General features: G+C 34.7%; 47 protein-coding genes (2 of these 47 running past the window's edge). 26 read left to right on the top strand and 21 right to left on the bottom strand.

The features are described from left to right. Positions 1–225: the final stretch of an MATE family efflux transporter gene (locus G7A72_RS05620; protein WP_165151769.1), read on the top strand. The gene continues 1,158 nt to the left of window position 1, outside the view; only the last 225 of its 1,383 coding nucleotides appear in the window; its start codon lies off the left edge, out of view; it ends in the stop codon at positions 223–225. 28 nt (positions 226–253) lie between these two features. Beyond that, positions 254–484 (top strand): hypothetical protein, encoded by a 231-nt coding sequence (locus G7A72_RS05615; RefSeq protein WP_165151768.1) that lies wholly within the window; start codon positions 254–256, stop codon positions 482–484. A gap of 2 nt (positions 485–486) precedes the next feature. On the opposite strand, the gene meaB is transcribed toward G7A72_RS05615, so the two are convergent. Continuing rightward, entirely contained in the window at positions 487–1,575 is a 1,089-nt protein-coding gene (gene meaB, locus G7A72_RS05610) for a methylmalonyl Co-A mutase-associated GTPase MeaB (RefSeq protein WP_165151767.1), read from the bottom strand. A gap of 166 nt (positions 1,576–1,741) precedes the next feature. Here meaB and G7A72_RS05605 point away from each other — a divergent pair, with 166 nt between their 5' ends. The 3 genes from G7A72_RS05605 to G7A72_RS05595 all read left to right on the top strand — a co-directional run bounded on the left by G7A72_RS05605 (position 1,742) and on the right by G7A72_RS05595 (position 4,813). After that, the gene (locus G7A72_RS05605) at positions 1,742–2,653 is read left to right on the top strand and encodes an AEC family transporter (protein ID WP_165151766.1); all 912 of its coding nucleotides are present in this window, start codon (positions 1,742–1,744) and stop codon (positions 2,651–2,653) included. Positions 2,654–2,705: 52 nt separating this feature from the next. After that, a complete protein-coding gene (locus tag G7A72_RS05600; RefSeq protein ID WP_165151765.1) occupies positions 2,706–3,917 on the top strand; it encodes an MFS transporter in 1,212 nt (403 codons plus the stop codon). Between the two features lie 257 nt (positions 3,918–4,174). Further along, entirely contained in the window at positions 4,175–4,813 is a 639-nt protein-coding gene (locus G7A72_RS05595; protein WP_165151764.1) for a peroxiredoxin, read from the top strand. Between the two features lie 85 nt (positions 4,814–4,898). Here G7A72_RS05595 and G7A72_RS05590 read toward each other — a convergent pair whose 3' ends face one another. From G7A72_RS05590 to G7A72_RS05555, 8 genes are all read right to left on the bottom strand, one after another. Next, positions 4,899–5,780, bottom strand: a complete 882-nt coding sequence (locus G7A72_RS05590) for a DMT family transporter (RefSeq protein ID WP_165151763.1) — start codon at positions 5,778–5,780, stop codon at positions 4,899–4,901. After that, positions 5,780–6,361, bottom strand: a complete 582-nt coding sequence (gene nudK / locus G7A72_RS05585) for a GDP-mannose pyrophosphatase NudK (RefSeq protein WP_165151762.1) — start codon at positions 6,359–6,361, stop codon at positions 5,780–5,782. The genes G7A72_RS05590 and nudK overlap by 1 nt, the downstream gene beginning before the upstream one ends. Before the next feature lie 20 nt (positions 6,362–6,381). After that, the gene (locus G7A72_RS05580) at positions 6,382–7,413 is read right to left on the bottom strand and encodes a glycoside hydrolase family 5 protein (protein WP_165151761.1); all 1,032 of its coding nucleotides are present in this window, start codon (positions 7,411–7,413) and stop codon (positions 6,382–6,384) included. 79 nt (positions 7,414–7,492) lie between these two features. Further along, on the bottom strand, positions 7,493–8,764 hold the full coding sequence (locus G7A72_RS05575; protein WP_165151760.1) for an adenylosuccinate synthase: 1,272 nt from the start codon (positions 8,762–8,764) through the stop codon (positions 7,493–7,495). Positions 8,765–8,795: 31 nt separating this feature from the next. Continuing rightward, entirely contained in the window at positions 8,796–9,278 is a 483-nt protein-coding gene (locus G7A72_RS05570) for a Fur family transcriptional regulator (protein WP_113665502.1), read from the bottom strand. Between the two features lie 120 nt (positions 9,279–9,398). Next, on the bottom strand, positions 9,399–11,621 hold the full coding sequence (locus G7A72_RS05565; protein ID WP_165151759.1) for a bifunctional (p)ppGpp synthetase/guanosine-3',5'-bis(diphosphate) 3'-pyrophosphohydrolase: 2,223 nt from the start codon (positions 11,619–11,621) through the stop codon (positions 9,399–9,401). Positions 11,622–11,718: 97 nt separating this feature from the next. Then, positions 11,719–13,266 (bottom strand): serine hydrolase, encoded by a 1,548-nt coding sequence (locus G7A72_RS05560; protein WP_165151758.1) that lies wholly within the window; start codon positions 13,264–13,266, stop codon positions 11,719–11,721. Between the two features lie 53 nt (positions 13,267–13,319). Continuing rightward, positions 13,320–14,105 (bottom strand): RNA methyltransferase, encoded by a 786-nt coding sequence (locus G7A72_RS05555; protein ID WP_165151757.1) that lies wholly within the window; start codon positions 14,103–14,105, stop codon positions 13,320–13,322. Positions 14,106–14,267: 162 nt separating this feature from the next. Between G7A72_RS05555 and G7A72_RS05550 the strand changes: the two genes are divergently transcribed. The 5 genes from G7A72_RS05550 to G7A72_RS05530 are packed head-to-tail and all read left to right on the top strand — an operon-like array spanning position 14,268 to position 18,851. Then, positions 14,268–14,870, top strand: a complete 603-nt coding sequence (locus tag G7A72_RS05550; RefSeq protein ID WP_113665326.1) for a trimeric intracellular cation channel family protein — start codon at positions 14,268–14,270, stop codon at positions 14,868–14,870. 35 nt (positions 14,871–14,905) lie between these two features. Next, positions 14,906–15,859, top strand: a complete 954-nt coding sequence (locus G7A72_RS05545; RefSeq protein WP_165151756.1) for a GNAT family N-acetyltransferase — start codon at positions 14,906–14,908, stop codon at positions 15,857–15,859. Next, positions 15,856–16,980 (top strand): DegT/DnrJ/EryC1/StrS aminotransferase family protein, encoded by a 1,125-nt coding sequence (locus G7A72_RS05540; RefSeq protein WP_165151755.1) that lies wholly within the window; start codon positions 15,856–15,858, stop codon positions 16,978–16,980. The genes G7A72_RS05545 and G7A72_RS05540 overlap by 4 nt, the downstream gene beginning before the upstream one ends. After that, positions 16,981–17,550, top strand: coding sequence for an acyltransferase (locus tag G7A72_RS16590; protein WP_165151754.1), 570 nt, complete (start codon positions 16,981–16,983; stop codon positions 17,548–17,550). Then, positions 17,550–18,851, top strand: coding sequence for an O-antigen translocase (locus tag G7A72_RS05530; protein ID WP_165151753.1), 1,302 nt, complete (start codon positions 17,550–17,552; stop codon positions 18,849–18,851). Before G7A72_RS16590 ends, G7A72_RS05530 begins: the two co-directional genes overlap by 1 nt. On the opposite strand, the gene G7A72_RS05525 is transcribed toward G7A72_RS05530, so the two are convergent. Further along, positions 18,799–19,950, bottom strand: coding sequence for a glycosyltransferase (locus G7A72_RS05525; protein ID WP_165151752.1), 1,152 nt, complete (start codon positions 19,948–19,950; stop codon positions 18,799–18,801). The two genes, G7A72_RS05530 and G7A72_RS05525, sit on opposite strands and share 53 nt — an antisense overlap. A gap of 44 nt (positions 19,951–19,994) precedes the next feature. On the opposite strand from G7A72_RS05525, the gene G7A72_RS05520 reads away from it, so the two are divergent. The 3 genes from G7A72_RS05520 to G7A72_RS05510 are packed head-to-tail and all read left to right on the top strand — an operon-like array spanning position 19,995 to position 22,311. Beyond that, positions 19,995–20,819, top strand: a complete 825-nt coding sequence (locus tag G7A72_RS05520) for a glycosyltransferase family A protein (RefSeq protein ID WP_165151751.1) — start codon at positions 19,995–19,997, stop codon at positions 20,817–20,819. Further along, positions 20,816–21,223, top strand: a complete 408-nt coding sequence (locus tag G7A72_RS05515) for an FdtA/QdtA family cupin domain-containing protein (protein ID WP_165151750.1) — start codon at positions 20,816–20,818, stop codon at positions 21,221–21,223. The genes G7A72_RS05520 and G7A72_RS05515 overlap by 4 nt, the downstream gene beginning before the upstream one ends. Continuing rightward, positions 21,220–22,311 carry a glycosyltransferase family 4 protein gene (locus G7A72_RS05510; RefSeq protein WP_165151749.1) on the top strand — a complete coding sequence of 364 codons (1,092 nt, stop codon included), beginning with the start codon at positions 21,220–21,222 and terminating at the stop codon, positions 22,309–22,311. The genes G7A72_RS05515 and G7A72_RS05510 overlap by 4 nt, the downstream gene beginning before the upstream one ends. Here the strand turns inward: G7A72_RS05510 and G7A72_RS05505 are convergent, their stop codons facing one another. Together G7A72_RS05505 and G7A72_RS05500 are read right to left on the bottom strand one after the other, a co-directional pair. Then, entirely contained in the window at positions 22,312–23,199 is an 888-nt protein-coding gene (locus G7A72_RS05505; protein ID WP_165151748.1) for a glycosyltransferase, read from the bottom strand. Continuing rightward, positions 23,199–23,885, bottom strand: a complete 687-nt coding sequence (locus G7A72_RS05500) for a cell division ATP-binding protein FtsE (RefSeq protein ID WP_165151747.1) — start codon at positions 23,883–23,885, stop codon at positions 23,199–23,201. Before G7A72_RS05500 ends, G7A72_RS05505 begins: the two co-directional genes overlap by 1 nt. Positions 23,886–24,132: 247 nt before the next feature. Here G7A72_RS05500 and G7A72_RS05495 point away from each other — a divergent pair, with 247 nt between their 5' ends. From G7A72_RS05495 to G7A72_RS05445, 11 genes are all read left to right on the top strand, one after another. Then, positions 24,133–27,147 carry a tetratricopeptide repeat protein gene (locus G7A72_RS05495; RefSeq protein ID WP_165151746.1) on the top strand — a complete coding sequence of 1,005 codons (3,015 nt, stop codon included), beginning with the start codon at positions 24,133–24,135 and terminating at the stop codon, positions 27,145–27,147. Between the two features lie 80 nt (positions 27,148–27,227). Beyond that, a complete protein-coding gene (locus G7A72_RS05490; protein ID WP_165151745.1) occupies positions 27,228–28,091 on the top strand; it encodes a PhzF family phenazine biosynthesis protein in 864 nt (287 codons plus the stop codon). Between the two features lie 124 nt (positions 28,092–28,215). Next, positions 28,216–29,967: a TonB-dependent receptor gene (locus G7A72_RS05485; RefSeq protein ID WP_165151744.1), complete on the top strand. Its 1,752-nt coding sequence runs from the start codon at positions 28,216–28,218 to the stop codon at positions 29,965–29,967. 148 nt (positions 29,968–30,115) lie between these two features. Then, positions 30,116–30,565, top strand: a complete 450-nt coding sequence (locus G7A72_RS05480; RefSeq protein WP_165151743.1) for a hypothetical protein — start codon at positions 30,116–30,118, stop codon at positions 30,563–30,565. A 196-nt stretch (positions 30,566–30,761) separates the two neighbouring features. Further along, positions 30,762–32,438 carry an asparagine synthase B gene (asnB, locus tag G7A72_RS05475; RefSeq protein WP_165151742.1) on the top strand — a complete coding sequence of 559 codons (1,677 nt, stop codon included), beginning with the start codon at positions 30,762–30,764 and terminating at the stop codon, positions 32,436–32,438. A 171-nt stretch (positions 32,439–32,609) separates the two neighbouring features. Then, positions 32,610–34,235, top strand: a complete 1,626-nt coding sequence (locus G7A72_RS05470) for an amidohydrolase (RefSeq protein WP_165151741.1) — start codon at positions 32,610–32,612, stop codon at positions 34,233–34,235. A 193-nt stretch (positions 34,236–34,428) separates the two neighbouring features. Continuing rightward, on the top strand, positions 34,429–36,045 hold the full coding sequence (asnB, locus tag G7A72_RS05465) for an asparagine synthase B (RefSeq protein WP_165151740.1): 1,617 nt from the start codon (positions 34,429–34,431) through the stop codon (positions 36,043–36,045). Positions 36,046–36,228: 183 nt separating this feature from the next. Beyond that, positions 36,229–38,172 carry a DNA topoisomerase (ATP-hydrolyzing) subunit B gene (gene gyrB, locus G7A72_RS05460; protein ID WP_165151739.1) on the top strand — a complete coding sequence of 648 codons (1,944 nt, stop codon included), beginning with the start codon at positions 36,229–36,231 and terminating at the stop codon, positions 38,170–38,172. A gap of 61 nt (positions 38,173–38,233) precedes the next feature. Next, the gene (gene mdh / locus G7A72_RS05455; RefSeq protein ID WP_113665345.1) at positions 38,234–39,169 is read left to right on the top strand and encodes a malate dehydrogenase; all 936 of its coding nucleotides are present in this window, start codon (positions 38,234–38,236) and stop codon (positions 39,167–39,169) included. 225 nt (positions 39,170–39,394) lie between these two features. Next, positions 39,395–42,367 (top strand): protein translocase subunit SecDF, encoded by a 2,973-nt coding sequence (gene secDF / locus G7A72_RS05450; protein ID WP_165151738.1) that lies wholly within the window; start codon positions 39,395–39,397, stop codon positions 42,365–42,367. A gap of 139 nt (positions 42,368–42,506) precedes the next feature. Continuing rightward, the gene (locus tag G7A72_RS05445) at positions 42,507–43,121 is read left to right on the top strand and encodes an acyloxyacyl hydrolase (protein ID WP_165151737.1); all 615 of its coding nucleotides are present in this window, start codon (positions 42,507–42,509) and stop codon (positions 43,119–43,121) included. Between the two features lie 56 nt (positions 43,122–43,177). On the opposite strand, the gene lgt is transcribed toward G7A72_RS05445, so the two are convergent. The 5 genes from lgt to G7A72_RS05420 form a co-directional block, all read right to left on the bottom strand. Then, entirely contained in the window at positions 43,178–44,104 is a 927-nt protein-coding gene (gene lgt / locus G7A72_RS05440) for a prolipoprotein diacylglyceryl transferase (RefSeq protein ID WP_165151736.1), read from the bottom strand. 65 nt (positions 44,105–44,169) lie between these two features. Continuing rightward, a complete protein-coding gene (gene yidD / locus G7A72_RS05435) occupies positions 44,170–44,418 on the bottom strand; it encodes a membrane protein insertion efficiency factor YidD (protein WP_165151735.1) in 249 nt (82 codons plus the stop codon). Between the two features lie 59 nt (positions 44,419–44,477). Next, on the bottom strand, positions 44,478–45,956 hold the full coding sequence (cysS, locus tag G7A72_RS05430; protein ID WP_165151734.1) for a cysteine--tRNA ligase: 1,479 nt from the start codon (positions 45,954–45,956) through the stop codon (positions 44,478–44,480). A 142-nt stretch (positions 45,957–46,098) separates the two neighbouring features. Continuing rightward, a complete protein-coding gene (folE, locus tag G7A72_RS05425) occupies positions 46,099–46,770 on the bottom strand; it encodes a GTP cyclohydrolase I FolE (protein ID WP_113665351.1) in 672 nt (223 codons plus the stop codon). Between the two features lie 225 nt (positions 46,771–46,995). Further along, positions 46,996–48,201 (bottom strand): pyridoxal phosphate-dependent aminotransferase, encoded by a 1,206-nt coding sequence (locus tag G7A72_RS05420; RefSeq protein WP_165151733.1) that lies wholly within the window; start codon positions 48,199–48,201, stop codon positions 46,996–46,998. 127 nt (positions 48,202–48,328) lie between these two features. Between G7A72_RS05420 and G7A72_RS05415 the strand changes: the two genes are divergently transcribed. Beyond that, a complete protein-coding gene (locus tag G7A72_RS05415) occupies positions 48,329–49,654 on the top strand; it encodes a PDZ domain-containing protein (RefSeq protein WP_165151732.1) in 1,326 nt (441 codons plus the stop codon). Positions 49,655–49,714: 60 nt separating this feature from the next. Here the strand turns inward: G7A72_RS05415 and G7A72_RS05410 are convergent, their stop codons facing one another. Continuing rightward, on the bottom strand, positions 49,715–50,101 hold the full coding sequence (locus tag G7A72_RS05410; protein WP_113665353.1) for a DUF1573 domain-containing protein: 387 nt from the start codon (positions 50,099–50,101) through the stop codon (positions 49,715–49,717). 217 nt (positions 50,102–50,318) lie between these two features. Between G7A72_RS05410 and G7A72_RS05405 the strand changes: the two genes are divergently transcribed. After that, positions 50,319–52,952: a valine--tRNA ligase gene (locus G7A72_RS05405; RefSeq protein ID WP_165153655.1), complete on the top strand. Its 2,634-nt coding sequence runs from the start codon at positions 50,319–50,321 to the stop codon at positions 52,950–52,952. Positions 52,953–53,102: 150 nt separating this feature from the next. Here G7A72_RS05405 and G7A72_RS05400 read toward each other — a convergent pair whose 3' ends face one another. From G7A72_RS05400 to G7A72_RS05390, 3 genes are all read right to left on the bottom strand, one after another. Continuing rightward, positions 53,103–55,355, bottom strand: a complete 2,253-nt coding sequence (locus G7A72_RS05400) for a TonB-dependent siderophore receptor (RefSeq protein ID WP_165151731.1) — start codon at positions 55,353–55,355, stop codon at positions 53,103–53,105. 456 nt (positions 55,356–55,811) lie between these two features. Beyond that, positions 55,812–56,813, bottom strand: a complete 1,002-nt coding sequence (locus G7A72_RS05395; RefSeq protein WP_165151730.1) for an FAD:protein FMN transferase — start codon at positions 56,811–56,813, stop codon at positions 55,812–55,814. 186 nt (positions 56,814–56,999) lie between these two features. After that, on the bottom strand, positions 57,000–57,671 hold the end of the coding sequence (locus G7A72_RS05390; protein ID WP_165151729.1) for a PepSY domain-containing protein. 1,527 nt of this gene lie beyond the right edge of the window; 672 of the gene's 2,199 nt are visible here — the last part of the coding sequence; the start codon falls outside the window, past its right edge; the stop codon is at positions 57,000–57,002.

Below are 57,671 nucleotides of genomic sequence, written 5' to 3'. Positions count from 1 at the left end.
GCATTACGTGGTTTGCAAGATGTGAAAATCCCAATGTACATTACCTTTGTGGCGTATTGGGTTATTGGTTTTCCTATTTCCTATTATTTAGGAAAATACACAGAACTGAAAGCCGTTGGAATCTGGATAGGACTTCTGGCAGGATTAACCGCTGCCGCTTTATTTTTGTATATTCGCTTTGCGAGATTGACAAGAAAGTTGGTGATGCAAAACGAGAATAAATAAAATAATAAATTACTTAAATATTAAATTCATGGAATTACCAAAATTTTTACTAGGCGACAATACTGATTTTCCCGAAGATATTTTTATCATACATCTTGATTACCCAAGATTTATCATCAATCTGAAAGATGATGAAGTAGAGTTTATCGAAGAAGCAGAGGATCTTGACGAGGCAGAATTAAATGCTGAAATGGAAGGATTAGTCGTTCTTGCCAATGAATTTTACGATCGTGAAATGGAACGCTACGAAAAAGAGTAGGTTTATTTTTTAAAATACTTTTCTAATAATTTTTGAGCGGCTGCAAAAGGTGAAATTTCATCATTTTGCACCGCTTTTTTAGTTGATTCCAGTGATTTTTGAATTTCTGGATTGTTGTAAAAATTCGTTTTCAATTGCTCGTTGATGGTTTCCAGCATCCAATATTGGTTTTGTTCTTTCCGTTTTTCAAAGAAATAGTTGTTGCCTTTTGTCAGCTCTAGAAATTTCTGAATGGTTTCCCAAACATCGGATATTCCTTCATGGGTAATGGCGCTGCAGGCTGCGGTTGTAGGAGTCCAACCTGATTTCTTGGCAGGAAAAAGATGCAATGCCCTATTAAATTCCAGTTTGGCAAGATTGGCTCTTTTAATATTATCACCATCGGCTTTGTTGATGATAATAGCATCTGCCATTTCCATGATTCCGCGTTTGATGCCTTGCAATTCATCGCCGGCACCAGAAATTTTTAATAAAAGAAAAAAATCAACCATGCTGTGAACGGCGGTTTCACTTTGGCCTACGCCAACGGTTTCTATGATGATGGTATCAAAACCGGCAGCCTCACAAAGCGTTATGGTTTCTCGGGTTTTTCGAGCCACACCACCTAATGTTTCCCCAGAAGCTGAGGGACGTATAAAAGCATTTTTATCTTTGACCAATTCTTCCATTCGAGTTTTATCACCCAAAATACTTCCATGCGAAATCGTGCTGCTGGGATCAACGGCAAGTACAGCTACTTTTTTCCCTAAACCAGTCAAGTATTTTCCAAAAGCTTCAATAAATGTACTTTTTCCAACGCCTGGAACGCCTGTAATTCCTATTCTGACAGATTTGTTTGCGTAAGGTAAGCAGGCATTTATTACTTCATTGGCTTTCGCCAAATGATTGATATTCGTACTTTCGACTAAAGTAATCGCACGACTCAGTGCAGTAATATTTTCGTTTAAAATTCCTTCAACGAGTTCTTTTGCAGAAGGTTGTATTTTTCTAATTTGCTGAATATGCCCAACAGCAACGGCACTGACAATTTCAGGAGCAGAAATTCCGGGTTTTTCGTTTAAGGCGCTTGGATGGTGTTTTTTCTTTGGCAAAACTATTTTTTAGAATAGTAAAAATAATAAAAACTATCTTGAATAGACGGTCATTCTCTTAAAATGTCATTTCATTTTGATGGTTCCTCTTTTGCGAAGGATATATCACAAATTTTATTTTATTGAATTCATTTTATTTCTCATTAGTCAATATCTTTGCGGTATTATGACCAACTTCATCCTAATCTTTGTTTTTTTATTCCTTGGAATTTTATTCCAGAATATAAAAGGGTTTCCTGTAACTATTTACAAGCTCTTAAACAAGATTGTTATTTACATCTGTCTTCCAGCACTGGCTTTATATTATATTCCAAAAATAAAATGGAGCAATGAATTGTTATTTCCAATTGGAGTTGCTTGGATTGGGTTTATTGTCTCCTATTTCTTTTTTAGTATATTAGGAAATAGGTTGGGATGGTCTAAAAAACTTATTGGTTGTTTAATTTTAACGGCCGGTTTGGGGAACACTTCCTTTTTAGGTTTTCCAATAATTGAAGCATTATATGGGGAAGAAGGTTTGGAAACGGCTATTTTAGTCGATCAACCTGGTTCTTTTGTGGTTCTTTCTACCTTAGGAATTTTAGTGGCAACTTTATATTCCAGTGGTAACCCAAATGGTTTTCAAATCGCAAAGAAGATTCTTTTCTTTCCGCCATTTATAACTTTTTTGATTGCCTGTTTGATGAATGTTTTTAATGTCGATTTCCATGAATACGTACAGCTTGTATTTCAAAAATTGGGAAGTGGAGTAACACCTTTGGCTTTGCTTTCTGTTGGTTTGCAACTGCGCTTTGACCGAAAAAGCCAGCATTGGAGGTTTTTAGGACTGGGACTTCTGTATAAATTAATATTGACTCCTGCTCTCATTTACGTATTGTATGTCGTAATTTTGCAACAGCATTCTAAAATTATTCAAGTTGCTATAATGGAGTCAGCTATGGCACCTATGATAACGGCTTGTATTTTAGCCTCTACCCACGGTTTAAAACCCCGTTTAAGCAGCATGATGATAGGTTTCGGAATTCCATTATCGTTTATCACCTTGTTATTTTGGTATTTTGTGGTTCAGTATGTTTAATTTTTTAAGCCTGAATCGGAACTAATAATTAGTAATATATTTTAAAAAAAACATGAATTCATCTCTTGATACTACATCAGAAATAGATACAGCTCCCATTGCTCAGCAAACCGTTTATTCTATATTATTTTCGATAGCATTTGCCCATTTATTGAATGATTTATTACAAGCCGTAATTCCGGCAGCGTATCCTATTTTAAAAGAAAATTTCAATTTAACCTTCACGCAAATCGGATTAATCACTTTGGCGTATCAATTGGCGGCCTCTATATTACAGCCTTTGGTTGGTTTATATACCGATAAAAGGCCGAAGCCTTTCTCCCAAATTTTCGGAATGCTGTTTACTTTATCCGGAATTGTATGTTTATCGTATGCTTCCAGTTTTGAAATGATCATAATTTCAGTTGTTTTGGTCGGAATTGGTTCTTCCATTTTTCACCCTGAAGCTTCTAGAATCTCCTTTTTGGCATCAGGTGGAAAGCGTGGTTTGGCACAATCCATTTTTCAGTTGGGAGGGAATGCCGGAACTGCAATCGGACCTTTATTAGTTGCCTTAATTGTAGTTCCAAATTCACAATATTATATCATTTGGTTTGTGGTTGTTGCCATCATCGGATTGATTGTCTTGAGTAGAATTGCACTTTGGTACCAAAACCATTTGAGTTTAAGAAGTGCAAAGAAAGCCGTAATCGATTTGCCCAATTTGTCCCAAAAGAAGATTGTAATTTCGGTGGGAATTTTACTGGTTTTGATCTTTTCAAAATTCTTTTACATGGCCAGCATGTCCAGTTATTTTACGTTTTATTTGATCGAAAAATTTGGATTATCGGTTCAAGAAGCGCAATTTCATTTGGTTTTATTTTTGGCCTCTTGCGCCATAGGAACTTTAATTGGCGGACCGTTAGGCGATAAATTCGGAAGAAAATACGTGATTTGGTTTTCTGTCTTGGGAGCAGCGCCTTTCACATTATTGTTGCCGTATGTTGATTTGTTTTGGACAGGCGTTTTGTCGGTCGTAATTGGAATTGTAATTTCCTCTGCATTTCCGGCAATCTTGGTTTATGCGCAAGAATTATTGCCTAAAAAACTCGGAATGGTTTCTGGTCTTTTCTATGGTTTTGCATTTGGAATGGGTGGTTTGGGTTCCGCTTTATTGGGTAATCTAGCCGATCACACCAGCATAACGTACGTTTATTATCTTTGCGCCTATTTGCCTCTGATAGGGATTATAGCGCTCTTTTTACCTAATTTAAAGAAAAAATAACACTTCTTTTCAGGAGCTTTTTCCTGCTCTGCACTGTATTCCCGATTAATAGAAACTACGGCTGAAAAAGCCTTGTTTTTCTTAATCGGGAGATGCCGTTGCGATCAGGGCTAGGGCATTTGGTTTTCTCATTGCGTTTTTTGGAAGTATTGCTTTCTGTTTTCCATAAAAATTAGTACAACTTTAAGATTAGTTTTCTCCTTTATTGCTTTTATTTCAATACCTTACATTGTTACTAATCTATAAATTAAATTACTATGGCAACAGTACGATTAGGCGATATTGCTCCTGATTTTGAAGCAGAAACGTCACAAGGAAAAATAAAATTTCATGAATGGTTAGGAGATTCTTGGGGAGTTCTTTTCTCTCATCCGGCTGATTTTACACCTGTTTGCACCACTGAGTTAGGAACAGTTGCGAATTATTATCCTGAATTTAAAAAACGAAATGTAAAAGTAATCGCATTGAGTGTTGATGGAGTAGCTTCACACATGGAATGGATCAAAGACATCAACGAAACTCAAAATACAACAGTAAACTTCCCCATAATTGCCGATGAAGACAAGCGTATAGCTGAATTATATGATATGATTCATCCCAATGCAAGTGAGAGTTTCACGGTTCGTTCTGTTTTTATAATTGGACCAGACAAAAAAATAAAATTAACGTTAACCTATCCTGCTTCAACCGGTAGAAATTTCGATGAATTATTGCGTGTAATTGACAGTTTACAATTGACAGCGAAATACAGCGTAGCAACGCCGGCCAACTGGAAAGATGGTGATAAGGTAGTAATCTCGACCTCTGTCAAGGATGAAGATATCGCTGCTAAATTTCCGAAAGGGTATGAAAGAGTAAAACCGTATTTAAGAATGACATCACAACCTAATAAATAGTAAATTTTTAGAGTACTTCATAAATAAAAAAGCAGAATGAATTTATTTTCATTCTGCTTTTCTATTTCGTCAAAAGTTTAATGCTTTACTTCTTATTGGTTATTAATAACCCGGAAATAATGATTCCCATGCTTATGATCTGGGTTAGTAAAATGGCTTGATTTAGAAAAAAATACGCCAAAATTCCACTAAAGACCGGAATCAAATAATAAATTAAGGCTGTTTTTGAAGTTCCAATTAACCGAATGGCTTCGTTCCATAAATAAAATGAAATTAAGGAAGCGCAGATGCCTACATAAGTGGTTACCAAAACTGTTTTAGTGTCAAAAATTACTTTTTTATAATAGAGGTGTTCATACATGTAAAACGGAAACAGTAAAATTGTACCAATTACAAAAACACTGAACAAAAATACTTTTGGACTTAATTCATCTGGTTTTTGTCGAACCAATATCGTGTAATAAGCAAAAAAGAAGCAAGCTACAAGCATTAATAAATCCCCAATAGTAAAGTTGATATGCAGTAATGCATATAAGGAACCTTTGGAAATAAGTACTAGAACTCCTGTGATTATGGTTGCAATTCCCACTATTTTTATGTTGGAGACTTTCTCTTTAAAAATAATTCTGGAGAGTACAACAATAAATAACGGTATTGAAATGGCGATTAAAGATAAGTTGACTGCACTCGTTGTTTTCCCCGCAAAGTAAATTAGCGTATTAAAAATAGTGATTCCTAATACGGCTGTAAGCGTGAGATACCGAATGTGTTTCTTTACCATTTTGAAATTTTCATAAGTGCTTTTTATAGCAAATGGAGCCAAAACAATACAAGCAACAGTCCAGCGCCAAAAAGCCAATCCAACAGGGGGAATGTGACCTTTTATCCCACTGGCAATTACCATATTTACAGACCATAGTAAGGTAGCAAATAAGGCAAAAAAAACTCCTTTAGTCGTATTGCTCATTAAACCAAATTATGAATTTTGCCATACTGTAATAACATAATTGTCTTTGCATCCTGTATTTGACCGGCTTCGATCATAGCATAAGCTTCGTCAAAAGTCATTTCCATCACATCTATATTTTCTTCTTCATGTTCCACTCCACCACCGTCGCTTACTTTCATAGATTCATCGTATTCGCCAACAAATAAATATAAAATTTCAGTTACAGCACCGGGAGACATATACGTTTCCATCACCTTTTTGACCTTAGAAATACGATATCCTGTTTCTTCTTCAGTTTCTCGAATGATGCATTGCTCCGGATTATCTTGGTCCAAAAGTCCTGCGCAAACCTCAATCATCATTCCGGTTTCATTTCCGTTAAGGTACGTTGGCAAGCGAAACTGTCTCGTTAGAATAACTGTTTTTTGTTGTGTGTTATAAAGTAAAATGGCGGCGCCGTTTCCTCTATCGTAAACTTCTCTTTTTTGGGTAATCCAAGAGTCGTCTTTTTTTTGATAGCCAAAAGTTACTTTGTTTAATATATACCAGTTGTCAGACAGAATTTCAGTGTTTTGGATTTTAATAGTTGGATTTTTCATTTTATTTTGTAATAATATTTTTAAGGATTTCGAGGTTTAGCAGCTAAGTTTTTATACGTGGAGCCCCAGTTATTATTGTTGGTGTCATTAGGAGTACCATCAGCAGTGAGCAGTGCATCTTGGTCATTTTTATCGTATTTCCATACCCATGCACATACAGAAAATCCTCTATTGTATACAGCATTAAGAAAATAGCGAGGGTCCATTAAAATCCCTGCATTCATAGGTGCTGTTTCTCCAAAAAGGACTGGTAAGTTTTGCTGTTTTAATAAATCCAGCCTATTGTCTATTGCAATTTCACTATCTAATAGCCATTTTTCATATGCGTGAATATCAAAGACAATATTAGAATTTTTTTGTAGAAAAGAATTCCCTTTTTTTAGCAAAACACTTTCGTCTTGTCCTTGTTCAGCACATGGTACAAGAATGATGGAGGGATTACCTGTAATTCTAATAATGGCAACAAGTTCTGTCATGTCTTTTTCCCAGACTTCATCAGTATAACCATCAGCTCTGTCAAATCTGTAGGGCTCATTCCATACTTCGATCCATACATCTGGTTGATTTTTAAAATGCAACGCCCATTCTTGTAGTTTTTCTTTATAGGGTTTCCACCAAATGGTTTTTGAAGGACTTTTGCCTGTAAATTCTGTTTCGTTTTTTCCGTCCCAACCAAAACCGCATAAAATAGTAATTCTGTTATTTTTTCGATTTCCATCCACAATACTTTGTAATGAATGTAAAAAAGAACCATTACTGTCTTTTATAGGCATACCGGTTAAGGGTTGTTCTTGAACATTTCCTATAAATTCCCGCGCTATGTCCATATTCCAACTACTCATTTTTAGGTCATTTGCCCCAAAAACTTGAAATGAATTTGTTCCAATCAACTGAATGGGTTGGTTGTCTTTCAATATTTTATTTCCTTTGATGCTATATTTATGATTGTCAGTGCTTAAAGTAATATCTTGCTCCTCCCTACAAGACAAAAGCATACTAAAACAAGCAAATAGAATTGCGTACTGTAAAAATTTTTCTTGTTTTGGTATCATGGTGAGCTGAAAATGGGTTAGCTATTCGATTACTAAAGTATAAAAAAAACGCTCTGAATTTTCAGAGCGTTTGGTAATCTTATTTCAGAATAGTTTGCTTTCTGTCCGGACCTACAGAAACAATTTTAATAGGAACTTCTACTTCTTTTTCAATGAATGCAATGTATTCTTTCAACTCTGTCGGTAATTCATCGTAGGTTGTCATACCTGTCAAATCTTGTTTCCATCCTTTGAAATCCTGATATACTGGAGTTACATTTTCTGGTTCGATGTTATAAGGGAAATGAGAAATTTTCTCTCCTTTATAATTGTATTCCGTACATACTTTCAAGGTTTCAAATCCTGAAAGTACATCGCCTTTCATCATCATCAATTGCGTTACACCATTCACTTGAACAGCATATTTAAGTGCTACTAAGTCTAACCAGCCACAACGTCTTTGTCTTCCGGTTACAGATCCAAATTCATTTCCTACGCGTGCCATAGTTGCGCCATCTTCATCAAAAAGTTCAGTAGGGAACGGGCCACTTCCTACGCGTGTTACGTAAGCTTTGAAAATCCCGTATACTTCCTTGATTTTATTTGGAGCAATCCCTAAACCGGTACAAGCACCAGCAGCAGTAGTGTTAGATGAAGTTACGAATGGATACGTTCCAAAATCAACATCCAATAAAGAACCTTGAGCACCTTCACATAATATTGATTTACCAGCTTTTTGCGCTTGGTGTAAATATTCTTCACTATCAATGAAATCTAATTTTTTTAATTCTTCGATAGCTTCAAAAAATTCTTTTTCTAATTCTTCTAAATTATATTGGATTGCAACATCATAGAATTTAATCATTGCTTCATGCTTGTCAGCCAAAGCTCTGTAACGATCTGCAAAATCTTCTAATTCGATATCACCTACACGGATTCCGTTTCTTCCGGTTTTGTCCATATACGTTGGGCCAATTCCTTTTAATGTAGAACCAATTTTTGCTTTAGCTTTAGAAGCCTCAGAAGCGGCGTCTAATAAACGGTGAGTAGGCAAAATTAAATGTGCTTTTCTTGAAATGATTAATTTACTTTTAATATCTAAATTAAATTTCTCAAGGCCTTCAATTTCTTTTTGAAAAACTACAGGATCAATTACAACTCCGTTTCCAATGATATTTATTGCAGTTTTATGAAAAATACCAGAAGGAATAGTTCTTAGAACATGTTTTATTCCGTCAAATTCCAAAGTATGCCCTGCGTTTGGACCTCCTTGAAAACGAGCAATAATGTCATAATTTGAAGTTAAAACATCAACAATTTTTCCTTTTCCTTCATCTCCCCATTGTAATCCTAGTAATAAATCTACCGTCATTCTGAATGTTATTTGTAGTTAGTTTTTATGTTTATGAACGATTTTCTTCGTCCAAGTTGTTCTTTTGTTTCTTAGTTCCGTACAGATATAACGAGTGGTTGGTAATATCTATATCAAATATTTCTTCAATTGTTTTCTTGATACTTTGAATTCTTGGATCACAAAACTCAATTACTTCGCCAGTATCCGTCATGATAATATGATCGTGCTGCTTGTCAAAGTACGATTTTTCGTAATGTGCCTGATTTTGTCCAAATTGGTGTTTGCGTACTAAAGCACAGTCCAATAATAATTCAATCGTATTGTAAAGAGTTGCTCTACTCACACGATAGTTTTTATTTTTCATTTTGATATAAAGATTCTCTACATCAAAATGTTCTTCGCTATCGTAAATTTCCTGAAGGATAGCATAGCGTTCAGGAGTCTTTCTATGTCCTTTTTTTTCAAGATACATTGTAAAAACATTTTTTACAATTTCTTGATTTTTGGTATTATCTGTGGAAATGAGTGTCATATCTGGCAAAGATAAATTTTTTAGTTTAAAGTTTAAAGTTTCCGGTTTGTTTAGTTTCAAGTTTATTCCGTTTGTATTTGAAAATCCTAAAGACGGACTCCAATAAACAATATCACTTTTCTATGTTTTATACTCCCGTGTTACCTTATCGATTCCATCAATTTTTTTGATGTTACTGATCATTTTTTTCAATATTGTATTGTTTTGAACAATTACGGCAACCTGACCGTGAAAAATTCCCGCATCAGTACTCAAAGAAATGCTCTGTATATTCACATGCATGTTATTCGAAATCACTTTTGTCAATTGGTTGGTAAGTCCAAGAACATCCATACCGGTGATGTTTATAATGGCTTTGAACTCTTCTTGCGATGAATCAATCCATTTTGCTGACATGATTCGGTATGCATAATTTGATTGCATACCAATGGCGTTAGGACAATCTTTTTTATGCACTTTTATTCCTTCATTGATTGTTACAAATCCAAAAACGTCATCTCCGGGGATTGGGTTGCAGCAAGGCGATAATTTATAATCCAGCTTGTCGTGTTCTTTCCCAAAAACGAGCATGTCATAATTACTGCTAATTACTGGTTTATGAATATCCTCATCCGAAGTGTTGCTTGGAGAGCGTTTCATCTTATTTTTGAAAAAATTTATGAAAGTATTGCTCTTTTGCGCAGCGTAATCCTTAAGCTGTTGGTTTTCAATAGCGCCAATTCCAATTCTGTAGAATAAGTCCAGGCTTGTTTTTAGTTTGAAAAAGTTGACCAATTCATTAATCACTTGTTCACTTAAAGTAATCTTTAAATGTTTTAATTTTCTGGTGAGCAGTTCTTTTCCTTCTTCACCAATTTTCTTGGTGTTTTCGTTTAGAACGTTTTTAATTTTTGTTTTAGCTCTCGAGGTCGTCACATAATCCAGCCAGTTAATGGTTGGTTTTTGATGTTGTGAAGTAATAACTTCAATTTGATCCCCACTTTTTAATTCGAAATTCAAAGGGACTAATTTTCCATTGACACGCGTTCCTCTGGTACGAATTCCTATTTCAGAGTGAATACTGAACGCGAAATCTAGTGAAGTGGCTCCTTTAGGCAATGATTTTATTTCTCCTTTTGGAGTAAAAACAAAGATTTCTTTAGAATATAAATTCATTTTGAAATCTTCTACAAAATCTACTGCATTTGTTTCGGAATTTTCTAAAGCTTCTTTTAGTAAATTTAACCATACATCCAAACCACTTTCTTCGGTAGCCCCGTTCTTGTATTTGTAATGTGCGGCATATCCTTTTTCGGCAATTTCATCCATACGTTCGCTTCGAACTTGTACTTCAACCCATCGCCCTTTTGGTCCCATTACTGTAATGTGCAAGGCTTCGTAACCGGTAGATTTTGGGGACGAAATCCAATCGCGCAAACGGCTTGGACTCGGTCTATAATGATCCGTTACGATTGAATATATTTTCCAAGCAACGAATTTCTCTTCATGTGGAGTTGCTTTGTATACAATACGCAGCGCAAATTTATCATACACTTCATCAAAACTCACGTTTTGCGCCTGCATTTTTCTGCGAATAGAATAAATAGATTTTGGACGTCCTTTTATAATATATTCAACTCCTTCGGCATCTAAAGAGGCTTTCAGGACATTAGAAATATCTTCAATATAAGCATCTTGCTCTTCTTTGGTTTCTTTTATTTTACTGACAATTTCTTTGTAAATGGCAGGTTCCGTATATTTTAACCCTAAGTCTTCTAGTTTAGTTTTTATGTTGTACAAGCCCAATCGATGTGCCAAAGGTGCATAAATATACAAGGTTTCGGATGCAATTTTGGTTTGTTTGTCCTCATGCATCGAATCCATGGTTTGCATGTTGTGCAAACGATCGGCTAGTTTAATCAGAATTACGCGTACATCATCATTCAACGTTAATATCATTTTACGGAAATTCTCTGCTTGCATGGAAACATTCAGATCTTTTTGTACCAATGATATTTTTGTTAATCCTTCAACGATTTGAGCCACTTTTGGATTAAACAAACGTTCGATATCCTGAACAGTAGTGGGTGTGTCTTCGACAACATCGTGCAGTAATGCAGCTGCAATAGATGTTGCTCCCAAACCTATTTCTGAAGCAACAATTTTTGCGACAGCAATAGGATGAAAAATATAGGCTTCGCCAGATTTTCGTCGTTGTTCTTTATGTGCTTCTACAGAAACGTCAAATGCTTTTCGGATGAGTTTTTTATCTTCATCACTTAACGTTTGGTAGCTAATACGAAGTAATTCTTTGTATTCTTGAGCAATTGCTTTATTTTCTTTTTCTATATCAATTTCTGTCATAGCGGCATGGTTCATTTTCTAAAAATAGAAATTAGTTGGGAGATGTGCAAGTAAAAAGGTTTCGTGGTGCAAATAACAAATGTGACATTCAACTTGATTATTGTACTTTACTAAAATCTAAGTCCTGAAAATCATAACTAAAATCAGTTAGCTCAGAAATAGGCTTCATCGTTAATCGTACGGCTTTTCCAGTTGCATCACATTCAAAAAATAAATGGGCATCAGCATGAAAATAGGCATTGTCCCATTTTACCACATAATTAGTGTCTTTGTAGAAAAAAACTTCACCGGTAAGTTGTGGAGAACGTTTTGAAGCAAAATACAAGCGCCCTTTTTTCTCTGAAAGTTCAACTTCACCAAACCAATTGTCTTTGTATGTTCCTGTAAAGCTTTTGAAATCAATTTTGATTTTGTCTTTTTTATTCTTGGCTATGGTTGCCCAAACTTCATCAGTTACTTTGTCAGCAGAAGCTTCGTTTTCCTTTAAACTCGCACTGTAATTAGTCACATAATCCTCGGATTGGATTCCTAAATAACTGTCTTTTATAGTATTGGTAATTGCTCTGAATGCCGCTCCTGATTGCTGATTGGTCAATACAATAATTCCCAGATTTAATTCTGGTATAAGAGTCACTTGCGTAACAATTCCTTCTAATCCGCCGGTGTGCGTTACCTGTTTGTATCCTTTTACATCGCTTAAAAACCAGCCCAATCCGTAACCACTAAAATGTGTATTGTAAGGAGGTCTTGTGGCCGCAGGAATTATGGTTTGTAATTGCCACATTTCTGCATGTTCTTTTTTAGAAAATAATTGCTTGTTATCAACACCATATTTCCCGTTGTTCATTTGCATTATTGTCCATTTACTCAAATCATTTACACTGGAGTAAATACCGGCTGCAGCATCAAAAAGTTGGTTTTGGTAGCGTTTGATTACTTTTAGTTTACCGTCAATAGGAACGTGCGGCGCAATGATGTTTGTGGTGTCTTTTAAACGTAAAAAAGAAGCGGCGCTATGATTCATTTCTAAAGGTTTCATCATGCGTTCTTCTACAAAATCGCACCAATTCAAACCGCTTGCTACGCGAATAACTTCGCCGGCAACTATATAAAGTAAATTGTCATAATCGTATTGCGTTCTAAATGCCGAAACCGGCTTTAAGTATTGCAAATTCTGAATAATATCTTGTGCTGTAAAATTACTTCCGTCAGGCCAAATCATTAAATCTCCAGCGCCAAGACCCAATCCACTTCTATGGGTCAATAAATCGCGAATCGTAAATTCATTCGTTACATAGTCATTATACATCTTGAAATTAGGAAGGTATTTGATGACTTTATCATCCCATTTTACTTTTCCTTCATCAACTAACATGGCCAAAGCAGCGCTTGTAAACGCTTTACTATTAGATGCAATTCCAAAAAGCGTATTCACATCCACTTTTTCATTAGTCAAAATTGATTTTACTCCATATCCTTTCGCATGAATAATCTTTCCGTCTTTGACTATTGCCACTGCAATTCCAGGAACATTGAATGTTTTTAAAGTGCGATCGACTAATTCATCCACTTGCGGGGAGCTGATTTGTGCGAAAGAAAGTGTGCTTGAAATTAATGCTATTACAACGAATAAATTATTTTTCATATTTTTTTGTTTTTAAATCTGCTATCAAAAATCGTTAATCTGCAATCTAAAATCTAAAACCCTCTTTGTCTTTTGGCTTCAAAAATTAAGATGGCTGCGGCAACCGAGACATTCATAGAATCGATTTCGCCTTGCATCGGAATAATAATATTTTGGGTCGCTTCTTTTCTCCATTCTTCGGTCAATCCTGTAGCTTCCGTTCCTACGACTAATGCCGTTGGAGTCGTATAATCCTGAGTGTGATAGGAGGTGGAGTTTTGTAAAGTCGCACAATAAAAATTAATGTTTCTTTCTTTCAAAAAAGCAATAATTTCTGATGTGGTTCCAGTTGCAATTTGGTTCGTAAATAAACAGCCCACGCTAGAACGCACAATATTTGGATTGTATAAATCGCTTTTTGGATTGGCAATAATCACCGCATCCAGATTAGCAGCATCGGCGGTACGAAGCAAAGCGCCGATATTTCCTGGTTTTTCCGGTGCTTCGGCAACAAGAATCAAAGGGTTTTCAGATAATTTCAAATCGGCTAATTGCATCGATTTTGTTTTGGCTACAGCCAAAATTCCTTCGGTGGTATCACGATACGCCAGTTTTTGATAGACTTCTTTGTTGATTTCTATCAACTCCGCATTTTTGGATAATGTTCTGGCATCCGTTTCGGAACAAATTTCAGGTAAAAACAATAGCGTTTCCATTTCGTAACCGCCTTTGATGGCAATCGAAATTTCGCGTTTTCCTTCCATTAAAAAAGTACCGGTTTGCTTGCGGGCTTTCGCTTTTTCCTGCAATTGCACTAAAGATTTGATATAAGGGTTTTGTATCGAAGTGATTTGTTTCAAGAGTTTCAACTATTTAATTAGTAGCAACAAAGATACATAGAGAAAATCCACTTTTCTAATCCGATTTGAATATTTATTTGGATGCATAAGTTTCATTAATTGTAGGTATTTCAGGCTGATTTCACGAGTATTTTCTCTATTTTTGTCAAAATCCCAATCAAAATGTTTCATTTATTAGACATCATCGGTACGATGGCCTTTGCCATGTCGGGCGCATTGACAGCAATGAGTAAAAAACTCGATCCTTTTGGGGTTTTTATTATTGCATTTGTTACTGCTGTTGGTGGCGGAACCCTGCGGGACATTATGATTGGGCGAACTCCGGTAGGATGGATGCTGGATTTAAAATACGTTTATGTGATCATCATCGGGTTTGTTTTGGCAATTCTTTTCCGAAAAAAATTCGACAGATTACGAACTTCCTTGTTTTTATTTGACACGATTGGCTTGGGTGTTTTTACCTTGATTGGTCTTGAAAAAGGAATCAATATTGGACTTCATCCTGTAATTTGTATTGCTTTAGGAACCATGACAGCCTGTTTTGGAGGAGTTATCCGAGATATTTTGTGTACTGAAATCCCTGTTATTTTTAGAAGAGAAATTTATGCCACGATTTGTATTTTGGGCGGAATTGTCTTTTTCCTGCTTCGAAAACTGAATTTAGAGAATGATATTCTGTATTTGACTACTTCAATTGTTATCATTTCTGTTCGTTTAATGGCCGTAAAATTCAAATGGTATTTGCCTACTTTAGAACATAAATAAAAATTGATTACTTTAACAGAGTCTAAAATTTAACAGTGAAAAATTATTCTGTCAAACCATATCGGGAAAGTGATTATGCGAATTGGAATGCCTTTATTGGTCAGGCCAAAAATGCTACTTTTTTATTTCACCGAGATTTTATGGAATACCACAAAGATCGGTTCGAGGATTTTTCATTGATGGTTTTTGATGACCAAAAACTGATTGCTGTTTTGCCGGCAAATAGAGTAGGAGACATCGTTTATTCCCATCAAGGATTGACATATGGCGGGTTGGTTTATTCATCAAAATTAAATGGAGAAAAAGTAGAAGAGATTCTGGATTCTATTTTGTCTTTTTTTAAAGAAAATGAGGTGCGATCGTTCTTTTTTAAATCTATTCCGTTATTCTATACTTCGAAGGGCAACGCCGAAATGGAATTTTTTATGCTTAAAAAAGGAGCGTTTTTAGACAAAAAAGAAATGAATTTAGGTATTAATTTAGCCATCATGCCTTTAACAATTTCAAAAAGTAAACTCAAACATTTCAGAAAAATTGAAGAACTCGATTTAGAAATGGTCGAAGAACAGCAATTAGAATCTTTTTGGGAATTGGTTTTAGAACCAAGATTATTTGAAAAGTATAATGCTACACCTGTACATAAGTTAGCAGAAATTACCTTGTTAAAAGAAAAATTTCCAGATAATATCAAACAGTTTTCAGTGTATTTTGAAGATGTTATTATTGCAGGAATTACTGTATTCGAAACAGAAACCGTTGTCAAATCGCAATATGGAGCTACCACTAAAAAAGGGGAAGAGTTGCGCGCTTTGGATTTTTTATTTATTAATTTAATAGAGAAATACAAGAGCGAAGGCAAACTTTTTTTTGATATGGGAATCGTAAATGAGGACAATGAAAAAGGATATCACGCTGGACTTTTGAAACAAAAAGAAGAATTAGGATGCTCTGTTTATAGTCAGGATTTTTATAAAATGAATTTTATATGATACCATTTCTTGATTTAAAAAAAATAAACGAACCGTATGAAACTGCTTTTCAAGAAAAATTGAAAGTGATTTTAGATACCGGTTGGTATATTTTAGGGAATGAAGTCCAGGAATTTGAAACCAGTTTTGCGAACTATTGCGGCACTAAATATTGTGTAGGCGTTGGAAATGGTTTTGACGCTTTAGTTTTGATTTTCAAAGGATATTTTCAGTTAGGTAAATTGCAAAAAGGCGATGAAGTTATTGTTCCGGCAAACACTTATATTGCGAGTATTCTGGCTATTTTACAAGCAGATTTAATTCCTGTTTTGGTCGAGCCAAAATTGGAAACCTACAACATTAACCCTGATTTAATTTCTCAAAAGATTACCTCAAAAACCAAAGCGATTCTGGTAGTTCATCTTTATGGACAATTGGCAGAAATGGATGCAATACATAAAATTGCTGTTTCAAATGACTTACTGGTTGTTGAAGATGCAGCTCAGGCTCACGGCGCAATCAGAAATCAAGAATCAGTAATCAGCAATCAAAAATCAAGCGTAGCGTACAGTTTTTATCCAGGGAAAAATCTTGGAGCATTAGGTGATGGCGGCGCAGTTACTACAAATGATTTTGAATTAGCCAAAGTGATTCAATCCCTTCGGAATTATGGTTCAGAAACCAAATATTACAATGATTATGTTGGTATAAATTCAAGATTAGATGAACTGCAAGCGGCTTTCTTAAATGTGAAATTACCGTTTTTAGATGCTGAAAATGAAAAGCGAAGAACAATTGCTAAACGCTATTTATCCGAAATTAAAAACGATAAAATAATTCTTCCAACAGTGTCATTGCTAGGAACGAAGCAATCTAATCATGTTTTTCATTTGTTCGTCATTCGAACCCAAAACAGATTGGATTTACAAGACTATTTAGATAGGAATGGAGTCCAAACGGTTATACATTATCCAGTTCCGCCGCATAATCAAAAAGCATTATCTCCCGAAACTTCGGGATGGAATCATTTGTCGTTTCCAATTACTGAAAAAATTCATGATGAAGTATTGAGTTTGCCTATAAGTCCAGTTTTGACAGATGATGAGGTGGGTTTTATTATTGCAATTTTAAATCAATATTAAATGGGATTAATTAGTAGAATAAAACAATTTTGCTTTGTTACTTTGCGAATCAAAAAATATAAATCCCTTTCCGATTGCAAAAGAGTTTCGGGAAAACCTAAGTTATATTTCCCCTTACTTTTAAAAGGAAATGGGAAGGTACAATTTGGTAAAAATTTTCAAAATGGCGTCGTAGAATCTTCATGTTACTATTCTAATTACAATTATATTTTGTCAATGGATCATGAAAGTGAAGTTATAATTGGTGATAATGTAGTTTTTAGTAATGGAGTCTCAATTTATGCAAAATCGAAAGTTACAATCGAAGATAAGGTTATGATTGGAATTAATTGTTTTATTATTGATAGTGACGGGCATGATTTAAGTGCCCAAGAAAGAATGACAGGAATTCCTAAAACTGCTGAAATCACTATTAAAAAAAATGTTGCCATATATTATAATTCAACAATTTTAAAAGGCGTGACAATTGGAGAAAATTCAGTTATTGGAAGTGGTTCAATTGTGACAAGAGACATTCCTGCGAATGTATTTGCCGCAGGAAATCCCGCTAAAGTCATAAGAAATTTATAATGTTGAAATCCCTAAAACAAAATACACTTTTAAAAGTAGTATCTTTTAATTCTATTTCGGTAGCGGTGAGTTTTGTTTTGGGAATTTTTGCGACAAAGATTGTATCCGTTTATTTAGGAACTTCTGGAATGGCATTGTTAGGGAGTTTCAGGAATTTCACAGCAATGATGAAGTCCGTAGCGATTTTGGGTATAAACAATTCTTTTATAAAATTATTCGTTGAAAATAAAGATGATGAGGAAGAGTTAGGAGTCATTTACGCTACTTTTTTTTGGTTTTTCCTCATAATTTCAACCGTCTTGGGTTTGTTTACTTTAGTATTTGCCAATGGTATTTCCGAATTTTTATTTTTCACCAATTCGTTTGCGAATCACATTCGTTTTTTTGGATTGCTATTGCCTTTAATCGTTATCAATACGTTTTGGATGGCAATTTATAACGCCTTAGAAAAGTTTAAAAAAATTGTGATTCTCCAAATTATTTCGAATGTGCTAATTTTTGGTTTCACCGCTTTTTTAATAGTCAACAAAGCAATAAACGGAGGATTACTGGCCGTTGTTTTAGGCGAATTAGTGATGGTATTAGTGACATTTGCATTTGTTTTAAAAGATAAAAGCTATTATTTTACATTCAGTTTTCGAAAAATTTTAAAAAAGAAATACCTAAATGTTATCAAGAAATTTTCTTCGATGGCATTGTTAAGCGCTGTAATTGCTCCTGCAACATTAATGCTTATCCGGAATTTCATAATTGAAACGCACTCTATTCAAGAAGCGGGAATTTGGGATGCGACCAATAAATTTTCCAGTTTTTACATGTTGGTTTTTAGTTCAGGATTGTCTTTATACTACATGCCAAAATTAGCTTCGTTGACTACAGATGAAGCTTTTAAAATGGAATTGAAGTCCTATTTTAAAGTTTTCGTTCCGCTGTTTTTTACGGCATTAGTAGCCGTTTATTTGTTGAAAGGAATTATATTAGATATCGCTTTTACTGCAGCGTTTTCAAAAGTGAATGAAGTGCTGATTTGGCAACTTTTAGGTGACTTTTTAAGGATAATGACATTAGCTTTTGGCTATCAAATCGTAGTCAAAGCTCGTATTAAGAAATACTTTTTTCTTGAAATAGTTTTTAATGTATCGTATCTTTTACTTTCTTTTTATTTAGTGCCGCTTTTTTCTTTCGAAGGAGCTTTGCAGGCTTATTTTTGTGCAAATTTAATTTTGTTTATTTTAATTTTATGGATGTTTAGGAAGTTGTTTTGGAATTCCAAGCTTTCAGATACTGACTCGCAATATTAACATATTCATGTTCTCTTTCAATAAATGCTCTCGCTCGTTTTCCAATAGCGACTATGGACTCGGGATTTTCGATCAAAAAGGAAAGTTCATTCACTAAATAATCTACATCTGGCAGCGCATTAATATTGACTTTTTCTGTTAAATTATAATATCCCATAAAGGCTTTTCCGGCACCAGTAAAAACTACTTTTCCTTTTGCCATAGCTTCAAGCGCATTGTATCCTTGGTCTTCAGCATACATTTGATCTAGCACGATTTGTGCAGTATTGTATAAATTTATATAATCCTTGTAAGGAAGATTTTCGCTGATAATCACAGTAACTTTTTCAATATATTTTTCCTGAATTATTCGCAGTGCTTTTTCAAAATATGGAATCCCTTTTTTGATGTAACTGGCGCGATTTATTCCAAGAAAAACTACAATTTTATCATTGATTTTTTGTTCTTGAAAGTCGATTTTTCTAGTGTTGACTGGATTTGGAATAAAATAAACCGAATATCCCATTTTTTCCATCGGAATTTTATAATCTAAGTCGGAAGCAATCATGTTTTGGCAGTTTTCGACTAACCAATCAAAGGTTTTTCGGTAATTTTTGGAGGTGTATTTTAATGGATATTCAAAATGTTTTTCTAACGAATTATCCTTAAAATAAGGAGTCAAAATGCTGTAATCAGTTTCCCTTTTTAGCAAATAATCAATAACCGGAGTTTCATCACCACAAATCAATAAGCTCCGATTTTTAATTTTCTTGAATAATTTTTTATAGAGAAATCTGGAAAAAAAAGGAAATGTTTCAATGGCATCAGAATTAATGAGCTGTACGTGATCGAAGTTCTGTAATTTGGGTATTAAAAGATAAAAACGAAGCCCTCTTTCAGCTTTTTCTAAATCGATTCCAGTGAGTTTATGAATGACATTTTTTATCTTTCGAGGCAACCAATATCCGGATAAAAAGGAGGAATGAAAAGAATAATCGGAATCGAATTTTTTGAAATAATCTCCTGATGACAACAAAATTACTTCATGTCCCAGCGCCACCAATCCTTCTTTTAAGGAATTATGCAAACGACTGTATTCGCCAATCAAAAGTATTTTCATTTACAATGCGGAATTATTTATATTTGTGTAAATATAATAACAAATTGACAAAAGAATTTAAAAAAGGAGATCTGGAAATAGTACTGGCTACGATGAATAGAGATTCTTTGGATTTTTTAATTCCCATGTTTCCGTTCTGTCATTTTTCGGAATTCCCCATTTTAATTATCAATCAAACGACTGAAAAGAAGCTATTGGTTTCAGATTTTACTTCTGTAAGAATTGTAAATTCATTTGAAAAAGGATTGTCAAAAAGCAGGAATTTAGGTTTGCAAAAGGCGCATGGACAAATTATTTTACTGACCGATGATGATGAGGTTTTCAAGGAAGATTTTGAAAGTACTATTCTGGAAGCCCACAATAATTATCCTGAGGCGGTTAGCATTTGTTTTGCCATAGAAGATTACAAAGGTTTTTTGTTCAAAAAATATCCTGCGAAACCCAAATTGCAATTGAATAATCTGGATATTTTTAGTGTTTTATCAATTGAAATAAGTTTAAAAACAAAGTTACTTCATCAATTCAACACTAAATTCGATAGTGATTTTGGTCTTGGAAGTTCCTTTTTGATGGGAGAAGAAGCTATTTTTTTGTCTGAGTTAAAAAAACAGCAGCAAAATATAATCATCGTGCCAACGGTTATTGCAAGTCATCCGGCGGTTTCAACAGATGATAAATTAAATCTTGAACAACGCTATTATATTCAGGGCGCATTCTTGACCAGAGTTGCAAAGAATCATTACCAAAAACTGATTTTTTTGAAACTTTTTTTTGATCTAAAGCAGAATAGAATACAAATAAACCAAGTTTATACAGCGCTAAAAAGTGCCAACAGAGGGAAATTAGCGTATTTACAAATCAATAAATGAAAACAACCGTTACAGGCGTGCAACTTTTAAAAATCCCCGTTGTAGAGGATACAAGAGGGAATTTAGGATTCATTCAAAAGGATATTTTACCATTTGAATTCAAGCGAGTATACTATCTTTTTGATGTACCGAGCAGTGCGTACAGAGGTGGACATTCTCACATTGTGCAGCAAGAGCTTTTGATCGCTTTGAGCGGAAGTTTTGAAGTCGTTGTGCAGGATGGTTTAATGAAAAAATCATTTATCCTTAATAAACCAAATGTGGGATTGCTTATACCAACTGGGATTTGGAGAGAGTTGCAAAATTTTTCTTCTGGAGCGGTTTGCTTAGTTTTGGCTTCAGATGTTTTTGAAGAAGCCGATTATATTCGGGATTTTAATGTATTTTTGGAGTCAAAAAAATGAGACTTCTTTATATAGTTCCCAACATAAATAATGAAGGCGGTGTAGCGAGAGTGCTTTCGGTGAAAACGAATTATTGGATAGAAAAATCAGGATATGAAGTCCATATTTTAACTCAAAATGGAGGTTTTTCTCCTTTGTTTTATTCTTTTAATGCGAATATTATTTATCACGATTTATCATTGAAAGGTAATTTTTTTCAGTTTTTTAATTCGTTTGCAAAAGGGTTAAAAACTAAAATTAAATCCATACAACCTGATGTTATTATTGTTGGTGATAATGGTTTAAAAGCTTATTTAATTCCTTTTATTTTAAAGACAAACACACCGATTGTTTTTGAGTGCCACGGTTCCAAATATCTTGAGGAAACTCAGCCTTCAAAATATTTTTTTTCGACAAAAATCAAACTACTTTTTAAAGAGTTATTCGCCAAAAGTTTTACCAAATTCGTGGCGTTGTCAAAGGCGAGTTTACAAGAATGGAATATAAAAAACGGAGTTGTAATTGCAAATCCGCTTTGGTTTGAACCAACGACTTTTTCCGATTTAAAAGCTAAAAAAGTGATTGCAGTTGGCCGTCATTCTTATGAAAAAGGATGGGACAGAATGTTGCAAATTTGGCAGAAAGTCATTCAAAAACATCCAGATTGGACTCTTGAAATTTACGGGAAATCCAATCAAAATCAAGAATTGCAAAAACTTTCCAGGACTTTAAATATTGATACTAATGTTGCTTTTTTTGACCCTGTAAAAAATATAAATGATAAATATCGAGAAGCATCAATACTAGTGATGACCTCTCGCACTGAGGGTTTCGGAATGGTACTTATTGAAGCAATGGCAATGGGTTTGCCTTGTGTTGCTTACGATTGTCCGTGCGGTCCAAGAGCTATTATTCAAAATAATGAAAACGGATTTCTTGTTGAAAACGGTAATTTAGATTCTTTTGTTCAACAATTGGAATTGCTTATTGAAGATGAAAATTTGAGAATACAAATGGGGGAAAAGGCTCAGGAAAGTATACAAATTTATGATTTAGAATGCATCATGCATCAGTGGAAATCCCTTTTCGAAAATCTTGTAACGAAATAATTATCGGGAAGCGATACTGCAATAATAGCCCAATTTGTACAAATCAAATAGGAATAAAGATGGGTTTTTAGAAAGTAAATTGTGTTCTAAATTCCGTTCGGTTTTTTTGAATAGTATGGAAATAAATGAAGTCAAATACAGTCGTTTCAATAGACTATAAGTTTTTAAAATCTTGCTTTCGGATTTGCATAAAGAATTGTTTTCTGAAATTGATTTTAGATTTTCCAAAGCGATTTTTGTCTTCACTAAAAACTGTTTGGAAGTTTCTAATCCCAAGTGATACGTAGGATTATCGATATGTTTTACTAAAATCCCCTTTTTTTTCAAATCAGATAAAAAGACTAAATCTTCGTAGCCGTATTTAGTGATTGAATCGTCAAATTTATTAGAGTTAAAAACCTTTTTTTGGATTAAAATATTTGATGTCAGTGCGCTGCCGTTAGGATTGATTTTTCGTTTTTCTACAGAAATTGATTCTCGCGCGTTGCCATAAAACCATCGCAGCAATTGGTTGCTTGAAGGTTTTTCTTTGTGGTATTCGATTCCGCCATAAACAACTTGTTCAGCTTCGTTTATCTGGAAAATATATTTTTGGATGTAATTATTTTGCGTTGGAAAAGTATCACAATCCATGATTAATAGCCATTCAAATTTTGATTTTTTTGCCAAAAAATTGATGTTTTTTCCTCGTCCTAAATTTAAATTGTTTACTGAAAAATTACAATTTTCTAAATTATTAATTTTCTGGTTTTCAATTTTAAATAAATTTGAAGCATCGTCTTGGCACAAAATTTCAAACGCTATTCCGCAATCTTTACATTGATTGTGCAACTCTAAAACCAGCGGATAAACATTGTAATTGTATATTGGAACAAGAATGGAGAGCATTACGCGTTTCGCTGCTGAATCACTTCAAAGATTTTGGAATCCTCACATTTCAATGTTTTCGAAGGGAATTTCATTAGCAACGCATAATCATGTGTCGCCATAATGATTGTTTTGCCGTTCGCATTGATTTTCTTCAATACTTCCAGTACTTCGGCGCTGGTTTGTGGATCTAAGTTTCCTGTAGGTTCATCAGCAAGGATTAATTCAGGGTCGTTAAGTAATGCACGAGCGATGGCCACACGTTGTTGTTCTCCTCCGGAAAGTTGATGTGGCATTTTTTTGCCAAAATCTTTCATTCCTACTTTATTCAAAACTTCTTCAATTTTATTTTGCATTTCGGCGTTGTCCGTCCAGCCAGTTGCTTTCAGTACAAACAACATATTGTCATTTACAGTACGGTCTGGAAGTAATTTGAAATCTTGAAAAACGATCCCAATTTTTCTTCTCAAAAACGGAATATCATCTTCTTTTAATGCAGATAAGTCAAAGTCTACAATATTTCCTTCTCCTTCTGTCAATGGCAAATCAGCATACAAAGTCTTCATTAAGCTACTTTTTCCGGAGCCTGTTTTTCCAATGATGTAAAGGAATTCACCACGATTTACTTCCAAGTTTACCTCTGTTAGAATAGATTTTGCTTCTTGATAAATCGTTACATTTTTTAACGACAGGACGGATTGTGACATAATTTGCATTTGTTTATTGGGTAAAAGTAATAAGATAACGGTTCTATTCAAAATAAATTCTGTTGTATTAGACAGAATTACAAAAATTACAAATAATATTGAAAAGTTAGGAAGTTTGATTTGATTAATATTTCGATAAAGAAGGTTGAAATCTAAACTGTAAAAAAATTATTCATAATAAAAGCCAATTGTGATTCGTTATAGAGGACAGAATATAATATATTTGAATTATTAAAATAAAATCACAATGCGTAAACTTTCCTGGAGCTACTTCTTATCCATTTTTATTATAACGGCCAGTATTTCGGCACAAAAATCTACCATTTACACGCACGATTCAAAAGATTTCAATAAAGCGGTTTCTTTATTTAAAGACGCGCAATATGCTTCGGCACAGCTTATTTTTAATAAAGTAAAGGAAACTGCCGCAACTGAAGAATTGAAATCAGATTGTGCTTATTATGCCGCGAATTGTGCCATTCGAACCAATCAATCCAATGCGGATGAGTTGATGGAGCAATTTGTTTCGGATTATCCTACCAGCGTAAAACAAAATCAGGCGTACATCGAAGTAGCACATTATCATTTTAATCAAGGAAATTATCCGCAAGCTTTACAATGGTTTGACAAAGTTGACGAAAGCAGTTTAAGCAGAAAGGATCAAGATAAATTCAATTTCCAAAAAGGCTATAGTTTTTTTAATGCCAAAAACAAAAAAGAAGCTACGGTGTATTTGAATAAAGTGGTGAATTCAGCTGAATATGGTTCTCAAGCCAAATATTATTTAGGTTTTATGGCATATGAAGGCGACGATTACAAGCAAGCTACAAAGTATTTTGACGAAGTTTCAGGTGAAGAAAAGTACAAAGAAAAGCTTTCGTATTATCAGGCGGATATGAATTTTAAATTGGGGAATTTCCAAAAAGCAATTGATTTAGGTCAGAAAGCAATGGCTAAATCCACTCCTTTGGAAAAATCAGAACTCAATAAAATCATTGGCGAAAGCTATTTTAATTTAAAAAAATACGACACCGCAATTCCATTTTTAGTTGATTACAAAGGGAAAAAAGGCAAATGGAATAATACGGATTTTTACCAATTAGGATATGCGTATTACAAGCAAAAAGACTACGAAAATGCGATTTCTCAGTTCAATAAAATCATTGGCGGGAAAGATTTCGTAGCGCAAAATGCCTATTATCATTTGGGAGAAAGTTATCTGAATACCGATAAAAAACAACAAGCTTTGAATGCGTTCAAAAATGCTTCGGAAATGGATTTTGATGCAGCCATTCAAGAAGATGCGAGCTTGAATTATGCAAAATTAAGTTACGAATTAGGGAATTCGTATCAAAGTGTACCAGCGGTTTTGCAGGCTTTCTTAAAAAAATATCCAGAGAATGCAAGCCGTTCCGAGGTAGAAAAATTATTGATTGACTCTTATATTTCTTCTAAAAACTACAAAGAAGCTTTAGTTTTATTGGAAAAAAATAAATCTCCAGAAAATAAATTAGCGTACCAAAAAGTGCTTTTTTATAGAGGTTTAGAATTATACACCGATGGAAATTATCCCGAAGCACTAAAAATGTTTACGAAATCTTTAGGGGAACAAAAAGATGCTGTTTTTACAGCTCGTGCTACTTTCTGGAAAGGAGAAACAGAATATGTTTTGAATGATTTTAAAGACGCATTATTAAGTTTCAAGCAGTTCATTGGTGCAAACCAAGCAGCGACAACACCGGAATTTAAAAACAGTAATTACAATATTGCATACGCTTATTTCAAATTGAAAGAATATGATCAAGCGGGTAATTATTTCCAAAACCAAATAGAAAAAGCGCCTGCTGATAAAGTGCGTTTGAATGATTCCTATTTGCGTTTAGCGGATTGTCGTTTTGTGACTTCAAAATACGGTGCGGCAATGGATGCGTACACAAAAGTAATCGAATCTAAGAGTGTTGATGCGGATTATGCGTATTTCCAAAAAGCTATTTCCTACGGATTTTTAGCTAAAAACGATAAGAAAATTGACGAACTAAACGCTTTTTTACAATTGTATCCAAAATCAGAATATAGAGACGATGCACTTTTTGAATTGGCAAATACTTTTGTTGCTGAGAATAAAAATGATCTTGCCGTAAAAACGTACGACCGATTGAATACAGAATTCAAAAAAGGTTCTTTCACTTCGAGATCTATTTTGCGTCAGGGATTGGTTTATTATAATACAGATAAAGACGAGCAGGCATTGTTGAAATTTAAAAAAGTCGCGGCTGATTTTCCTAGAACTCCGGAGGCTTTAGAAGCGGTAGCAACCGCTCGATTGATTTATGTGGATAATGGCAGAGTGGATGAATATGCAACTTGGGTTCGTACATTGGATTTTGTAGCTGTTACTGATGCAGAATTGGATAATGACACCTATGAAGCTGCTGAAAAACAATTTCAACAAAATAATACCAAGCAGGCAATTGCAGGATTTAGTGGTTATGTAAGCCAGTTTCTTCGTGGGATTCATGCTTTGCAGGCTAATTACTATCTGGCTCAATTGTATTATTCTGAAGGCTCTGAGAGCAAATCTATTCCTAATTATGAATACGTAGTTGCACAATCGAGAAGTGAATTTACAGAACAATCTTTGTCAAGATTGGCTCAAATTTTCCTTAAAAACAAAGAAGATCAAAAAGCAATTCTAATTTTGACCCGTTTAGAAAACGAAGCAGATATTTCTCAAAATAAAACATTTGCACAATCAAATTTGATGAAATTGTATTACGATAAGAAAGATTATCCAAATTCAGGTATGTATGCCGAGAAGGTTTTGATGAATCCAAAAACGGATGATAATGTAAAAAGTGATGCGCAAATCATAATTGCACGTGCGGCAATTGAAACCGGTGATGAAGCGAAAGCAAAAGTTGCTTACGCAAAATTAATGACGATTGCCAAAGGAGAATTAGCCGCCGAAGCCTTGTATTATGATGCTTATTTTAAAAATAAAGAAGGAAAATTTGAGGTGTCAAATGTTGCGGTTCAAAAATTAGCAAAGAATTATTCCAGCTATAAATATTTTGGAGCCAAAGGATTAGTGGTAATGGCCAAAAACTTTTACGGACTAAAAGACAGTTATCAGGCGACTTATATTTTAGAAAATGTAATTCAAAATTTCACTGATTTTCCGGATGTCGTTTCAGATGCACAAACAGAGTTGAACGCTATTAAAGTTGAAGAATCTAAAACAAATTCATCGATTACAAAATAAAAAATCAAGGATTGAAAGTTGGAAAACAATTTAAATCAAGTGTAAATTTTTAAATAATCGAAAGTCAAAAAACAAATTGAATGAATCTACCTTTTTACATAGTTGATGTTTTTGCAGAGAAAAAATATGCTGGGAACCAACTCGCAGTTTTCTCAGGTGCAGATGCTTTAACTGGCAAACAGATGCAAGAAATTGCGCGAGAAATAAACTTTGCAGAAAGCACTTTTATAACCAAGCTTAATGCTGATAATAATTCGGCAACCATCAGAATTTTCACCCCTGAGCATGAAATGAAGTTTGCCGGTCATCCCATTATTGGAACATCATGGGTTTTGATGAATAAGATTTTTAAACATCAACCGGAGAAGATTAAACTATCGGTCCCTATCGGTGAAATTCCGGTGCGTAAAGCGGGAGATTTGGTTTGGCTGCAGGCTGCTCAACCGGAATTTTTGGATACTTTTTCAGCAGAAGATTTTTCGAACTTCAGCAATTTAAGCCGTGCTGATTTTGATGATGCATTTCCCATTCAGGAAGTAACCACAGGAAGCGCGTTTGTAATTGTTCCTGTCAAAAATAAAAAAGTTTTAGAGAATTTGATTTTGGATAAAACTAAAATGAACAAATGGTTGCAGGCAAACTGTAAAACAAGTCATAGAGCGTTGTATTTCTTTTGTTTAGAAGACACGAAATTAAGCAGTAGAATGCTTTGTATAGAAAACAATCAACTTATAGAAGATGCAGCAACGGGAAGTGCAAGCACTTGTTTGCAGGCTTTTCTGTTAAAATATAATGCTCCAAAAATTCAAATTATCAATCATCAGGGAGATTTTATAAACAGGGCTTCTCAAATTTATTTTGACGGAAAATTAGAGAATAATGATTTTGATATAAATATTGGTGGCAAATCGCAATTCATTGCAAAAGGCGAGTGGGAAGTTTAAATTACAAGTTAAGTTATAAATAAGAAGTAAAAAAGTAAAGAGGTAATTAGAAAGAAAAAGTTATTGATTAGGCAATTTGTAAAGTCTTGTTTCTTTCTTCTTTTATCAAAAAACAACAATAAAAATGAAAATCAATTTCCAAAATAAAATAATTTTAAGTCTATTACTTATTGCATTTCAATTTTCGTTTGCACAAAAGAAAGAGCAAATTGGAACCGAAACCGTAAATGTTGTAAAACCATATACACCAAAAATTTCGGATGCGAACAAAGTCAAAGAAGTCCCAGAACTTGATGAAGAAGGTAATGCCAAAAAAGAAAGTATTAAATATTCGATTTTTTCTTTTCCTGTGGCGTCAACATTTACACCATCTAAAGGGAAAGCAGAAGGTGTAGAGAAAGAAAAACAAGCACATTTGTTTAAAAATTACGCGACTTTTGGAGTTGGGAATTACGGAACTTTTATTGGAGAGTTGTTCGTAAATCACGATTTAAATAATACGGATTATGTAGGAGGAATGTTTCGCCATCATTCGTCAGAAGGCGGAATCAAAAATGTAGCATTAGAAAATCGGTTTTATGATACTTCGTTAGACTTAATGTATGGTTCCAATCAAAAAGACGTGTCTTGGAATTTGGATTTAGGATATCAAAACCAGATTTATAATTGGTACGGATTGCCATCGGAATTTGGAAATACTTTATCAGCTCAGGATCAAGTGATGCTGATTAATGGAATTGATCCGCAGCAAACGTACAGAACGATATCGCTGGGCGGAAATGTAGCTTTTAACGAAAGTGTTTTGAACAAAACAATTCTTAAATACAGCCATTTTTCAGATGCTTCAGGATCTTCAGAAAATCGATTCTATGCAAAACCAACCGTTGAATTTGACGTGATGGAAAGTGCTGTGAAAACGGATTTAACGGTAGATTATGTGGGAGGAAGTTTCGATAAAAATTATTTAAACACGAATGTCGAAGCCATCAAATACGGATTTACAAATTTTGGAATCTCACCAAGTTTTGTGATGCAGGAGGAAGATTGGACGCTGAATATTGGTGCCGCTGTTTTTTATAGTATGGACAATCAACACAACAATAATTCCTTTTATGTGTATCCAAAATTCAATGCTTCGTATAAAGTTGTTGGCGATTTGATGATTTTCTATGCGGGTGCCGAAGGAAATTTAAAACAAAATTCATATCAGGATTTTGTGAACGAAAATCCGTTTTTATCTCCGACTTTGAGCATAACTCCAACAGATCAGCAGTATGATGTTTTTGCAGGATTAAAAGGGAAATTGACCAATAATGTGAGTTATAATGTAAAAGCTTCATATGTAAATGAAAGAAATAGAGCCTTGTTTAGAAGTAATGATTACAATGAAAATGCGGGTAATGAAGATTATGCGTTTGGAAATTCCTTCCAAGTGGTGTATGATGATATGAAAACATTAAGTTTTTATGGAGAACTTAAAGCTGATTTTTCTGAGGATGTAACTTTTGGAATCAACGGAACTTTCAGCAGTTTCACTAATGATTTTCAGCAAGAAGCCTGGAATATGCCAGCAATAAAAATAAATTCAAATCTTGATTTTAATATTACAGAAAAATGGTTCGCTGGAACAAATGTGTTTTACGTAGGTAAGCGAAAAGATTTTCAGATGAATACGGCCTTTTCGGCAAATGCAGCTCCTGTAACTTTGAAATCTTATTTTGATGTTAATGCAAATGTTGGATTCAAATACAGCGACCGATTGACTGCTTTTGCAAGAGCTAATAATATCACTAATAATGCCTATCAAAAATGGTTGAATTACCCAGTTCAGGGATTTCAAGTGATTCTGGGAGTGAACTATAAATTTGATTTTTAAGGTTGTTACCGCAAATTGCGCAAAGTTTTACGCAAAGAAAATGAAGTTTTTATTTTTTAAATTTCAATATTTTGATGCAATCTTTTTTACAAAATTTCTTTGTGAACCTTGCGAAAAACTTTGCGTACTTTGCGGTTAAATTTCTCAGATGACTTTCAAACAAAAAATACATACCCATTATTTACAATTAGTTCAGGATCGAATCGATGTTTTCAAAGACATGATTGTGGCGCTTACCGAAGATTCTAAGAACGATGCCAAAGGTTCTGCCGGAGACAAACATGAAACCGCTTTATCCATGATGCACATTGAGCAGGAAAAACTCAATCGTAAGTTGAGAGAAGTATTGGATCAAAAAACAGTTTTGGATAAAATTGACGCTACCACAATTGCTGACACTATTATTGTGGGGAGCTTGGTAAAAGCAAACGGAATCTATTTGTATCTGAGTGTGGCGCTTCCTAAGATTAATGTCGAGGGAATCAATATTATCGCATTATCACCACAATCTCCTTTGGGAAATAAACTCATGGGAAATCAAGAAGGTTTTACTTTTGAGATTAATGGTACGAAGTATTTGGTAGAGAACATTGAATAAAATTCGTCTCATCTGCGTCTCATTTTACAATTCTCAACTTCGATTGCTTTTTTATTCTTTTTTAATTACATTTTAAACACAAATGCTATTTTTTGGTTATAATTTATAACTAAAAATAGCATTTGTGTTTTTCAATTAGAACTATAACTGCATCTTTGCCTTATCAAAATAAACAAAACATTAAAAATATATAGTTATGTGCGGAATAGTATGTGCCTTTGACCTAAAACAAAAAGCGGAAGTTTTAAGACCGCAAGTATTAGAAATGTCTAAAATTATCCGTCATCGTGGACCGGACTGGAGTGGAATTTTCAGTAATGAAAAAGCCATTTTGTCTCACGAACGTTTGGCAATTGTTGATCCTGCTTCAGGAAAGCAACCGTTGTTCAGTGAAGATAAACAACTTGTTTTAGCCGCAAATGGTGAGATCTATAACCACAGAGAGTTGCGTAAACAATTTGAAGGAAAATACAACTTCCAAACAGAAAGTGACTGCGAAGTAATTCTAGCACTTTACAAAGAAAAAGGACCTCATTTTATAGATGAAATGAACGGAATTTTTGGATTTGCTATTTATGATGTAGAAAAAGACGAATATTTTGTTGCTCGTGATCACATGGGAATTATTCCATTATACATTGGTTGGGATGAGCACGGAACTTTCTATGTGGCTTCAGAATTGAAAGCCTTAGAAGGCTATTGTACAAAAATACAATTGTTTCCTCCAGGACATTATATGACGAGTAAAGACGGGGAATTTGTACAATGGTATAAAAGAGAATGGACAGATTACGATGCCGTAAAAGACAACGTAACCAGCATTGACGAAATTAAAGTGGCTTTAGAAGCTGCGGTTCACAGACAATTGATGAGTGATGTGCCTTATGGTGTTTTGCTTTCTGGAGGATTAGATTCTTCGATTACTTCGGCTGTAGCCAAAAAATATGCGCAAAAACGTATTGAATCTGGAGATGTTGCTGATGCTTGGTATCCGCAATTGCATTCTTTCTCAGTAGGATTAGAAGGTTCTCCAGATTTAGCGGCAGCTCAAATTGTGGCAGATCATATTGGAACGATTCACCACGAAATTAAATTCACTATCCAAGAAGGTTTGGATGCGGTTAAAGATGTAATTTACAACTTGGAAACCTATGATGTGACTACGATTAGAGCATCAACACCTATGTGGTTAATGGCGAGAGTTATTAAATCTATGGGAATCAAAATGGTGTTGTCAGGTGAAGGAGCAGATGAACTTTTTGGAGGATATTTATACTTTCACAAAGCGCCGAACGCAAGAGAATTCCACGAAGAAAACGTACGTAAATTAGGTAAATTGCACATGTACGACTGTTTGCGTGCGAACAAAAGTTTAGCAGCATGGGGAATTGAAGGGCGTGTTCCATTTTTAGATAAAGAATTTATGGATGTGGCGATGCGCGTTAATCCACAAGATAAAATGATCAATGCAGAACATCCAATGGAAAAATGGGTAGTTCGTAAAGCTTTTGAAGAGATGTTGCCGCCAAGTGTTGCTTGGAGACAAAAAGAACAATTTAGTGATGGTGTAGGATACGGTTGGATTGATACTTTGAAAGAAGTGGTAGCGGTTGAAATTTCGGATGAGCAATTAGCAAATGCTAAATACAAGTTCCCTTTACAAACACCAACTTCAAAAGAGGAATATTATTACCGTTCTATTTTTCATGAGCATTTTCCAAGTGATGCAGCTGCTTTGTGTGTTCCGCAAGAAGCAAGCGTTGCCTGTAGTACAAAAATTGCATTGGAATGGGATGAGGCATTCAAGAACATGAATGACCCATCTGGAAGAGCAGTAGCTAGCGTGCATGATGATGCGTATGTAAAAGCATAAACACAATTAATTAAGATTTTACAAATAGACAAACGCTCTCCTTTTGGAGAGCGTTTTTTTATGGAAATAATCAGAATGGTCAAGTTAAGAATTCAAAAATTTCTTTTAATTCCGTTTGTTTAAAATAATTCGGTACAGTTTTTTTATATTAGCACAACTAAAATGTTTATTATGAGATCTATTACTTTATTTCTTGCTTTGTTTTTGTTGGTTTCCTGTGATCAAAAAGATAAAGTTACCGCTGATACCATTATTACAGATGCAACTATTTACTCGGTGAATAACTCTTTTTCTGAAGCTTCGGCTATGGCAATTGATAAGGGGAAAATTGTGGCTATTGGGACTAATAGCGAAATTTCAAAACAATATGAATCCAAAAATACAATAGATGCGAAAGGAAAATTTATTTACCCGGGCTTAATTGATGCGCACTGCCATTTTTATAGCTATGGTTTAAGCTTGCAGGAAGCTGATTTACGCGGTACCAAAAGTATGGACGAAATAATAACTCGTTTAAAGGCTTTTCAAAAAGATAAAAATCCAACGTTTATTGTAGGTAACGGATGGGATCAAAACGACTGGAAAGTCAAAAAGTATCCTACAAAAGCTGATTTAGACGCTGCATTTCCTGATATTCCTGTAGTTTTAAACAGAGTTGACGGTCATGCAATTATCGTGAATAGTAAGGCATTAAAATTAGCAAAAATCACTAAAGATACGAAAGCAGATGGCGGACAGATTGAAATTGCTAACGGAGAACCAACAGGAATTTTAGTAGATAATCCGATGGAATTAGTGTTTAAAATAATTCCCAAACCAACCCGTAAAATACAAATAGCCGCTTTATTGGATGCCGAAAAAGTGATGTTTGATTATGGATTGACAACCGTAAATGATGCAGGATTAGATCCGGACATTATTCATTTGATGGATAGTTTGCAAAAAGCAAAAGTGATGAAGCTTAATGTGTATGCAATGATTACGGCAAATCAGAAAAATATTGATTTATATCTAAAAAAAGGAATTTATAAAACGGATAATCTAAATGTACGATCCTTTAAAACGTACGGTGATGGCGCTTTGGGTTCTCGCGGTGCTTGCATGCACAAACCGTATTCCGACAAGCCAGGCCAATACGGCGCTTTGTTGGCACCAATTTCTGGATTAAAGGATGTAGCCAAACAAATTGCGGCTTCAAAGTTTCAGCTGAATACGCATGCTATTGGCGATTCGGCAAATACGGTGATTTTGAAAATTTACGGAGATGTTTTGGCTGGAACCAAAGATAGAAGATGGAAAATTGAGCACGCGCAAGTTTTGCGTGAACAAGATTTTGATTATTTCAAATTTGGAATTATTCCTTCAGTTCAACCTACGCATGCCACATCCGATATGTATTGGGCTGAAGACAGATTAGGGAAAGAAAGGCTGAAAAATGCCTATGCTTATAAAAAATTACTTCAAAAAGCGGGAATGGTAGCCCTTGGAACTGATTTTCCAGTGGAGGAAGTAAATCCGATGCTAACTTTTCATGCGGCTGTAGCCAGAAAAGACAGTAAGGAATATCCAAAAGGCGGTTTCCAAATGGAAAATGCATTAACCCGAGCTGAAACTTTAAGAGGAATGACTATTTGGGCTGCTTTTTCTAATTTCGAAGAAAAAGAAAAAGGAAGTCTTGAAGTGGGAAAATGGGCTGATTTTGTAATGTACGACCAAGATTTGATGAAAGTGGAAGAAAATAAAATAGTGAAAATGAAACCAATTAATACCTACTTGAAAGGTCAGAAAGTGAAATAACTGTAAGAATGTACTTCGTGAGTTATAGTTGTTACAGTGAGTTTAGGTTTATGGCAATTAAATTACATTTTTAATGTAAAACATGTTTTTTTGTTTGGAATAGTAACTAAATACACTAATTATGTTTTGTATTTGTAACTCCTATTGCATATTTGTCGAGTTAGAATTGGGAAAAAAATAAAAATACAGCGTTATGTGCGGAATATTAGCGATTATCGGAAGAGGAAAAGAGGAGCAATTGTTTGGAGAACTTTCAAAAAGAATGACTCATCGTGGTCCGGATGAGAGCGATTTGCATGTTACTGAAAAAGGGCATATTCTAAGTCATGAAAGGCTATCGATAATTGATTTGCATTCCGGAAAACAACCGATACAAGGCACCAAAACGGCTTATATGGTTCATAATGGCGAAATATACAATCATCAGGAATTAAGAGATGGTGTTTTGAAAGATCATACTTTTAGAACAAAATCAGATTCTGAAGTTATTGTGCATTTGTACGAAGAGTTTGGTTACGATTTTTGCAATATGCTGGACGGAGATTGGGCTTTTGTTGTTGTGGATGGTGATGATTTTATTGCTGGTAGAGACCCGATGGGAGTGAAGCCGTTGTATTATGGTTTGGACGAAAGGGGAAGAATCTATTTCTCCTCCGAAATGAAACCTATCGCAGATCAATGTAAAACATTTTCTACTTTTCCACCGGGGCATTATTACACTGCAAAAACAGGTTTTGTAAAATATTACAAACCGGAATATGAAGATTATTTAAAAGCCGACCAAGAATTAAATTTGGAGTTAATCAGAGAAACGTTGACCGAAGCGACTCGTAAACGTTTAATGAGCGATGTACCTATTGGAGTATTGCTTTCTGGAGGATTAGACTCTTCATTGACTTCAGCAATTGCTTGTCGTTTATTGGCAGAAAGTGGCAAGAAATTAAAATCATTTTCAATTGGTTTAAATGCTGATGCGCCAGATGCTGCGGCAGCCAGAAAAGTAGCGGAATATTTAGGGACAGAGCATCATGAAATTCACTTTACTGTCGAAGAAGGAATTAAAACTTTAGACAAACTAATCTGGCATTTAGAAACCTATGATGTGACTTCGGTACGAGCAAGTACACCAATGTATTTCTTGTCGAAAGCGATTACGGATTTGGGTGTAAAAGTAGTGCTTTCAGGCGAAGGAGCTGATGAAATTTTTGGTGGATATTTGTATTTTAGAAATGCGCCTTCGGCAGAGGATTTCCAAAAGGAAACCATCGAAAGAGTGCAGAAATTATTTACGGCTGATTTATTAAGAGCGGATAAATCAACGATGGCACATGGTTTAGAGACTAGAGTTCCGTTTTTGGATAAAGCGTTCTTAGATGTGTCAATTCGCATCAAAGCAGAAGAAAAAATGCCTAAAACGTATGATGGAAAAGAAAAATACATTCTAAGAAAAGCGTTTGATACTCCGGATAATCCCTATCTTCCAGAAGAAGTTTTATGGAGACAAAAAGAACAGTTTTCGGATGGAGTAGGATACAATTGGATCGATCAATTGATTGAATATTGTGCAACGCAAGTTACGGACGAGCAATTAGCCGGAGCTGCAGCCGAATTTCCTTATAACTCACCAACCACTAAAGAAGCCTACTTTTATAGGTCGATATTTAATAAATATTATCCGCAAATAAGTGCCGCGCAAACAGTTAGGAAATGGATTCCAAAATGGCAAGAAAACCTAGATCCAAGCGGAAGAGCCAATGCAGCTCACGTTCGGGCAGATATTGGAATTGCCAAAACAGGAGTTGTGGTTTGAAACAAAAATTTGAATTTTTTGTAAATGAAGAACGCTCTCAATTTTGAGAGCTTTTTTTTTGTAATTATATGAACAAATGTTAATAACTTAAGGGCTTAAAAAGGGATTTTAACGGTTATCTAATTTGCGTTTTTATATATTTGCGTGTTATACAAAAATTACATTTTTTACAATAAAATATATATGAGCGAAGAAATCAAGAAGGACAGTTATTCAGCAGATAGTATTCAGGCATTAGAAGGAATGGAGCACGTAAGAATGCGTCCTTCGATGTATATTGGAGATGTGGGTGTTCGAGGACTACATCATTTAGTGTATGAGGTTGTAGATAACTCTATCGATGAGGCAATGGGAGGCCATTGTGATACCATAATAGTTGATATTAATGAAGATGGATCCGTTTCGGTTGAGGATAATGGACGTGGTATTCCGGTAGGTATTCATAAAAAAGAAGGTGTTTCGGCATTGGAGGTTGTAATGACTAAAATTGGTGCCGGAGGAAAGTTTGATAAAGATTCCTATAAAGTTTCTGGAGGACTTCACGGTGTTGGGGTTTCTGTGGTAAATGCATTGTCAAACCATTTGAGAGCTATCGTTCACAGTAGTGATGGTAAAATATACGAACAAGAATACGAAAAAGGAAAAGCGTTATATCCGGTAAAACAAATTGGTGAAACGACAAAAAGAGGAACAATCGTTACTTTTTATCCGGATCCAAGCATATTTACGCAAACAATAGAGTATTCTTATGATACTTTATCCGCTCGTATGCGTGAATTGTCTTTTTTGAATAAAGGAATCACAATCACTTTTACAGATAAAAGAGAATTAGATAAAGACGGGAATTTTGTTTCGGAAGTATTTCATTCTGATGAAGGTTTAAAAGAATACATCCGTTACTTAGATGGAAACCGTGAGCCAATTATTGCACACGTAATTTCTATGGATCATGAAAAAGGAGAGATTCCGGTTGAGGTTGCTTTGATTTATAATACGAGTTACACGGAAAATATTTTTTCTTACGTAAACAATATCAATACACACGAAGGAGGAACACACTTGCAAGGGTTCAGAACCGGTCTTACAAGATCGTTAAAGAAATACGCAGATGCTTCGGGAATGTTGGATAAACTGAAATTTGATATTTCAGGAGATGATTTCCGTGAAGGATTGACCGCTATTATTTCGGTGAAAGTTCAGGAACCACAATTTGAAGGACAAACGAAAACCAAACTTGGTAACAGAGAAGTTGTTTCTCCGGTAAGTCAAGCGGTGAGCGAAATGATTGAAAACTATTTGGAAGAAAATCCAAATGATGCCCGTATCATTGTTCAAAAAGTAATTCTTGCAGCACAAGCGCGTCACGCAGCCAAAAAAGCGCGTGAAATGGTACAGCGCAAAACCGTAATGGGTGGCGGTGGATTGCCAGGAAAATTATCAGATTGTTCGGAACAAGATCCGGCAAAATGTGAAGTATATCTTGTCGAGGGAGATTCGGCAGGTGGAACTGCAAAACAAGGTCGTGATCGTGCGTTTCAAGCTATTTTGCCTTTACGTGGTAAGATTTTGAACGTAGAAAAAGCAATGCATCACAAAGTTTTTGAAAACGAAGAGATTCGAAACATATTTACTGCTCTTGGAGTTACAATAGGAACTGCAGAAGATAGTAAAGCCTTAAATATTGAAAAATTACGCTACCATAAAGTAATTATTATGTGTGATGCCGATGTCGACGGTAGTCACATTTCTACTTTAATCTTAACGTTCTTCTTCCGTTTTATGAAAGAATTAATCGAGGAAGGTCACGTGTATATTGCAGCACCACCTTTGTATTTAGTTAAAAAAGGAAATAAGAAAGAATACGCTTGGAATGACGTACAACGTGATCAAGCGAATGAAAGAATGGGCGGAAGCGCAGGAATTCAACGTTATAAAGGTCTTGGAGAGATGAACGCGGAGCAATTATGGGAAACTACAATGGATCCAAGTTTTAGAACGTTGCGTCAGGTAACTATTGACAGTTTGGCGGAAGCCGATAGAGTTTTCTCTATGTTAATGGGTGACGAAGTACCGCCAAGAAGAGAATTTATTGAGAAAAATGCAGTTTATGCAAATATTGACGCATAGTAAATGGACTATTAAATAATTAACCACAAAGATTAACAAATAACCGAATAAACTTTAAAATATGAAAGTTACCATTGTAGGAGCAGGAAATGTAGGAGCGACGTGTGCAGATGTGATTTCTTATAGAGGAATTGCCAGCGAAGTTGTGTTATTGGACATTAGAGAAGGTTTTGCTGAAGGTAAAGCATTAGATATTATGCAATGCGCTACTAATACAGGTTTTAATACCAAAGTATCAGGCGTTACCAATGATTATTCTAAAACAGCAGGAAGTGATGTAGTGGTGATTACATCAGGAATTCCAAGAAAACCAGGAATGACGCGTGAAGAATTAATAGGAATCAATGCAGGAATCGTGAAAACGGTTGCTGAAAATGTATTGAAACATTCACCGGATACTATTATAGTGGTGGTTTCTAATCCTATGGATACGATGACATATTTAGCATTGAAATCTACGGGATTGCCAAAAAACAGAATTATAGGTATGGGAGGGGCATTAGACAGCTCTCGTTTCAGAACGTATTTGTCTTTAGCTTTAGACAAACCCGCTAATGATATTTCAGCTATGGTTATCGGTGGGCATGGTGATACAACTATGATTCCTTTGACAAGACTGGCTTCTTATAACGGAATTCCAGTTTCTCAATTTTTATCGGAAGAAGAATTGCAAAAAGTAGCTGCAGATACTATGGTTGGTGGAGCTACACTTACAGGACTTCTTGGAACATCGGCTTGGTATGCTCCTGGAGCTTCCGTTGCTTTCTTAGTAGACAGTATTTTGAATGACCAAAAGAAAATGATTGCTTGTTCAGTTTTCGTTGAAGGAGAATATGGTCAGGATGATATCTGTATTGGTGTTCCATGTATTATCGGTAAAAATGGAGTAGAAGAAATTCTGGACATTAAACTAAATGATGCTGAAAAAGCACTATTTGCTAAAAGTGCAGATGCTGTCAGACAAATGAATGACGCTTTAAAATCGATTTTGGTATAAAAATTTACATATAAAAAGATAAGACTGCATCATTGCAGTCTTTTTCTTGAGATTAATCTATAAATAAATTGGTTAATCTTAACGTTAATTATATATTTGCTCGGTTTAAAAAAAATGAGGTAACTCGGTATATTCCTTTTTTGTTATAATAAATGAGTGTAAAGTGTTATTATATAGGGTTTAAAGCAAAAATAAATAAATAAAAATAATTAATTTTTAGTAATAATGCAGAATAAAGGACTTATTAAATTTTTCGCAATTCTATTTGCATTGGTAAGTATTTACCAACTTTCTTTCACTTTTGTCGCAAGTAAAGTAAAAAACGATGCAAAATCTTTTGCTAATGGAAATGCTGACAAAGAAGTAAAATATTTAGATTCTATTGGTAAAGAGAAAGTATTTAATCTTGGTTTTACCGATTTCACGTTCAATGAAGTTAGTGACAAACAAATCAATAAAGGTCTTGACTTAGAAGGTGGTATTAATGTTATACTTCAAATATCTGTAAAAGACATTTTAAAAGGATTATCTAATAATTCTAAAAACCCAGTCTTCAATAAGTCATTGGCTGATGCTTCTGCAGATTTACAAGGTAATAAATCATATTTAGACAAGTTTTTTGATGCTTTTGAAGCAAATTCAAAAGGAACTGTAAAATTAGCATCGCCTGATATTTTCGCAAACAGAAGTTTGCAAGGTGAAGGTGGAGTAGATTTTCAAATGACAGATGCGCAAGTAAAAAAGGTTATCTCTAGAAAAGTAGATGAGTCTGTAGAAAGTGCTTTTGGCGTTTTAAGAAAACGTATCGATCAATTTGGTGTAACTCAGCCTAACATTCAAAAACTAGGAAATTCAGGTCAAATTCTTGTGGAGCTTCCAGGGGCAAAAGATGTGGATCGTGCTAAAAAATTATTATCAAGTACAGCTCAATTACAGTTTTGGGAAACCTATAAAATTGAAGAAATTGGAAACTTTTTAATGGCTGCTAATGAGTCATTGAAAAAAACTGAAATTAAAACTACAGAGGTAAAACCAGTTGTAAAAGATTCATTGAGTGCTTTACTTACGGATGCTAAGGATTCGACATCCACTAAAAAAGGAGAAAATCCTTTGTTTGATAAAATTATTGGTCAGGGTGGAGGTCCAGTTTTGGGACTTTTCTCACCAAAAGATACTGCTGCAGTAAACGGGTATTTGAAAAGAGCCGATGTTAGAATTTTATTAGCTGGTGACCAACGTTATGCAAAGTTTGTATGGGGTAAGCCAATGATAATTAAAGATGCTAAAGCAAAAGATATTGATGCTGTAGAATTATACGCTTTAAAAGGTAATAGAGATAATGTTCCTGCAATGAGCGGTGGCGTGATTACTGATGCAAGTGATACATTTGATCAATCCGGTAAACCAGCTGTTTCCATGCAAATGAACGGTCAAGGTGCAAAAGCTTGGGAAGAATTAACAGGTAGAGCATACACTCAAAAAAGTAATATTGCCATTGTTCTTGATGATATAGTTTATTCAGCACCTGGTGTTTCTACAGGGCCAATTTCAGGTGGTAGATCTGAAATTTCAGGAGCTTTTGATGTTTCAGAAACTAAAGATTTAGCAAATGTTTTAAGAGCGGGTAAACTTCCTGCAGCTGCAGATATTGTTCAGTCAGAAGTGGTAGGTCCATCCTTAGGTCAAGAAGCAATTGAGAATGGTACTTACTCCGCTTTGATAGGATTACTTCTAGTATCGCTTTGGATGATGATATATTATGGTAAAGCGGGTTGGTATGCTAACGTTGCACTAGCAGTTAACTTATTATTCTTATTCGGAATTTTAGCAAGTATCGGAGCAGTTCTTACATTGCCAGGTATTGCCGGTATCGTTTTAACAATGGGAACAGCAGTTGATGCAAATATCATTATTTACGAAAGAGCGAAAGAAGAATTACGTGCGGGTAAAACACTAGAAGAAGCGGTTAAAACTTCTTACAGTTGGAGAGGTGCAATGTCATCTATTACAGATGCTAACGTAACGCATATTTTAACTGGAGCTGTATTGTTTATTTTTGGTTCAGGACCAATTAAAGGTTTTGCTACTACATTATTGATTGGTATTGTAACATCATTATTTACTTCAATCTTTATTGCTAGAATCTTCATTGATTGGAACATAAGCAAAAAGAATAATTTGACATTTGTTACAAATTTCTCTAAGAATATGTTTAATAACTTTCATTTTGATTTCTTAGGAATGAAAAAATGGACGTATTTATTCTCAAGCATAGTAGTTGTTATAAGTGTGATCTCTTTAGCAACAAACGGACTTGATGAAGGTGTTGACTTTGTTGGAGGAAGAACATTCCAAGTACGTTTTGAAAAACCAATTGAAACTGAAGCGGTAAAAGCAGAATTATCAAAAGTCTTTGACGGTAGCGCTGAGGTTAAAGTATTTGGTAGTACTGACCAATTAAAAATAACAACGAAATATAAAGTTGAAGAGCCAGGAATTAAAGCGGACGAAGAAGTGAATAAGTTGTTGTTTGGCGCTTTAAAACAACATTTTACTGCCGATATGACGTATGAAAAATTTGTAAATGCGTATGACGGTAAAAAATTAGGTGTTTTACAAGCCTCTAAAGTTGGTCCAACTGTAGCAGAAGATATTAAAACTAACGCATATTGGGCGGTACTTGGAGCGATGGCTATCGTATTTTTATACTTAATGATCAGTTACAGAAAATGGCAATACAGTTTAGGAGCTATTGCAGCTATTGCACACGATGTTATTTTTGTATTAGGAATTTACTCATTATGCTATAAATTCATGCCTTTTGGAATGGAAATCGATCAGCATTTTATCGCTGCGATTCTAACCGTAATTGGGTATTCTATGAACGATACTGTTATTGTATTTGACAGAGTTCGTGAATATTTAGCTGGTAAAACAAAAGGAACTTTTGCTGAGATTGTAAATCAATCTATTAATACAACCATGTCAAGAACTATCAATACATCATTAACGATGATTGTGGTTTTATTAATCATGTTTGTTTTTGGTGGAGAATCAATCAGAGGATTTATATTCGCTATGTTGGTAGGTATCATCGTAGGTACTTATTCTTCATTGTTTATTGCAACTCCAGTACTTGTGGATACAATCTCTAAAGAAGATAAAAACAAGGTAGAAAAAGCACACCAAGAAAGCTAAAAAAAGCTTTTATATAAATTTTAAAAAGAGATTCAATGAAAGTTGAATCTCTTTTTTTTGTCTGCAATCCAAAGTGAAATTTTTAATTCGTAATTTAACTGTTTGTTATAAATAGCTGATGAGTTTTAAATCTAAATGTATGTGTCAGAAAGCATTTCTTATTGCAATTATTATTTGTAGCTCAATTCCATTTTACGCGCAAGATGATGACAATAGAGTTGAATTTGGTTTTGCTTACGGATTAGGTAATGAATTTAAAAATAGAAATTATACATATACAAACCAGTATTTCAAGTTGCAATTATATTACAAAATAAAAGATGCAAAGAGCTTTAAATACGAATTTGTACTGCAGCCAGAGCTTAATTTAGCTACACACCAACTCTTAAATTTGTATTTTGTTAAACCTGATGAACTGAATTATATTGCAAAACGAGAACAATATACAAAGCTAAAGAGTGTGAAAGAATACGTTCTTAATATTGGCTTTATGGTAAGGAAACCAATATTTAAATCGGCTTCCATTTACGTTTTAGGAAGTGTCGGACCAATGATTACAGATACGGAAACGGAGCGCTTGTCCAAAGGTTTTGCCTTCGCAGATGTTTTAGCTTTAGGGTTTACTTTCAAATATAATAAAGTAATTTTTGATGTAAGACCAAATATTCGTCATGTTTCAAATGCAGGATTGCAAAATACTAATTCTGGTTACAATACTAAAAATATTGACTTTGGATTTTTATTTACCCTATAAAAAAAGCGTTAGCTACTTTGATGTAGCTAACGCTTTTTTTTGAAACGATTAATTATTTAATTCGTAAGTTCTTTTTGAGCTGTAAAGATGAAGTACAGTCCTATAAGTATAAACGGAATACTTAGCCATTGACCTGTTGAAAACAACCCTAAAGCGCTTTCGAAACCACCTTGACTTTCCTTAACGGATTCTACAATAAAACGTACTGTAAATAAAAGAACTAGGAACATTCCAAAAATAAATCCGGTATATTTTCTTTTTTCTGTTTTCCAATACATGAAAAATAAGATGGCAAAAACAAAAATATAACAAAATGCTTCGTATAATTGGGTAGGATGTCTCACGGGAACTTGTTCTAGCAAAGTCGCAAATTTAGGATCTGTTGCAATGGCGGAATACGCATCTTTAGGATTTGGAATTTGAGTAGCATTTACTGCGTCCATCGGACTAAAATGATCTTTAATAAATTTTATTCCAAAAGGAGAAGTTGTTTCATGACCAATAATTTCCGAATTGAAAAAGTTGCCTAATCTCACGAAAATAGCTCCGCTGGCTACAGGAATAACAACTCGGTCTAGGATCCACAATTGTGGTCTTTTCAACACGTTTTTACTATAAAAATACATGGCAATTATTATAGAAATCGCAGCGCCATGACTCGCTAGACCTTGATAACCTGTGAATTCAAAATTTGGACTGAATCTAAACGGTAAAATAATTTCTAATAAATGATTGCGGTAATATTCCCAATCGTAAAAGAAAACGTGTCCCAAACGTGCACCAATTAAGGTTGCCAACACAGTCCAGATAAACAATGAATCTAATTTTTCTATTGATTCACCTTCTCGTTCGAAGATGTTTTTCATGATATACCAGCCTAATCCAAAAGCAATTACAAACATTAAGCTGTAATATCGAATGATAAAAAAGCCTAAATCGATTCCTTCTGATGGATTCCAAACGATGTTTAAAGCGTGTGTCATTTAGTGTTAAATTTGTTTATTAGTCGTAAAAATAGAGTTTTAAAGTACATTTATACTAAAAAAAGTTAATGTTTGTGATTGCATGTTTTTTTTGGAACAGGATCATAGCCCGTTTTCCCCCAAGGATGACAACTCATAATACGTTTTACTCCCAAAAACCCTCCATAAAACAAACCGTGAATACGCAGGGCTTCAATCATATAAGATGAACACGTAGGCTCAAATCGGCAGGCGGAAGGTGTAAACGGAGAAATCGCAACTTGATAGAATCGAACTAATAGTACAAAAGGAAATATGAAGATTTTAGAAATCATATTTTACTAGTTTCTATTTGAAATTTTGCGCTGCTCATTAAAAACGGATTACTCAACACTTAAATGCTAAATGTTGTTCCTTCTTTGCCATCTTTCAACTGAATTCCTAGAGCAATCAGTTGGTCTCTAATTTGATCAGACAAGGCAAAATTCTTATTGTCTCTGGCCTGTTTTCTCATTTCGATAAGCATATTTACCGTTCCTTCTAATTTATCGTTATTGCTGTCCGAAACTTTTTCATCTTCCAATCCTAAAACATCAAAAACAAAATCATGCATCGCTTTTGCAAAATTGTTTAAGTCATCAGTATTCAAAGTCTCTTTACCATCCTTTAATAAATTGACAAAACGTACACCTTCAAACAACTGCGCAATTAAAATTGGCGTGTTAAAATCGTCATTCATCGCATCATAGCAGGATTGTTTCCACGCTGAAATATCAATCGTACTTTTTGTTTCAGCAGTGATTTCTTTTAAGGAGTTCATCGCTTCCATCAATCGTTTGTATCCTTTTTCGGCAGCAACAATGGCATCGTCAGAAAAATCTAAAATGCTTCTATAATGCGCCTGCAACATAAAAAATCGGGCTACCGATGCTGAGAAAGCTTTACTCAAAATGGTATTTTCTCCAGTCAATATTTCTTTTGGCAAAATATTATTTCCGGTAGATTTTGCCATTTTTTTACCGTTTAAAGTCAGCATATTGGCATGTAACCAATAATTAACTGGGGTTTGACCGGTACAAGCTTCGTTTTGTGCAATTTCGCACTCATGATGCGGGAATTTCAAATCCATTCCGCCACCGTGAATGTCAAAATGATTACCTAAATATTTAGTACTCATCGCTGTACATTCTAGGTGCCATCCTGGGAATCCATCGCTCCAAGGCGAGGGCCAACGCATGATATGTTGTGCTTCCGCTTTTTTCCAAAGTGCAAAATCTTGTGGATTTCTCTTGTCACTTTGTCCGTCAAGATCACGGGTATTGGTAAGCATATCCTCAATATTACGGCCGCTTAATCGTCCGTAATGATTGGTTTCATTAAATTTTACCACATCAAAATAAACAGATCCATTCGCTTCATAACCAATTCCTTTTTCAATAATAGTCTTTATAATTTCAATTTGCTCAATAATATGACCCGTTGCTGTTGGTTCAATACTTGGTGGCAAAAAGTTAAATTCATTCAAAATATCATGAAAATCTACGGTGTAACGCTGTACAACTTCCATTGGCTCCAGTTGCTCCAGACGTGCTTTTTTGGCAATTTTATCTTCGCCTTCATCCACATCATCCACAATATGACCCACATCAGTAATGTTTCGAACATAACGCACTTTGTAATCCAAATGTAAAAAATACCTGAAAATCACGTCAAAAGACATAAAAGTACGCACGTTTCCAAGATGCACATTACTGTAAACCGTTGGCCCACAAACATACATCCCAACATTTCCTTCGTGAATGGGTGTAAATATTTCTTTTTCTCCCGAAAGAGAATTGTATATTTTTAGATTTTGGCTACTATATAATGGCATTGTAGATTATTGTTTTCCCCACCCCAGCCCTCCCCAAAGGGAAGGGAGTTGAGACGTGAATGTGTTATTAATAATTGTTGTAATCTTGTTCAGGCCTTACCAGACTAGGCTCCCTTTCCTTTGGAGAGGGTCGGGGAGAGGACTAGAACTTTGTTTCTAATTTAATATAATCCAAAAACTCTCTGCGAGTTACACTATCTTTAAATTTTCCACCAAATTCGGATGTCACAGTGCTACTCTCAATATCACTGATTCCTCTTGAATTCACACAAAGGTGTTTGGCATCAATTACGCAAGCTACATCGTCTGTGCCCAAAGCTATTTGTAATTCCTGAACAATTTGCATCGTTAAACGCTCTTGTACCTGAGGTCTTTTGGCATAATATTCAACAATACGGTTCATTTTAGATAAGCCAATAACTGTTCCATTAGAAATATAAGCCACATGTGCTCTTCCTATAATGGGTAATAAATGATGTTCGCAGGTAGAATATACGATGATGTTTTTTTCAACTAACATTTCACCGTATTTATAATTATTGTCAAATGTAGAAGCTTTCGGTTTTTTTGCAGGATTTAAACCTCCAAAAATTTCCTTTACAAACATTTTTGCAACACGATTGGGTGTGCCTTTCAAACTATCATCAGTCAAGTCCATTCCAAGTGTAATTAGAATGCTCTCAACGTCTTTTTTTATTTTTTCAATTTTATCATCATCAGAAATGTCAAAAGCATCATCTCTTACTGGATTTTTTGCGGATAAACTAACATGATTATCTCCTATTTCGTCTTGAAATTCTTCGTTTTTTATCATTAAAAGCAACTATTATTGTTGGTATAAATATTTAAGCGGTAAAGATAAATAATAAAAATTTAAGAATTTCTATCGGTCTCACTATTTAAGACTACTTTATCGGTTCTATAAGGCTTTATCATTTCTTTTTTTGGAAGTAAAAAGAAAGGCAATAACGAGTTCGCTATTGCCTTTATATGTAGAAATCAATTTACAGGAGTGGTAAATCTAAAATTTCTTGTTTAATTATACTTTTGTAAGTGATGCGTTATAAACCGGAATCGCTGCTTTTAGGATTCTCACGGCACTTATTAAGTCGGCTTTCTTCAAAACATAAGCGATTCGAACCTGATTTAATCCCATTCCTGGAGTAGAGTAAAAGCCTGCTGCAGGTGCTACCATTACAGTTTCGCCATCTAAGTCATAGCTTTCTAAAAGCCATTGTGCAAACGCATCAGCGTTGTCCACCGGCAGTTGAGCGATACAATAAAAAGCACCTTTTGGTTTGCTTACTATAACACCATCAATTTTATTTAATTCTTCAATCAAGGTGTCTCTACGTTCTCTGTATTCTGAAATTACTTCGTCAAAATAACTTTGAGGAGTGTCCAGTGCGGCCTCGCTTGCTATTTGTTCAATGGTTGGTGGGCTTAATCTTGCTTGCGCAAATTTCATCGCAGTAGCCATCACTTCCTTATTTTTAGAAACTATACATCCTATTCTGGCACCACACATGCTGTATCTTTTTGAAACAGAATCAATCATGATAGCGTGTTCTTCAAGTCCGGGAACATTCATCACAGAGTAATGTACATCTCCATCATAAGTGAATTCGCGGTATACTTCATCAGAGATTAAAAACAAATCATGTTTTTTGACTAACGCAGCCAGTTTCATAATTTCTTCTTTTGAATATAAATATCCAGTTGGATTTCCGGGATTACAAATCAGTATTGCTTTTGTTTTTGGAGTAATCAGTTTTTCAAAATCTTCTACTGCAGGAAGAGCAAAACCAGTTTCAATTGTTGAAATTACAGGAACTACGGTAACACCTGAAGCCGTTGAAAATCCATTGTAATTTGCATAAAAAGGTTCCGGAATAATAATTTCATCACCCTGATCCATCGTACTTCCCATGGCAAACATAAGCGCTTCTGAACCGCCGGTGGTAATGATAATATCCTCTATATTTACTGAGATGTGTTGATTGATATAATAAGCCGATAATTTTTTTCTGTAACTTTCATTTCCGGCAGAATGACTGTATTCTAATATAGTTAAATCAATATTTTTAACGGCATTCATCGCAACTTCGGGAGTTTTTATATCCGGTTGCCCAATGTTTAAATGGTATACTTTATTTCCTTTTTTCTTAGCAATTTCTGAGTAGGGAACCAATTTTCGAATTGGTGATTCTGGCATTTGTCTGCCTTTGTTTGATATTGTTGGCATAGTCTTAAATTATTGAATTGCAAATTTGCAATTTTTTTTCCGAATTTATTCTAATCAAAAGGAGTATATATTGTTAAATCTGCATTTTTGATATGATTTATTTAGTATTTTTATGAAAAGAAAAACAATGAATAAACTGCTCTTTTTAATTCTTATATGCTCTTTTAGTTATTCTGTATTTTCTCAACAAGGATTTCAGTTTGAAAAAGATGACAATAAGATAAGCGTCCCTTTTAAATTAATCAATAATTTAGTTTTTGTACCTATGAAAGTGAATGGGATAGAACTGAATTTTTTACTGGATACAGGTGTTGCTGAAACCATATTGTTCAGTTTAGAGGATAAAAAAGAAGTCCGATATTTCAATACTGAAAGGATACTACTAAAAGGCTTAGGAAGTCAAGCGGCAGTTGAAGGATTAAAATCAACTAATAATGTATTGGAGTTTGGTAGCATGAAATATAAAAATCATATGTTTTATATTGTATTAGATCCGGATTTTAATTTATCATCTCATATTGGTATTCCCGTAAACGGTATTATTGGTCACCAGTTTTTCAGAAATAATTTGGTTGAAATTAATTATAAGAAAAAAAGAATAATTGTTTACAAAGACAATGAAAAGAACAGGAAAAAAACTGAAAAAAAATATATTTCTATTCCAATTACTATAGAAAAATCCAAGCCCTATTTGAAAAGTAAAGTAGTTATGGAAGGCCGTGAAATTCCTGTAAAGTTGCTGATTGATATAGGAAATAGTGATGCGATATGGCTTTTTCAAAATCGTTCAGAGGTAATTAATGTTCCATCAAAAAGTTTCAATGATTTTTTAGGCCGAGGTTTTAGTGGTGATATAGAAGGTAAGAGGGCTAGGATTCAAAAATTTATCATTTCAGAATTTGAATTTAATAATCCTATAGTAGCCTTTCCAGATTCGAGTTCCATTAAAAATGTAAACATGGTTGCAGATAGAATGGGGTCAGTTGGAGGTGAAATTCTGAGAAGATTTGATATTGTCTTTGATTACCAAAAACAAAAAATGTATTTAAAAAAAAATAGTGAATACAATTCTGCTTTTGGGTATAATAAAAGCGGGGTTGAAATACAACATAAAGGATTGCAATGGATTCAAGAAACAGTGCGTCTTGAAACTGTCCCATTAGCCACAAACGTATTTGATTCCAATGATAATAAGAAAAAAGATTTTAAATATAAATTCGTATTAAAACCAATATATGAAATAGCCAATGTTCGTAAAAATTCACCAGCAGAAATAGCAGGATTACAGAAAGGAGATGTGCTAATATTGATAAATAGGAGTCCTGCATACAAATATTCTTTGCAAGAGATCAATACTCTTTTTAAATCAGAGCAGGAGCAATGGATTACTTTGGAAGTCGAACGTGATAGTGAAATTTTAAAATTCAGCTTTCAATTGTTTGATGTTTTATAATCAAAAAACGCTTTTAGATAATTTTCCAAAAGCGTTTTTAATTTATTATTGATTAAGAAATTAATTCGAAATTACTTCTCCTTTTATTTTTATAGCGACTCTTCCCGCTTCATAATTAACGGCATTCGATTCAACAGTTATTGTTTTTCTGATTGGACCTGGAGCCATATTGTATTTTACAGTTATTTTTCCTTTTTTCCCAGGCATGATTGGTTCGTCTGGTTTTGTAGGAACCGTACATCCGCAAGTAGACAGTACATTCGTAATAATTAATGGCGCGTTTCCAGTATTTGTAAAGATAAAATCACGGGATCCATTTTCATTCTTGGTAACCTTTCCGTAATCAATCGTGTTGTCTTGGGCGGCAAACTCGATTTTTGGACCATTTTGGGCAAAACTGATACTGCTGATGAGAGCGAATGCGAATAAAGCTATTGTTTTTTTCATTTTGAAATTTTTAAATTCAGTAAAGTAAATGTACTTTGTTTTAATTAATGGACAAATTTTTATTTCCCTTTTTATAGTCTACATAATTATTTACTTTTGTTCCAGAATAGAATTACAAATATCAGACCAAAGTCTAAAAGGTTATTTGTTGATTTGGTTAACTAATAAACGGAACCGACAAATAAGTGAACTTAACGATTAAATGATCCACAATAAAATGACAATTCCTGCACAATTTGACGCTAAAACTATTGAGAATAAGTGGTATGACTACTGGATGAAAAATAATTATTTTCACTCAGAACCAGATCACAGAACACCATATACCATAGTAATTCCACCACCTAATGTGACTGGGGTTTTACACATGGGACACATGCTGAACAATACGATTCAAGATGTATTGATTAGAAGAGCGCGTCTTAAGGGATTCAATGCATGCTGGGTTCCGGGAACGGATCACGCATCAATTGCAACAGAAGCCAAGGTTGTAGCCAAATTAAAAGCTGAAGGAATCAATAAAAATGATTTGACTCGCGAAGAATTTTTGGCGCATGCATGGGAATGGACAGATAAATACGGTGGTGTAATTTTGGACCAATTAAAAAAACTGGGAGCTTCCTGTGATTGGGAGCGAACTAAGTTTACTATGGATCCTGATATGTCAGCATCAGTAATTCGTTCTTTTGTAGATTTATACAACAAAGGATTGATTTATCGCGGATACCGAATGGTAAACTGGGATCCGGAAGCAAAAACGACTCTTTCTGACGAAGAAGTAATTTATGAAGAACAACAAGGAAAATTGTATTTCCTAAAATATAAAATCGAAGGAAGTGAAGACTTTCTGACGATTGCTACGACGCGTCCGGAAACTATTTTTGGAGATACCGCAATTTGTATTAATCCAAATGACGAACGTTTTAATCATTTTAAAGGCAAAAAAGCGATTGTACCTATCTGCGGAAGGGTTATTCCAATTATCGAGGATGAATATGTTGATATCGAATTTGGAACTGGTTGTTTGAAAGTAACGCCTGCTCACGATATGAATGATAAGACTTTAGGCGAAAAACATAATCTGGAAATTATTGATATTTTCAACGAAGATGCTACGCTGAATAGTTTTGGATTACACTATCAAGGACAAGATCGTTTCGTAGTTCGTGAGGCTGTCGCCAAAGAATTAGAAACTATTGGCGCTTTAGCAAAAACAGAAATTCACCTTAACAAAGTTGGAACTTCCGAAAGAACCAAAGCGGTAATCGAGCCACGTTTGTCAGACCAATGGTTCTTAAAAATGGAAGATTTGGTAAAACCGGCAATCAAATCTGTATTGGAAGATGGAGAAATCAAATTGCATCCAGCTCGTTTTAATAATACGTACGCGCATTGGTTGAATAATATACGCGATTGGAATATTTCCCGTCAATTATGGTGGGGACAACAAATTCCTGCGTATTTCTATGGCGATGGAAAAGAAGATTTTGTGGTTGCTGAATCTATCGAAGAAGCTTTAGTTTTAGCTAAAGAAAGAACCAACAACTTACAACTTACAACTTCAGACTTAACTCAGGATGTTGATGCGCTTGATACTTGGTTCTCTTCTTGGCTGTGGCCAATGTCTGTTTTTGGTGGAATAATGGATCCCGAAAGCGAAGATTTTAAATACTATTATCCAACGAATGATTTAGTAACGGGTCCGGATATTTTGTTTTTCTGGGTAGCGAGAATGATTATAGCAGGATATGAATACACAGGCAAAAAACCATTTACAAATGTGTATTTAACTGGTTTGGTTCGTGACAAACAACGTCGTAAAATGTCTAAATCATTAGGAAATTCTCCGGATCCTTTAGATTTAATTGAAAAATTTGGTGCCGATGGAGTTCGTGTGGGATTGCTTTTAAGTGCTTCTGCAGGAAACGACATTATGTTTGATGAAGAATTGTGTAACCAAGGAAAAGCGTTTACGAATAAAATTTGGAATGCCTTTAAACTAATAAAAGGCTGGGAAGTTTCGGATACTATTCCGCAACCAGAATCTTCAAAAGTAGCGATTGAATGGTACGAAGCTAAATTGCAACAAACACTTTTGGAAATTGAAGACAATTTCGAGAAATACAGAATTTCCGATGCGTTGATGGCAATTTACAAATTGGTTTGGGACGATTTCTGTTCTTGGTTCCTTGAAATGATAAAACCGGCGTACCAACAGCCAATTGACAGTTTAACTTTGGCGAAAGCCATAGAAATGCTGGAAAATAATATGAAATTGTTGCATCCGTTTATGCCATTTTTGACAGAGGAGATTTGGCAAATTCTTGCCGAAAGAACTACAGAAGAAGCGTTAATCGTTTCGACTTGGCCGGAAATGAAACCGTTTAACGCAGCTTTGATTGCTGATTTTGACAATACAATTGAAGTGATCTCTGGAATTAGAACGATTCGTAAAGACAAAAATATTCCATTCAAAGATACCATAGAATTGAAAGTGGTAAACAATGATAAAGCATCCACTTATTTTGATTCGGTTGTGACCAAATTAGGGAACATCACTTCATTAGAATATGTTTCGGACAAAGTAGACGGAGCATTGTCTTTCCGTGTAAAATCGAATGAATATTTTATTCCAATTACCGGAAACATTGATGTACAAGCGGAGATTGCTAAACTTTCGGCTGAATTGGTGTACACGCAAGGTTTCTTGAAATCAGTTCAAAACAAACTGGCAAATGAGAAATTTGTGGCTGGTGCACCAGAGAAAGTTCTAGCAAACGAAAGACAAAAAGAAGCGGATGCTTTGGCAAAAATTGAAACTATCGAACACAGTTTGGCAGGTTTGAAGTAAGAGTTAAGTTCTTTCAGAAATATAGAATCCCATTTCCTTTTTGACAGGAAATGGGATTTTTTTATTTAAATAACAAAAACTTTTTCTGCTTTTCAAAAAAAGGAAAGTAGTAGAAAAAGTTTTAGATGAAATAAAACCAAACTTAGGTTTTTAGAATTTATACTTCAAGCTTGTCAATACTTGACGTGGAGCGATTGGATTTACACTGTAATTTTCGTGTACCGTGTAATTCAACTCATTTGTCACATTAGATAATTTACACAATATGGAGAATTTTTTCCATTCATAACCTGCCGAAACATCAATTGTGGTATATCCTTCTAAAGGAATTTCTCTGTCCCAAATTCCATTTGGTCGGGTAGAATCATATTGATTGTTCCAACCTCCCACACGTTTACCAATATAGTTTCCGATGGCTCCCAGAGACATTCCTTTCAAAATCCCTGTTTGTAAAGTGTAGAAAAAGCTCAAATTAGCGGTATTTGCAGGTGTTCTAGCTAATCGATTTCCTGCTATCGGGCTACCGTTTAGTCCTGAAGTTTTCTCATAACGCATGTCGTTATAGCTGTAGCCGGCATTGATTCCTAATCCAACTATAGGTCTTGCTGTTACATCTATTTCGATTCCTTTACTTTTTGTTTCACCACTTAATTCTCTTAAATTAGGATCTATCGGATTGATATTCAAGGTACCGTCTGCTTTGTAAATCGCTGTTTGAACTAAGTTGCTATTCGTAATTTGATAGACAGTTACATTGGTACTTAAGGCACCTTTCCAAAAATCTTTTTTGATTCCAGCTTCGTATTGGTCTATGATTGAAGGCTCTAATGGTTTTAAATCTACCGTTGTTCCTGTATTTGGGGTAAACGAGTTCGAGTAACTAGCGAACAAAGACATGTCTTTTGTAGGTTGATACACTAATCCAATTTTTGGTGAAAAAGCATTATCTAAACGTTTGGCGCCTTCGGCAATGGTTATCGGATTTTTGGTTAAATTATGCGTATCCGCCTGTGATTCTTGCCAAGACCAACGCAGTCCTGCTAAAAGTTTGATTTTTTCTGTAAACGATATCAAATCTTGCGCATAGATTCCGAATCGCTGTGTGCTCGTATATACCGTTTGGGTTGCTCTTGAGTTTGGTATTGCCAATGTTGGAACACTTGGATCGTATGTAAATAAATTTATAGTATCGTACGTAGTGATTACCTTCCCATTTGCATCGTAAAAAGCGTAGGTGTTGGCTGTAGCCAAAGAATTTTCATAATCTACTCCAGTGAAAATTTGATGTTTGATGCTTCCAGTCGAAAAAGTACCTTGCAAACTCAATTGGTCACCAAATATTTGTTCTGAGTTTTTATTCTGAACTAATCCTCTATTCCAGTCACCAGGAGTGGCATACGTGTCTAGATTTGATAATTGCGCCGTTGATTTAGAGCTTCTATCGTAGTTTTGAAACGAGGTATTAAAACTTAATTTCCAGTTTTCATTAAAGCTATGGTTTAATAATACCGAAGCACTAGCTGATTTTGTGTTTCCAGTGGACCAAAGTGCTCCGTAAAAACTATTTCGGGGTAAATCTAAAATAGTTTTACCAAGAATTCCTGTTCCAAAATCCGGTGTCCAATCGGCGCTTAAATAATCACCCTGAACTGTAATTTGCGTTTTATCACTTACATTAAAAAGGAAAGAAGGATTTACATAAAGACGCTCATTTTTTACAACATCTCTAAAACTTTCTGAGTTTTCGTAAGAACCTGTAAAACGGTAAGCGATATGTTTATTCAAAGGGCCATAAAAATCAATCGATGGTTTGAAGTAGGCATAACTTCCGGCCTGCATGGTGATTTCTCCACCACTTTTGAAAGAAGGAGTTTTAGTTACTAAATTTAAAATCCCTCCAGGAGCAACGTTTCCATACAACAAGGCAGAACCACCTTTAAGAAACTCCACTTTTTCTAAACCTGAAACTTCCGGAATAGAACCTGCATTGTAGCGAAAACCATTTTTAAGCATATTATTGGCTGACATATCATATCCTCTTGAGAAAAACGATTCCTGAGCACCACCGCGAGCTGAACCTACATAAACGCCATTGGCATTTTTGATTACTTCACTCAAACGAACTGCTTGTTGTTGCCCGATAATTTCAGCTCCAATGACCTGAACACTTTGCGGGGTGTCCATTGGTTTTAAGCCCGACCTTAATGCCGAAACTGGCTTTTTTTCTTTGTTAGATGTTACAATAACTTCTTTTAAAACTCCACCTTTTTTGTTTTTTATAGTATCCGTTATGGATTCGAAAGGATCTTCAAAATTTTTATCGTCAGATGCATTTACTGATTCTTGCGCTAAACAAGTCAAACTAAATAAAAGTGTTAATGTGGGAAGGAAAATATATTTCATGAATGTTTATTTGGAATAATTAAAAATAACAATGCAAATATAAAACCCAAGTTTGGTTTGACAAAACTTATTTAGATTAAATATTAATAATATTTTATTTATTATTTAACTAATTGTAGTTTAGTTATTTGTGTTTATTTAAAACAGGATTTTTTAAAATAAAACATACTTTTTGAGGTTTTTGTCCAGTGTTTTTGAGTTCTTCTGACTTCTAGAATCAGATATTTCATCTCCAAAAGGACTTTGAATATCTTTTATGTTAATTTTTGTTAAAGAGTAATCCAAATAGCAGCGTTGTGTGTTACCGTTTTTATGCTACAGATTTTTGATAGTAAACTTTGATTTTTGAAATTTATATCAAAGAAGCAGTATTGGAATTAACCTGTCCTGACCACAAATAGGAAGTTTATCTTTGTGGAGCTAGTATTTAATTTTGGAAATTTAAGCTCAGAAGAATTAAAGTCGTGCCTTAAATTTCTTGATTCGGAAGTTTTTTGATTTCACTACTTTTCCGTCATCCGTCATCATGATGCAGCTATAATCAGCGTATTTGTTGAGTAAAAGAAGCCCAGCTGTTTTTCCTAAAACCATTAACGAAGTACTCAAACCGTTCGCCGTTTCAGCATTCGGTCCAAAAACCGTCACGCTACACAAACCCGTTGCAGGATAACCTGTTGCCGGATTAATAATATGTGAATACCGTTTGCCATCAAAAACAACAAATTTTTCATAGCTGCCCGAAGTGGTTACAGCATCTTGTTTTAATGGTATGACTGCAACGAGTTTTTCAGGATGAAAGGGATTAGTAATTCCAATATTCCAAGCTTTTCCATTGGGCTGTTTCCCCCAAGTACTCATGTCGCCAGATCCGTTTATAATTCCGGCTTTAACGCCTTTTGCAAGCATGATATCTCGGCATTTATCGGTAGCATATCCTTCTCCTAAAGCACCAAAACCAATTTTCATCCCTTTTAGTTTCAGAAAAATGGTTGATTGTACGCTATCCAAAATTATATTTTTGTAGCCCACTTTTTCAACTGATTTCTGAATGGCTTCCGCCGATGGCATTGCTGTCATGGAACCATCAAATTTCCAGATTTTATCCATTGCCGCAAAGCTAATATCAAAACCTCCATTCGTCAATTCAGAAAACTGAATCGCTCTTTGTGTTAACTCAAAAACTTCTTTATCCACTTTCACGGGACGAATACCCGCATTTTGGTTTACTTCAGACACTTGCGAGTCCGGTTTCCAATCAGAAATTAAATTTTCTATTCGTGTAATTTCATTAATAATAGCATCTATGTTTTGTTCTGCTGTTACTGAATCGTTTGCAACAATGGTAATGTCAAATCGACCTCCCATAAGTAAGGTGGTTCTTTTTCGTAATGTTTGTGCACTACTTGTGAAGTTGCAGACAATAAAAAAAAGGAAGATGACTTGGTATTTGGTTGACATAGCGTTTGATTTTAAATCCTGCAAGGTTTCCAAAACCTTGTAGGTGTCATTTTCTATCTAAATACCTGCAAGGTCTTTTTCAGACCCTGCAGGAATCGATTAAGCATAAATTTTTCAATCTAGTTTCGGCTCCCTTTCCTTCGGATACACCCCTCCCGACACTTCGTTGTCGGGAGGGGAGAGGACTTAGTAACAATCCGTCAGCACTTGTCCATTAGCTTTATAGTCAGCAATTCCTTTCCCAGTTTTCTCAAGACAAAGTGCATCAAGAATAGCTTCTACATCTTTTTGCATCGCAAGCGAACCGCAAATCATTACAACGCCTTCTTGTGTTAGCAAATCCACGAAAACATCAGCGTCACGTTTAATCAAATCCATAACATAATTATGGTTGGCTTCACGGGATAAGGCCACATGAAAACTTTGTAGTTGCTGTTTTTGAATCATTTCAGTAGCAAATTTTTCATATCCTAAAACAGTTTCAGTTGCTTTACGAAAGCCACAATACAGATGAATTTCGGTTTTTTTCTTGTTTTGTTCCATCATTCCCAGGAACGGAGCAATTCCTGTTCCATTTGAAATCAGCGCTACTTTAGAGGCTTTTTTCGGGAAATGAAAAGTCTGGTTCTTAATAATTCGTGCTTTAAAAACAGAACCCGGTTCTACAGTATATAAATAGCCGGAACCCAACCCAGAAGGATGTAATTTCACGACTAATTGTATATTTCCATTATAATTCCCGATAGAGTAGAGGCGTTCTTGATTGTCGTTTGCTGGATAAATAGCCAAGAGGTCACCCGAAGTAAATTTAGTGCTTCTGTTAGTGCATAAGGTCATTAAAAAGGTATGTTCCGTATC

It is taken from the genome of Flavobacterium sp. Sr18 (assembly GCF_011064265.1).
Lineage (GTDB): Bacteria > Bacteroidota > Bacteroidia > Flavobacteriales > Flavobacteriaceae > Flavobacterium > Flavobacterium petrolei.
The sequence above is the reverse complement of the archived record's forward strand: the minus strand, read 5'-3'. Positions and strand labels throughout refer to the sequence as shown.

Excerpts from the sequence above, each read along its gene's own strand:
- G7A72_RS05615 (WP_165151768.1), top strand. The coding sequence starts at position 254 with ATGGAATTACCAAAATTTTTACTAGGCGACAATACTGATTTTCCCGAA.
- G7A72_RS05605 (WP_165151766.1), top strand. The coding sequence starts at position 1,742 with ATGACCAACTTCATCCTAATCTTTGTTTTTTTATTCCTTGGAATTTTA.
- G7A72_RS05600 (WP_165151765.1), top strand. The coding sequence starts at position 2,706 with ATGAATTCATCTCTTGATACTACATCAGAAATAGATACAGCTCCCATT.
- G7A72_RS05595 (WP_165151764.1), top strand. The coding sequence starts at position 4,175 with ATGGCAACAGTACGATTAGGCGATATTGCTCCTGATTTTGAAGCAGAA.
- G7A72_RS05590 (WP_165151763.1), bottom strand. The coding sequence starts at position 5,780 with ATGAGCAATACGACTAAAGGAGTTTTTTTTGCCTTATTTGCTACCTTA.
- nudK (WP_165151762.1), bottom strand. The coding sequence starts at position 6,361 with ATGAAAAATCCAACTATTAAAATCCAAAACACTGAAATTCTGTCTGAC.
- G7A72_RS05580 (WP_165151761.1), bottom strand. The coding sequence starts at position 7,413 with ATGATACCAAAACAAGAAAAATTTTTACAGTACGCAATTCTATTTGCT.
- G7A72_RS05575 (WP_165151760.1), bottom strand. The coding sequence starts at position 8,764 with ATGACGGTAGATTTATTACTAGGATTACAATGGGGAGATGAAGGAAAA.
- G7A72_RS05570 (WP_113665502.1), bottom strand. The coding sequence starts at position 9,278 with ATGACACTCATTTCCACAGATAATACCAAAAATCAAGAAATTGTAAAA.
- G7A72_RS05565 (WP_165151759.1), bottom strand. The coding sequence starts at position 11,621 with ATGACAGAAATTGATATAGAAAAAGAAAATAAAGCAATTGCTCAAGAA.
- G7A72_RS05560 (WP_165151758.1), bottom strand. The coding sequence starts at position 13,266 with ATGAAAAATAATTTATTCGTTGTAATAGCATTAATTTCAAGCACACTT.
- G7A72_RS05550 (WP_113665326.1), top strand. The coding sequence starts at position 14,268 with ATGTTTCATTTATTAGACATCATCGGTACGATGGCCTTTGCCATGTCG.
- G7A72_RS05540 (WP_165151755.1), top strand. The coding sequence starts at position 15,856 with ATGATACCATTTCTTGATTTAAAAAAAATAAACGAACCGTATGAAACT.
- G7A72_RS16590 (WP_165151754.1), top strand. The coding sequence starts at position 16,981 with ATGGGATTAATTAGTAGAATAAAACAATTTTGCTTTGTTACTTTGCGA.
- G7A72_RS05530 (WP_165151753.1), top strand. The coding sequence starts at position 17,550 with ATGTTGAAATCCCTAAAACAAAATACACTTTTAAAAGTAGTATCTTTT.
- G7A72_RS05525 (WP_165151752.1), bottom strand. The coding sequence starts at position 19,950 with ATGAAAATACTTTTGATTGGCGAATACAGTCGTTTGCATAATTCCTTA.
- G7A72_RS05515 (WP_165151750.1), top strand. The coding sequence starts at position 20,816 with ATGAAAACAACCGTTACAGGCGTGCAACTTTTAAAAATCCCCGTTGTA.
- G7A72_RS05510 (WP_165151749.1), top strand. The coding sequence starts at position 21,220 with ATGAGACTTCTTTATATAGTTCCCAACATAAATAATGAAGGCGGTGTA.
- G7A72_RS05505 (WP_165151748.1), bottom strand. The coding sequence starts at position 23,199 with ATGCTCTCCATTCTTGTTCCAATATACAATTACAATGTTTATCCGCTG.
- G7A72_RS05500 (WP_165151747.1), bottom strand. The coding sequence starts at position 23,885 with ATGTCACAATCCGTCCTGTCGTTAAAAAATGTAACGATTTATCAAGAA.
- G7A72_RS05495 (WP_165151746.1), top strand. The coding sequence starts at position 24,133 with ATGCGTAAACTTTCCTGGAGCTACTTCTTATCCATTTTTATTATAACG.
- G7A72_RS05490 (WP_165151745.1), top strand. The coding sequence starts at position 27,228 with ATGAATCTACCTTTTTACATAGTTGATGTTTTTGCAGAGAAAAAATAT.
- G7A72_RS05485 (WP_165151744.1), top strand. The coding sequence starts at position 28,216 with ATGAAAATCAATTTCCAAAATAAAATAATTTTAAGTCTATTACTTATT.
- G7A72_RS05480 (WP_165151743.1), top strand. The coding sequence starts at position 30,116 with ATGACTTTCAAACAAAAAATACATACCCATTATTTACAATTAGTTCAG.
- asnB (WP_165151742.1), top strand. The coding sequence starts at position 30,762 with ATGTGCGGAATAGTATGTGCCTTTGACCTAAAACAAAAAGCGGAAGTT.
- G7A72_RS05470 (WP_165151741.1), top strand. The coding sequence starts at position 32,610 with ATGAGATCTATTACTTTATTTCTTGCTTTGTTTTTGTTGGTTTCCTGT.
- asnB (WP_165151740.1), top strand. The coding sequence starts at position 34,429 with ATGTGCGGAATATTAGCGATTATCGGAAGAGGAAAAGAGGAGCAATTG.
- gyrB (WP_165151739.1), top strand. The coding sequence starts at position 36,229 with ATGAGCGAAGAAATCAAGAAGGACAGTTATTCAGCAGATAGTATTCAG.
- mdh (WP_113665345.1), top strand. The coding sequence starts at position 38,234 with ATGAAAGTTACCATTGTAGGAGCAGGAAATGTAGGAGCGACGTGTGCA.
- secDF (WP_165151738.1), top strand. The coding sequence starts at position 39,395 with ATGCAGAATAAAGGACTTATTAAATTTTTCGCAATTCTATTTGCATTG.
- G7A72_RS05445 (WP_165151737.1), top strand. The coding sequence starts at position 42,507 with ATGTGTCAGAAAGCATTTCTTATTGCAATTATTATTTGTAGCTCAATT.
- lgt (WP_165151736.1), bottom strand. The coding sequence starts at position 44,104 with ATGACACACGCTTTAAACATCGTTTGGAATCCATCAGAAGGAATCGAT.
- yidD (WP_165151735.1), bottom strand. The coding sequence starts at position 44,418 with ATGATTTCTAAAATCTTCATATTTCCTTTTGTACTATTAGTTCGATTC.
- cysS (WP_165151734.1), bottom strand. The coding sequence starts at position 45,956 with ATGCCATTATATAGTAGCCAAAATCTAAAAATATACAATTCTCTTTCG.
- folE (WP_113665351.1), bottom strand. The coding sequence starts at position 46,770 with ATGATAAAAAACGAAGAATTTCAAGACGAAATAGGAGATAATCATGTT.
- G7A72_RS05420 (WP_165151733.1), bottom strand. The coding sequence starts at position 48,201 with ATGCCAACAATATCAAACAAAGGCAGACAAATGCCAGAATCACCAATT.
- G7A72_RS05415 (WP_165151732.1), top strand. The coding sequence starts at position 48,329 with ATGAATAAACTGCTCTTTTTAATTCTTATATGCTCTTTTAGTTATTCT.
- G7A72_RS05410 (WP_113665353.1), bottom strand. The coding sequence starts at position 50,101 with ATGAAAAAAACAATAGCTTTATTCGCATTCGCTCTCATCAGCAGTATC.
- G7A72_RS05405 (WP_165153655.1), top strand. The coding sequence starts at position 50,319 with ATGACAATTCCTGCACAATTTGACGCTAAAACTATTGAGAATAAGTGG.
- G7A72_RS05400 (WP_165151731.1), bottom strand. The coding sequence starts at position 55,355 with ATGAAATATATTTTCCTTCCCACATTAACACTTTTATTTAGTTTGACT.
- G7A72_RS05395 (WP_165151730.1), bottom strand. The coding sequence starts at position 56,813 with ATGTCAACCAAATACCAAGTCATCTTCCTTTTTTTTATTGTCTGCAAC.